Raw genomic sequence first — 57,671 nt, forward strand, 5'->3', positions numbered from 1 at the left:
TTCCGCCGTGATGCACTTGCCATGCTCTTGATCCTCTCCCATCAAGAGGAACTGTCCAAGAACCTTGATACACCCCACTTCCGCGCTCTTCGAGAATTGCGGGTAACAGGAGCTCGAGGATTGAGACCGTGCTCATTGCGATAGCGGCGGTGATGAAGATGGGCCATGCGGAGAGCACCTGTTTGAGCCTCCGTGTTCGCGGCTCACCGGCGGCGTTAGGAGGCGGTGGGGCAGTCGCTTGCTCTGGGAGGCCCAATACAACCAGTAGGCTCAATAAAAGCGTGAATCCACAGGCCGCAATGACAAGAAGCGGCGAATGCCGGAAGCTCACAAATGAAACCAAGGCGGGCGCCGCAGCCCAGCAGGCCATTGTGATGACGGTTTCGGTGCTGAATGCCTGACGAACCCTGTCTTGCTCGACGATATTCACAATTGCTACGCGCAGGGCGCCAGGGACTGCGGCGGCACCGCCGCCGGCAAGAACGGCGAGCATCCAGGCCACCGGCATGCCCGTGCTCCCGAGTACGGCAAGCAGGCTGTAAGCACACCCGCTGACAAGCAAGCCGATCGCCACCTCGCGCCGAAAATATGAACCGCTCAGGCGCATTCCGAGAAGCGGGGCAAAACATGCTTCGGCTGAGGCATACAATCCGACGAGGACCAGACCGTATACATAAGAGCCATAGATGTGATTGCCAAGGAAGATGAGGGCAAGCGGCGTCATTGCCACTGGCAGACGAGTGCTGGTCACTCCAATTGCCCACAGCAGAGAGGTTGGCATCGCAGGCGGCAGGGCCATTGTCACTGAAGGACAGTTGACGTCGTCGTTCCCAGCGCATCAGCTGAGTACAACGTGGTGCTAGCGATTGCACTCATTTCACGCGCCACCCGCGTGTCCTTCGAGACGGTCATGCGATTGACAAACGTTGACCCTGAAGCACTTCAGGCGACGATGGGCATCCCTTCGCCAGCACCGGGCCCTGTGCTCCGCCATGTGATTCCGGCTGCTTCGAGGCGAGTGCGCATCGTCGCTATTAGCTGATCCTGCCATGGCTTTCTCGGCCTCCGCGCTGTGATTCGATTCCATCTGAGAGTCTGAGCTCCAGCTCAGATCCGTTGACTGCGGCCCGGACGGCAGCGAGCAGCTCAGGCGAAATCTCGGCTCGTTCCATCGCCATCTGTCGCTTTGCTCCCGGAAGGTCTCGGCATAAGCGGGAGACCGTCGATCGGGGAATTTTGGTCAGCCGGGCGATTTCACGCACTCCCATCCCCGCCTTTTTGAGCTGTGTGATCGCTTCGAGCTCAACTTCTTTCCCGACGACAGTGAAAGCGGCGTGATACAGGCGTGCACGTCTGCACGCAGCCACAGGTGCTTCCCACGATTCGGTCACTTTCCCAGCCTCCCAGCCGCCGCGCTCTATGTCCCAGGTGGGACAGCTGAGTTAACTGTCCCACGCGGGACACCTGGTGGTCAAACGGCCGGATCCGGCACTTGATGCGAAACTCGATGAACTCCGTGGTGCTCAGGCCCAGCTACGTGAGCCTTCAGGCCTCTCATCCATCGGTAGTCGCATGTGCGAGTGCGACATAACCCCGGGGCTTGCAGCGCGTCGACAAGCGAGGGCAGCGGCGGTGGGCAAGCGACACTTACCCTGACTGATGCGGGTTTCAAAGATGCCGCGGTTGCAAGACTTCTGACCAATCGGCAGAAAGACTCGGCCGGCCGGGCACTCGACGCCCGCGGACTCGGGGACTGAGCCTCTGCCTCGGGGGACCGAGTCTCTGCCTCGGGGACTGAACCACCGCCTCGGCGATGGTCGCCGTCAGCCGACGCGATCCTGCGCCCAGCGGGGCACGCCCACCCCAGAACGGCCGATGACCTGCGGGGCGGGATTTTCGATCGCCGCAGCGTAGTGGCCGATGAGCTGGGAGCACACCGACTTCCAGGACCGGCCGAGGACGGTGGCGCGGGCGGTCTGGCCGAAGGCGCGGCGCTTGGCGTCATCGCCGGCGAGGTCGCGGACGTGACCGCGCAGCGCTCGCAGGTCGCCGGGCTGGTAGAGCCAGCCGGTGCGCGAGGAGTCGACGAGGTCGAGCGGGCCGCCGCGGGCCGGTGCGACGACCGGCACGGCTGAGGCCATCGCCTCCTGGATCGTCTGGCAGAAGGTCTCCAGCTCACCGGGGGCGACCATGACGTCGAAGCTCGCGACCGCCTGGGCGAGTGCGTCGCCGCCGAGGAACCCGGTGAAGTGGGCGCCGGGCAGCACCTGCTGGAGGCGCTTCTTCTGCGGCCCCTCGCCGACGATGACGAGCTTGAGCGACGGGTCGCCGGCGAGCACTGCGAGATCCTCGACCTGCTTCTCCACCGCGAGCCGGCCGACGAAGCCGATGATCTTCTCACCGTTCGGGGCGACCGTCTGCCGCCAGGCTTCGCTGCGGCGGCTCGGGTCGAAGCGGCTGGCGTCGACGCCGCGCGCCCAGGTGCGCACCGTGCCGACTCCGTGGGAGGTCAGCTGGCCGGCGGCGTAGCTGGAGGGCACGAGGGTGAGCGAGGCGTGCTGGTGGATGTTGCGCACGTGATGCCACAGCATCTGCTCCAGCCCGTGCATGCCGTAGCGGGCGGCGTAGGCCGGCACCTCGGTCTGGTAGACGGCCACTGAGGGCAGGCCGAGGTCCTGGCAGGCGAGCACGCCGCGCCAGCCGAGCACGAACGGGGAGGCCAGGTGCACGACATCGGGTTCGAACTCGGCGAGCAGTCGGCGGATCCGTGCGACACCGCCGGGGGCCACACGCACGCGCCGGTACTTCGGCAGCGCGAAGGAGGGCACGCGCACGATCGGCGCACCGGCCACCTCGTGGGGTCTGTCGCGTTTGGTGCCGGGGGCGATGACGAGGACGTCGTCGCCGCGGTCGGCGAGATGATCGAGCACCCGCAGCAGCGAATGGGTCACCCCGTTCATGTGCGGGAGGAATGATTCGGCCAGGATAGCGACGCGCATGATTCCAGTGCACCGGGTGTGCGTGACGCTCGTGCGGCCATGATGTGACGTGTCGGGCAACACCAGACGAAGCCCGGAGGTCCAGGCGAACTCGGGGTAAACTGTTGGCGGCGCCATTCCTGCCAGCCGACGATGCACACGGCCGGGAGTGCGGTGCGCCGGCGCATTCTCGAGGTTTGAGGAAAGGAACACGATGCCGACGCTGCTGTGGTGGCTGGCCGCACTGGCCTGCCTGCTCATCTTGGCCGCGGTCGTCATCCTCGTCATCCGGTTCAACCAGCTCAGCCTCGCCCGCGACCTGTGCGCGGAGGGGCACCGTCAGCTGAGCGCCGACATCCACGAGCGCCGCTCCCTCATCCCCTCCTTCCTCGAATCGTGTGCGGCGCTGGTCGAGGAGAACCCGCAGCTGCGCGCCCGGGTCGATGCCGTCGGCGATGCCTTCGCCGCCGCTCGCCAGGCGGCCGGGCCTGAGGCGGTGGGCGCGGCTGAAGAGCAGCTCACCGTGGCTCTTGCGCAGCTGCACCAGCGCCTCGGCGCACAGCAGGTCGCTTATGGGGAGTCAGCCTCGGATGCCGAGTACGTCGCCCGTGCGCTGTTCATCCAGATGTGCGTCGTCGAATCGCGCATCGCCGCTGACTCCCGCTACTACAACGCCAACGTCTCCCGCTACCGCAGGCGCCGGCGCGGGGTGCTGCCGGTGCTCATGCCCCGCCGTTTCCCGGAGTTCACTCCGGTGCCGTACTCCGAGCTCGACCTCGACCTCGACACCGACTCCCAGGACATCGTGTCCAGCAGCGATCCCGACTACCGGCCCGGCCGGCTGAGCGAGGGCCGGTGAGCGCCGAAGCGGAGTCGCGCAGGCGGATCCGCCTCGACCTCGGCTACCGGGGCACCGACTTCCACGGCTGGGCCCGCCAGCCTGAGGCCCGCACCGTGCAGGGTCTCATCGAAGCGGGACTGGAGACGATCTGCGGCACCCCGGTGCGCACCGTCGTGGCCGGGCGCACCGATGCCGGTGTGCATGCCCGCCGGCAGGTCGTCCACCTCGACATCACCGATGCGATCGCGGCCCGGCTCATCGGCCGTTCCGACCGCACCGTCGGTGATGCGCTGGCCGCCCGGCTGCGCGGGGCGCTGCGCCACCTGGGCGGTAACGACATCGTCGTCCATGCCGCCAGCGAGGTCGATGCCGCCTTCGATGCCCGCTTTGCTGCCGTCTCGCGCCGCTACACCTACCGGATCGCCGACCCGGCCTCCTTCCTCGACCCGCTGGCCGCCGGACACACGACCGTGTCGAAAGAGCGCCTCGATGCTGCGGCGATGCACACCGCGGCCCAGGAGATCCTCGGCCTGCACGACTTTCTGCCCTTCTGCAAGCCGCGCCCGGAATCGACGACGATCCGCACCCTGCTGGAGTGCAGCGTCACCCGCGACGATGAGGGCATCATCGTCATCGACCTGCGCGCTGACGCCTTCTGCCACCACATGGTCCGAGCGCTCGTCGGCGGGCTCATCAAGGTTGGCACCGGTGCCTGGCCGGCCACCCGGCCGGCCGAGCTCATCGCCCGCGCCGAGGCAGGCGAGACCGACCTCGGCCCGATGTTCGTCACCCCCGCCCACGGCCTGGTGATGGAGCACGTCGAGTACCCGCCGCCTCGGGAGTGGCGGGCCCGCGCTGAGCGCACCCGCGCCCGCCGCGACACCGAACCGGGTGCCGACCCCGATCCGGGCGCCGACGCATCACCCGGCGCATCTGTGTAAGAGGGGTTACAGCCGGCCCAGGTCTATGAGAGAGTGATTCCTGGACCATGTGAAGAACCTGGGTGTTTCACAGCGCGTTCAGCTTCAGTTCGCCGTGAGGCAATCGGCAGACGGCAGGCTGGAACGGTGCGCCTCTGCCCCCGAGCGGGCCCGGCGCGGAGACGATTCAGGTACCTGACGAAGGACGAAAATGGCTTCATCCCTGCCCCGCTTGCTCATCGGCGCCACAGCCGCCGCCGGATTGGTCGTGCCGCTCGGCGCACTGCCGGCCATGGCTGATGTCGAGGAGGGCAAGAAGATCCAGATCCTGGGGATCACCGATTTCCACGGCCGCCTCGACGCCGACGGCATCGGCACCGCCTCGGTCATCGAGCGCGAGCGCGCCGCCTTCGACGGCGGTGAGGCAGCGACGACGCTGCTGTCGGCCGGTGACAACATCGGTGCCTCGATCTACACTTCCTCCGCTCAGGAGGACGCCCCGACGATCGACTACCTCAACGCCCTCGAGCTCGACGCTTCGGCCGTCGGCAACCACGAATTCGACCGCGGTCTTGACGATCTGAGCGACCGGATCGTCCCGCGCAGCGATTTCCCGACCCTCGGTGCGAATGTCTACAAGGAGGGCACGAAGGATCACTTCGATGCCCTGCCGGCCAGCCACCAGTACGAAGTCGACGGCGTCAAGGTCGCCGTCATCGGCGTCGTCACCCAGGACACCGCCAGCCTCGTCTCACCCGACGGCATCTCCGGACTCGAATTCGGCGACGCGACTGAGGCTGTCAACGACGAGGCCGCGCGCCTCGAAGCGCTGCCTGATGCCGAGAAGCCGGACCTGACGATCGTCCAGGCCCACCTCGGCCCCGACGTCACCGATTCCGTCGACGGTGCGAAGGGCTCGAACAGGGAGTTCGCCAAGCTCGTCGATGACGCCGACGCCTCCGTCGATGCGCTGTTCTTCGGCCACTCGCACAAGAAGATGGCACTCGAGGCTCCGGTGCCCGGCACCGACCGCACCCGCCCGATCGTGCAGGCCGACCACTACGCCAAGGCCGTCTCGAAGCTCGTCCTCGAAGCCGATGCCGAGGGCAACTGGAACGTCGACACCAACGAGGTGCTTGCGACGAAGGGCGAGGACTACGACTCCGAGCGCGTGACGAAGGCCAAGCAGATCATCGCCGATGCCGAGGACGTCGCCAAGGAGAAGGGCTCGGAGGTCGTCGGAGAGATCACCGAGGACATCACCCGGGCAGAGAAGGACGGCAAGGAAGACCGCGGCGCTGAGTCGACACTCGGCAACCTCGTCGCCGACGCCCTCAAGGAGGGTGCCTCCTACACCCAGCTCGAGGAGGCCGACTTCGGCATCACCAACCCCGGCGGTCTGCGCACCGACCTCAAGTGCGACGACATCTACAACGATGAGAAGAAGTGCGAAGTCACCGTCGCCGAACTCAACGGCGTGCTGCCGTTTGCCAACGACCACGGTGTCGTGACGATGACCGGTGAGGCCGTCACCCAGCTGTTCGAAGAGCAGTGGCAGCCCGAGGGTGCCTCGCGTCCGTTCCTGCACCTGGGCATCTCCGATGAGCTCGACGTCGTCTACGACTCGACTGCCGAGGCCGGTGACCGCGTGAAGTCGGTCAAGGTCAACGGTGAGGACATCGACCCGAACCGGGAGTACAAGGTCGCAACGCTGTCGTTCCTGGCAGCCGGCGGTGACAACTTCGCCGCGTTCGCCACCGGAACATTCGAGCAGTCGGGCATGACCGACTTCGAGATCTGGCAGAAGTACTTCGAGGAGAACTCCCCGGTCTCCCCGGACAAGAAGGAGCGCCAGGCTGACGCTGCTCTCGACGTCATCAGCAACGGCACCGTCGACGCGACGCTGACCGGCAGCGAGGACGAGCCGACGAACTTCGCCGTCAACCTCAACGCCGATGAGAAGGTCACCGGACCGGTCACCTACGGCGTCTCCGGCCTGCCGGAGGGCTTCGAGGTCGACTACGGCGAGCACGCCGGCGACAACGGTGACGGTGCTCGGATCGACGAGATCCCGGCCGGTGACTCGGACTACCCGTTCACCATCACCGCACCGGAGGGCGCCAAGGCCGGTGAGTACCCGTTCACCGTCAGCCTGACCGCTGATCCGGAGCACCCCTTCTGGGACGACAACCCGATGCCGCTCGTCCACACGGTCGAGGCAGCTGTGACGGTCCCTGAAGACGACCCGTCTGACGATCCGTCCGATGATCCCTCGGATGATCCGAGCGACGAGCCCTCCGACGACCCGTCCGATGACGGCAAGGATGACGACGGCAAGGGCAAGGACGACAACGGCAAGGACAAGGACGGCAAGGGCACGGACGACAAGGGTCGCCTCCCGCGCACCGGTGCTGAGCTCGCCACCGCGCTCGGTGTCGCACTGGCACTCATCGGTGCAGGTGCCGCCTCGGTCTACGCCGTTCGCCGCCGCTCGCAGCTCTGAGCAGCAGGTGAGATCGGTCAGCTGAACCGCTGACTGATTTGCCCGCCACCAGCGCCCCGCCGGCCGCACCCCGGACCCCCGGGACCCGGCTGGCGGGCCGATCGGCGTCTGGGGGACCGGGCAGCCCGGCGACTGACGAGTCCAGTCCGGCGTCACATGAGTCCGGCCCGGCGTCCGATGAGCCCAGTCGGGGAACACCACATGCGTGGCGCTGCAGGGGAGAAGAGGGCACCGGTGCGAGCTGACGTCACCGCGGTGACCGCGGAGGATTCGCGCGGCTGCGATCGAACGCCGCATCGGAGCGCTCGGGCAGGTCAGCGTTGGGACTGCGGAACCGTCGGCCTGTCCTCGGCACCAGGCTCGCCGGAACGTGGGCGCCGGGCGCGGGACTCGCGCTGGCATTCGGCCGCCTGCCGGCCGACCAGATGGGCGAGTGCCGGGATGAGGAACAGCAGCCCGACAGCCGGGACGATGATGCCGGAGTCGTTGACGACGGCACCGACGCCGAGCAGCACCGCCAAGGAGATCATGCCCATGCGCAGATACGGGAACCGGGCGTAGAGCCGGGGCAGCGCCGGGATGCGGAACCGGCCCGGAGCGATCGCCGCCCAGAACACCGCAGCGATGATGAGCGGCAGCAGCAGCGTCATCCACGACTGGGTGAGGATGTCGATGTTCATGCCGATCTTGCGCATGAGCACCGCGCCGGCCTCACCGCTGATGATCGAGGCGAAGAACCGGCCGAAGTGGGTGCGGTCATCGGCCGGGCGCAGCCAGTCGATGACGAGCACGGCGATCATGATGCCGGCCGTCGTGCCGACGATGAGCGCCAGCCGCTTGATCGAGGCCCGGATCTCGGCAGCCGCCAGCGCCAGCACGCCCAGGCCGACGACGAGCGCCGGCACGGAGCCGAACTTCGTGCCGAGTCCGGGGGTGGCCAGCAGCAGGCAGGCGAGCACCATCGTCACGAGGACGACGCTCAGCCGCACCCAGCGGTTGGCGATGAGCGAGCAGGCGGTGATGAGCGCGAAGACGAGCGCGGTGAGGAACAGCGCGAGAGCTGAGTTGCCGATCCCGTAGAACCGGGAGGCGATGAGCAGCGGCTCCCCGAGCAGCGTCGACATCTGCAGGTGCGAACCGGTGATGACGTCACCGGCGAGGACGAGCACCGTGGCGACGGCGACGAAGGTGAGCGGGCCGAGCGTGAAGCGCTTCCACGGCCCGAGCAGCCCGGCCAGCGTCAGCGCCAGCGCCCACCCGCCCAAGGCTGCGAGCATCGCAACATCCGGGCTCGTCGAACGCTCCCACGGGATGACGTTGACGAGGTAGGTTGAGACGGGGATCGCGGCGAAGAACAGCCCGCCGGCGCGCAGCGGGTTGATGACCCGCGGCCAGGCGCGCCGGCCGACGAGCGCGGCAACCGCGAGCAGTGCGGCCATGAGCCCGGCGAAGACGGGATAGAACCACACCGACATCGCCGCCTGTGTGGCGACGGCGACCTGCCGGTCGAGCATGAGCTGGTAGCGATCCCCAGCACTGGCCGGCGCCGAGGCGGTGGTGATCGGGGCGCCGGCGAGGTTGGCATCCGTCTGCGCGCCTGTCGCGCGCACGAGGGTCGGCATGATGTCCGTCGTCTGGATGAGGCCCGGCTGCTTGGTCGACGGGGAGGTGAGGATGCCCGGCTGCTCACCGGGCCGCTGGATCGCAGCGAACTGCATGCTGGAGGACTCAGTCCAGCCGTCGGCGATCGAGGCGACCATGAGCAGCGACTGCGCGCTGTCTGCACCGCCTGCGGCGTGTTCGTCGTAGGCTGCGAGGATGTCGCCGAGGTGGTCGTCGAGTTCGGTGATCGAGTAGCCGGGGGTGCGCACATTGCCCAGGTCGATGAGCACGAGCGGATGGTGCTCGGCTGCGGTGCGCACCTGGTCGCCGAGGTCGGCGTCGAGGCTTTCGTAGGAGCGCACCCGGCCATCGGATTCGGCTGCGGCGATCGCCGCTCCGGGTCCGATCGCATGGAGATCGGGGACGGCTGCGGCCAGCGCACCGAGGTCGGCGTCATAGCGGTCGTGGGCGACCTTCTCCTGGTAGACGTCCCAGTCTGCCGTCCAGCCTGATAGCGGCGGCTGCAGCGTCCGGCACTGGGCGGCGGACTCATCGGCAGCGCGCCGCCCGGAGCTGACCGCCAGCCAGCCGTCGGCCGGGCAGCTCGTCGAGCGCACCGACCGCGGGGTCATGGTGCCGATCGATCCGTTCTCCACCAGTGACCACAGGTGCGGGGTCCGCCATCGATCGAGGTCCTCGTGCTCGAGGCCGGAGACACCGACGAAGATGACCGGCTGGGACTGCGGCTGACCGGCAGCCGGGGCCGGCTGGGCCAGAGCACCCTGTGCCTGGGCGCCCGGCACCTGCGCACCCGGCGCTCCGGCGCCCTGGGTCTGCGCGGCGGCCGCAAGCGGGCCGGCGAGTCCGAGGGCTGCGATGAGCACGGCGGTGAGCACCGCCAGAAGGGCTGGGCGCAGACGGATCATCGACCCTCCCCAGCCACGCTGGCCCCAGCCGACTCCTGCCGTCCAGAATCCGCCTCGGGCATGGTCGCCGCCGTTGAGGGCGTGCGGCCGGCGGGGACATCGGCGCTGAGGGCGAGGAGGAACGGTACGAACATCATCGCCCCGGTGCCGGGTACGGCGACCCCGGAGTCGGTGATGACGAGGCCGACGAGCAGGCCGGTGCACACGGCGAGGAACCCGGCGTGGACGCAGCGATCCTCTAAGGCCTCAGGCAGCACGCCGTCGAAGCGGCGGGTCAGCGGCGCGGTGGCGGCGAACCGGCGCAGGTAGGCGAGGAAGATGAGGATGACGACAGCGGCCAGCGGCACGATGATCGCCATGCCTGGGTTGACGACGATGATGTTGAGGTTCGCGCTCAGCTTGCGGGAGATGACCTCGAAGGCCTCACCGCTGAGCAGCTGGGCGAAGAAGTTGCCGAAGTGCGAGCGGGCTGCCGGCGCGCGCAGGTAGTCGAGGGCGGCGACACCGAGGATCGCGCCGAGCGAGACAGCCCCGATCCCGGCCAGCCGCAGCAGCGACAGGCGGGCGCGGAGGCTGAGCGCAATGAGCACCATGAGCCCGGACAGGGTGGCGACGGTGCCGCCGAACTTCGCACCCCACACCGGGTTGCCGAGCGTGCCGACGGCGATCGCGCCGAGACCTGCGAGGAACAGGATCAGCGGCCCGCGCCGGTCAGTGCGTGCTGCCACTGCCCGGGCACCGAAGGCCAGAGCGAGGAACAGGGCGACGATGAACAGGGCCGCGCCCTGGTTGCCGAGGCCGTAGAACCGGCCGGCGACGATCGCGTTGTAGCCCATGAGCGAGTTGTACTGCAGCTGCGAGCCGAACAGCGCGACGTCGACGCCGAGCAGCACCGCGGTGACCGTGCAGATCGCGGCGACGCGTCCGGCAAAGGTGCGCCGCCAGGGTCCTGCGAAGCCGGTGGTCAGCAGCAGCGCGGAACCGGCCGCGATCGCCAGGCCGAGGCCGAGGACCGGGTCGGGCATCCGCTCCCACGGCAGGAGGGCGGCGATGAACGAGCCCATCGGTACGGTGCCGAGGATGAGACCGGCCCAGCCGAGGCCGGTGCGGATCCGCCCGGCGAGCACCGGCTGGGTGATTCCGGCCCGGCGGGCCCACCAGCGCTGCAGCGGAACCAGGAGCAGCAGGCCCACGGCGACGGTGAGGACGTAGAAGGCGGTGGTCAGCACGATCGAGAAGGTCTGGGCGCTGCGATGCACAGTCGCTGCCGCGGTCGCATCCCCGACAAGCGAGTCGATGCGCTCGGCTGCCGGTGCACCGGCGTCGATGCGGGTGAGCTGGGCCGGATTCGGGGCCAGCTCGCTGTCGATGCCCGGGGCGGCGGCGAGCAGCAGCCCGGTGAGGTCGGTCAGCTGCAGCACCGGCTTGCGGGTCGAGGAGCTCTCCAGGATCCCCGGGGACGCATCACCGGTGGCGACCTGTGGGGTGGAGCGCAGCAGGGCGCGCAGCCGGGAGGGGTTGCCGAGGTCGCCGACCCCGGCGATGTGCACGGTCGTCGTCGTCAGGTCGAGGCCTGCGAGGTATTCGCCGATGTGCTCGTCGATCGCGGCGAGCTGCTCATCGTGCTCCCCGGCCGGGGCGTCGGCCGTCCAGCGCTCCGAGCCGATCGTGCCGGCGTCGATGAGCGTCAGCGGGCACAGTCCGGTCCCGGCGGTGTCGGCCTGCTGGGCGCGCGCCGAGCTGCCCGGCTTCGTGCCGGCCGGCTCCCACGTGTCGATCCGGCCGGTCTCATCGGCTGCCGCCCACGCAGCCCCCGGGCCGATCGCCTCGACGCACACCCCGGATTGCCGGGCGGTGTCAGCCAGCTGGCCGATCCCTGAGCTGTAGGAGTTCTGCGCATTGGCTGCCACGATCCGGTCGAAGTTCTCCACCGTGACGTCCGCGCCGGTGCCCTCTGGGGTGCGCAGGTCCGGGCACGCCGAGCGGCGCTCCTCCGCTGCCCGCTCCTCATCCTCCTCGCTCAGGGTGCCGTCGGCCTCGGCGGCGGCCTGCTCACCGGTGACGTAGGGGGAGATGTCGGCGGCGTGCATGCGCGCTCCGGACCCGACGGCCAGCCAGCCGGCAGCCGGGCAGGTGACCGAGACCATGGAGCGGACGGTGACATTGGCCGTGTCGGCGCGCTCGGCGAACGTCCACAGGTGCGGGGTGCTCTCCGGGCTGATGTCGGACATCGACAGACCCGAGGCCCCGATGAAGACGACCGGGTGCTCCGCTCCCGAGGCGTTGGCCGGCTCGCCGGCCGCAGCAGGTGCCGTGGTGGGCAGTACGAGGGCTGCGATGACACCCAGGCATACGAGAAGGCGCGTGAGGATGCTCGCCGGAGCGGCACCTCGCGCGCGGGTGGGAGTTGAGGAAGCTGGCACCCGCCCAGCTTATCGGCTGGAGCATGGCGCCTGCTGAGAGGCCCGCGTCCAGCCGGCGCGGGCCCGGTTTGCGCCCGGGGCGGGCCCGGTTTGCGCCCGGGGCGGCGATTCCGGTAGATTAGCCTGTTGTTGTATACGTCTATACACGCTCCTCATGAAGCCTCATTCGCGTTGCAGGCACTGGGATGAGGGTCAGCTGTGTGGGAACGTATGCGCGCCAGACAAGCCGGACGCCGTTTCCTGGATCACGACCTGTGGAAATGGCGGCCATCGAGCTGTTCACTCAATAGACGAAGAAGAAGGCTACTTTTGCGTACGTACACCCCCAAGCCCGGCGATGTTCAGCGCCAGTGGCACGTCATCGACGCCACTGATGTCGTCCTCGGCCGTCTTGCCTCGCAGGCTGCCCGCCTGCTCCGCGGCAAGCACAAGGTGACCTTTGCACCGAATGTCGACTCGGGTGATTTCGTGATCATCATCAACGCCTACAAGGTCGCGCTCACCGGCGCCAAGCTGGAGCAGAAGCGCGCTTACCGCCACTCGGGCTACCCGGGCGGCCTCAAGAGCACGTCCTACTCCGAGCTGCTGGCCAAGGATCCGCAGCGCGCCGTCGAGAAGGCTGTTGCCGGCATGCTGCCGAAGAACCGCCTCGGTCGCGCCCAGATCAAGAAGCTGAAGGTCTACGCCGGTGGCGAGCACCCGCACGCCGCCCAGAACCCGCAGCAGTTCGAGATCAGCCAGGTTGCGCAGTAAGCACCAGGCATCCAAGACTTTAAGAGGAGAACCGTGGCTGATACCACCAACACCCCTGACGTCGACGACGTCGAACTGACCGAATACTCCACCGAGACCCCGGCTTCGGCTGGTCTGGGCGAGTCCGTGGCCGGTGGCCGCGGACAGTCGCTGACCGCCCCGGGCTCCGGCGTCGGCCGCCGCAAGCAGGCCATCGCCCGCGTCCGCCTCGTCCCCGGCTCCGGCCAGTGGACGATCAACGGCCGCGACCTGGACACCTACTTCCCGAACAAGCTGCACCAGCAGCTCGTCAACGAGCCGTTCCGCCTGCTCGACCTCGAAGGCCGCTTCGACGTCTTCGTGCGGATCTCCGGCGGCGGACCCTCCGGCCAGGCCGGTGCCGTGCGCCTGGGCATCGCCCGCTCGCTCAACCAGATCGACCGCGAGTCCAACCGCGCCGAACTGAAGAAGGCCGGCTTCCTCACTCGTGACGCCCGCGTCCCGGAGCGCAAGAAGGCCGGACTCAAGAAGGCCCGCAAGGCACCGCAGTTCTCGAAGCGCTGATGCGCTCAGCCGCTGTGCCGGCCCTATGCTGAACCTCGGACCCTCGCACCCGCCTTGCGCGGTGCGGGGGTCTGAGTGTTTGCAGCCAGGCCGGCTGGGCCCACTGACCTGTCACATCACCCACAAGGACGACCATGTCACGACTTTTCGGCACTGACGGCGTGCGCGGACTCGCCAACGCCGACATCACCGCCACCCTTGCCCTGCAGATCGCCGAAGCCGGCGCCCGTGTGCTCGCCCGCCGCGGCAGCAACGGCCAGCATGCCGCTGTCGCCGGACCCTCCGGTGCCGGTGTCGCCGCCAACGGCCAGCGGCCCTTCGCCGTCATCGGCCGCGACACCCGTGCGTCCGGTGAGTTCCTCACCCACGCCGTCGCCTCCGGCATCGCCGCCGCCGGCGTCGACGTGCTGCTCGTCGGCGAACTGCCGACCCCCGGCGTCGCCCACGTGGTGAAGAGCACCGGCGCCGATTTCGGCGTGGTGCTCTCCGCCTCCCACAACCCGATGCCCGATAACGGCATCAAGTTCTTCGCCCGCGGCGGCACGAAACTGCCCGACGCACTCGAAGACGAGATCGAGGGTCTCATCGGCACCGACTGGGATCGCCCGACCGGTGACGCCGTCGGCCGGATCCGGAACTTCCCGTCTGCTGCCGACGAATACGTCGAATCGCTGGTCATGGGCGTGTTCAAGGGCCAGCAGCCTGCCGGCTCCGACCCGGATGCGCCGGTCGCACCGGTCACCGGTGCCCTGGAGATCATCGGGGCGCCGCTGGCCGGGCTCACCGTCGTCGTCGACTGCGCCCACGGCGCCGCCTCGGTCGTCGGACCGGCCGCGCTGCGCCAAGCCGGCGCCCGCGTCATCGTCACTGCCGCCGACCCGGATGGCTACAACATCAATGACGGCGTCGGCTCCACCCACATCGATTCGCTTGTTGCTGCGGTCAAGGAGCATTCGGCTGACGCCGGGGTCGCCTTCGACGGCGATGCCGACCGCTGCCTGGCTGTCGACGCACTCGGCCGCGAGGTCGACGGCGACCAGATCATGGGCATCTTGGCGCTCAGCCTCAAGGACGCCGGCACGCTCGCCCACGACACGCTTGTCACCACCGTGATGTCGAACCTCGGCCTGCACCTGGCGATGGAACAGGCCGGTATCGCGACGGTGCAGACGAAGGTCGGTGACCGTTATGTGCTCGAGCGCATGCTCGCCGATGGCTACGCCCTCGGCGGTGAGCAGTCCGGTCACGTGCTCATGCTCGACTACGGCACCACCGGCGACGGCGTGCAGACCGCCCTGCACCTGCTGGCCCGCATGGCGCAGACGAAGCGCTCACTTGCCGACCTGGCTGCCGAGATCCCGCGGCTGCCGCAGGTGCTCATCAACGTCAAGGGCGTGGACAAGACCCGGGCCGGCGACCCCGCCGTCGCCTCCGAGGTCGAAGCGGTGGAGGCCGAGCTCGGCAAGACCGGCCGCGTGCTGCTGCGCGCGTCTGGCACCGAGCCGGTCATCCGCGTCATGGTCGAAGCAGAGACACACGACTTCGCCCAGCAGCAAGCCGAACGCCTGGCAGAGGTCGTCAAGCGCGAACTCGCGTTGTGAGCGCCTGACCGGTTTCGCAGACCATCGTCGTGGCCCAGAGTCCCAGGGGACTCTGGGCCACCGCTCTCGACAGCACCGGTAGCTGGACAGAGGTAAGAGATATAGCCAGGTCAGTAGACGCTGATGAATCTCATCTGCAGGCCCCGATAGACCAGCTGTGACAGTGAATGGGCATTGAGCTTCTCACGTAGACGTTGCGCGTGTGTCCGTACCGTCGCCGGAGAGATTGTGAGCTCTTCGGCAATGTCTGCATAGCTCATGCCCCGAGCGATGTACTCAAGGATGCTCTGTTCAGCGGAAGTGAGACGCGGCGGGACTGCTGGCGAATCTGGCATGGGATCGCCGCTGATGAAGATGGTTTCGGCGAGGTTCTTAAGCGCACCAGGTTCATCATCGTCCATCACCTGACGGATCGCTGCGACGAGAACATCCGGTGGGTCTGACTTCGTCACCACCCCGATCGCACCTGCTTCTAGCGCCCTCGCAAGCCCCGGCCCAGGGGACAGCGTCGTCAAAACGATTACTCTTGCTGTCGGGCACATTTGTCGGATCTGGGCAGTAGCTGCGATGCCGTTGGTGCCTCCCGGCATATTTACGTCCATCAGGACGACATCTGGATGGTGCTCGAGCACCGCTTTTACGCCGTTGCTTCCGTTGTATTCCTCGGCGACGACATCAAACCCCGTGGCATCTTCGAGCGCAGAGGCAATGCCACGGACTGCCCACGCGTCGTCATCGATGATTGCTACGCGAGTCATGTGCACCGTTCCTTGTACAATTTTGGGTTTGTCCGCTTCCATAATGCACATAGAAAGTCAGGCTTGGGGTGGCTACGGGAATCAACAATTGTGTGGGAGGCGCTAGGAGGGATTGCATCAGTGGGATTCGGTGTCTTCGTCAGAGCGATCGAAGCGGATCCGGCGAGGATCAGCGAAAGCACAATCTTCATGCCGGAATCTGAACACTAAGTCTGATGATGACGCATCCGTTAAATCGCGTATATCGGAAAGATGCTCACCGCAGTAGTGAGCGAGTGATTGAAGCTCCCCTGGGATGTGTGCTTCCAGGCTGAAAGTTGAGTTCACGTGGATAGAGTGAGCGCCGCCAAGTTCGTCAACCCTGCTGACAAGCGAATGTGGCTCGCGTTTCTCGCTCGCCGGGTTACATGGGTTCGACGTCCGAATTGCTAGTTCTGCTGTCTGCTCATCAAAATAGATATCGATCGCGGCGGGGTCTCGCCGGTTCTTGTCATGATGCCGAAGGATGTTCGAGGCCGCTTCGGTTATGATGCACTCCAGGTGCCGGAAAGCGTGCACTGAGCAGAACCGTGCTGGTATGTGACATGAGACGGTCAACGGTGTTGCCAATCCGTTGAAAGTGTGTTCGACGTCCTCGCAGATGGTCTGGAGATCATCTGTCTGTGCGATCTTTCCTAGTGCTGCTGGTCCGGTCAACGTTTTGGTGAGCTGACGAAGAGATCTCTGCGTAGCGTGGTTAGCCATTCGTAGCTCAGCCAAGTGATCATCTGTCATCACCGTAGTGTCAAGCCGAATCGAGTTCAGGATCAGAGTCTCGCGCGTCAAGTTGAATGAGATCAAGTCGTGAACGTCTCTTGCGATTCCCGTTCGTTCCTGGCTGCGCTTTCGCTCTGCGTCACGACCCGCAACCTCGGCTTTGAACAGCGCAGCGTCGAGGCGCTGCTGGCCGAGCCCTCCACTTGCCCCTAGAATCAGCGCGAGCACCAAAACGTAGCCTTCCACCTGAACGAGTGCTGTCAGGCTGATGGACGTCATGAAGAGCTTCCATATGACACTCAGACAAATGAATGCGGAGCCGATCGTCGCGACCTTCCATCGCAGGTACGTAAGCGAAATCGCTATACAGGCGGACACTGCGATATGAACTCCGATGTCGAGACCTGTCGCGAGTTCAAGAACTAGGGCGGAGGCTGCAAGGGCCATGCCCGGCAGCGGCTTGAAGCTACATAGAACGACCGCGCCTGCAGCCAAGGCTTGGATAGCGAGCGCGAATGGATCCGGCCCCGCGTCGCCATAGGAAACTAACGTGACAGCGATGAGGACGCTACTGAGTCTGACAGCCGGATCGATGAATCTGTCTCCGGACAGGTTCCTCAATAGCGCGACCCGCGCGTTGCTGGGGCCTCCATTCTTGCGATTCACTGGGTCCATGGTGAGATGATACGCGGTTCCCTATGGCTTCGGTTGCGTTCGTCGCGACGATCTCGTCGTGGATGTCATCTTCGGAATCGAATGTGCGCTTGAGTGCGGGAGTGAGGGTCTCGCTCTCTTGTGCAGTCGCGGGCGCGCAAGTGCAGACTTCTGTCTTGCAAAAGGTCCTGACTGTCAAGAATCGCGAGGACGTCTCCTTTCTCCGCCGTACGCAGATGTTGCTCGGTTCAGCGCTCTGCATCGTCTGTGATCGACTCACGGATTGCTGTTCTTCAGACCCTGGGGCACTGTGAGCTTTCCGTTAAGTCTTGTCTGTTCCGATTCTGTAGCAGTCCCTGAATCCGCCGGCAGAACGGAACGGGTAGGCGAGACTCTCGTTCAGAACCGGGTAGCGCACCGAGCCGGTGGCTACCTACGAAGGTGGCGCAGGTGGGCGGATGCTGTCTACTCAAGACAGACTTAGCCCGATGAACCGTTCACTGGTGGGCCGGGACGCTCGATCGTGTTGAACGGGGGCATCGTCTGGGCGCGTGCCCGACGGCACCCCACCAGACAGCTCCTGGTGAGCTATGCGCTGGCGGGCCACAGCTGTGTGTGCGGTCGAGCATTCTCGATCCTGCTCAATGAGTTGAGGGGAGGGGTGCAACGAGTCCTCGGCAACTGCCCTTCCCGCCGTAACCGGAATTGAGAACATACGTCAGACAACGTATTCCATGAGCACTGGGTGTTTTGGGACCATGTTCTCAGCGTCATCGCACTAGAGTGGCGTGTCGTCTCATGTAGTAAGGGGCATTTATAATGAAGTCAGCGAAGGCTGCCTCCTTGGCGGCAGTTCTCGCCGTCGCACTTGGCGGGGGGATCGCAGCGGCCCAGCCAGTTGCGGCTGCTGGTCCTTGTCACAGCTTCTGGACAGAGCTCAAACACCAACATGTTAAGCCGAGCACCAAATGTAAAGACGTTAATCTTACTGAAGTGAAGGCTAAGAAGGTTTCAAAATCGGTTTACTTTGGCGAATACAAGTCAGGGAATAGTTGGAAGACGGCCTCCGCCAGGCTTGAGTTGAAGAACGGCAAGGTTGGAACGAAAGTGATCATTGGAGGATTGAAGCCAGGGACCATCTATCGAATTCGGGCCACCAACGGCGCAACGGTGAAGGTTCTGCATTAATGAACAGATCGCGTCTTGAGCTTCGTGCAGTCGTGGAGAAGCGGTTGATGGCCGGTGTTCTCCTCGGCTGCGCGGTATTACTCAGTGGGTGTTCAGGGAATGGATCAAGCGGGTCGAGTGACCACGGGAGTGTTGACCCACGCGTGGAAAGTGCGATTGTGCAGATCCCGGGAACGGACTCTCACTATGATGCGCTATGGGTGGGTGAGCGCCTGTCCTCCTGGCGGGTAGAAGGAATTCGCAGTTGCCTAGAGCAGAACGGACGCAAGGATCTGTGGCCGCGTGCCGATGAAGCTGCGACGCGTCATCTGCAGATTCCAGACTTCCGCGTGCCCTCGCCGAAGATGCTGACTGAAGTTGGGCTTGATTGGCGGCGCGCCCCCGAAGCCAATGCCACGGTCGAGGACAGTGATCTCGTGCTGTGGGATTGTGCAGATGCTGGGTCTGATGAGATCCCATCCCCTCAGAGCGAGGACTACCAGAAGTTTGAGAACCTGCAGTACGCATGGGGTGACGAGCTCGACAAAGTCCTGGACGATCCGCGGTACAACACCGAGAAGCAAACGGTGAACGACTGCCTCATCGCTGGCGGCGCCACCGTGGGGAAGAACGACGCAGGTGAAACCGCGCACGGCTGGGAGGGCCAATTCAGTCTCGGTGCGGCGAGCCTCGATGCGATGACGGATGAGAACTCGAAGGAAGCGGGCAAACTCATGGTGACGTGTGCAGAGCCGCTGTGGAAGCAGTGGCAGGAAGCGCTGGACGAACCGAAGGACAGGTTTGTCCAGCAGCACGCGGCTGAACTCGCTCACTTGAGCAAGGCCGTCGAGTGAGGCGATGCTGTGGGTCTGTTTCGTGACCGCGGTTCGAATAACGAACCTGGCAGTCGGCATCGTGTGCTGCTGACTGGAAGCGTCATCTTGGTCATCGTAGGTGTGCTCGTGGCCGGCTTCATCCTCCTACGCATGACGCAGTCGCCGGCGCAACGCGTAGCGGACGCTCAACCACCGCCCAAACCTGTTGTCACGGCGGCAGTGGAGCAGCGGAGGCTAGCTGTCGAAGCGACCCTGTCGGGAACCGTAGAAGCGACCGGCGGCACCCAGGTCGCGGTGCCTTCGCTGCCCTCCGACGGCAAGCTGGTCGTCACCGGAACTTCGGTCGCACCCGGAGACACGGTTTCTGCTGGAACGGTCGTGGCGGAGGTCAGCGGCTTCCCCATCGTCACCGTTCCGGGCAAGTTCCCTATGTACCGATCTGTCGGTGAAGGCGACAAAGGTGTTGACGTCGGTCAGTTGCAGTCAGCTCTGAAGCAACTCGGCTTTTCAGTCACCGACTCGGACGGTGTCTTCGGCAGCTCGACGGCGCGTGCAGTTGTGAAGCTCTTCGCGAATCGTCAACTCGACTCGTCCATTCTTTACAGCGATGAAGACTCAGCTAGCGATGCAGACAGCGAAATTGACGACGCGGACGCCGGACAGAAATCAACTGCAACGGCGCCTCAAGGTGACACGAAAACCGTTCGGGTTCCCGAAGGCGTCTTCGCCTTCATCTCGGATCTGCCAGCTACTGTCGGCAGCGTCGATGCCCGAGTTGGGGCAGTTCTCGAAGCTGACGCCACCGTTCTCACGCTGGTGGCTGATGGAGTGCAGATCGCCTCTGAGGTGCCGGAAACAACGGCCTCTGCGATCCGACCCGGTATGGCGTGCACCATCACTGCGTCCTCGCGCGAGGGCACGTCCGCATGCACTGTAGCGAGCATTGACGAATCGAAACAGGAGGGCTCCAAACGCATCATCATCGATCCGGCGGACAGCGATGAGCTGCCGCCAGACACAGCGCTGACCATCGCAGTCGAGATCGAAGCGTCCAGAGGAGATGTACTGGCTGTCCCGGTCACCGCCGTGCGCTCAGACCCTGACGGAAGCTCATACGTGACGGTTCAGACCGAGGACGGGCCGACACGCAAGGACATCGAAGTCGGTCAGACAATTGGCGGGTGGACTGAGATCACCGGCGGTGGCGTGGTCGAAGGAGACACCATTGTCCTTCAATGACATCGTTTTCGGTCGTCTTTCGAGTGACAGCCGCACAGCAGCAGATCAGGCGGCAGCCTTGCTTCGGGCGGAAAGCATCACCTTGACATATGACGGTGTCACACCGGTGCATGCCCTCACCGACATCGATCTCACCGTAGGCTACGGCGAACGGATCGCGCTGATCGGACCCTCGGGCGCAGGAAAATCGAGTCTGCTCAATGTCCTGGGCCTGCTCGAAGTGCCGTCTGCAGGTGAGTACTGGGTTGACGGTCAACCGACCGCATCCGCGTCTGAAAAGACGCGCGCGCAGCTGCGAAGTTCCACGTTCGGGTTCATCTTCCAAGCCTTTCATCTGCTCGATCGGCGCAGCGTGCTGGAAAACGTCAAGCTCGGGCTGTTCTTCACCGAGGTCCCGCAGCGCGAGTGGAACGACCGTGCAGCTCAGGCACTTGAAAGTGTCGGTCTCACACATCGGATGCACACGCCAGCCCGTTTGCTGTCCGGCGGCGAGCGTCAGCGCGCGGCGATTGCCCGAGCGGTTGTGCACTCACCCTCGGTGCTTATGGCGGATGAGCCGACGGGAAACCTGGACTCCCGTAATTCGGCCCGCGTGCTTGAGCTCCTTGCGGCTCTCCACCGGGACGGAGGCGCTCAGGTGATCGTGACACACGACGAGGATGTAGCCGCACAAATGGACAGGGCGATCGTCGTCTTCGATGGGGCCGTGCGCTGTGAACCGGCGCATTGACCGACTCCTGCTGGGCGAGGCATGGAAGACCGTGATGTCGACGCCCGTGCGGTCTCTGCTCGGCAGTGTTGGACTGCTCATCTCAGTCACTGCAGTCATCTCTGTGCTGAGCCTCGTGTCCACAGTGCGCTTTCAAGTTGCAGACGATTTCGATGTGCGCAAAGCGACCGAAGTAATCGCACATGTCAGTCCGGTCGACACTGATGCGCCACAACCGGTGGGCGCCGCTGACGAAGGAATACTGCCAGTGCAGGGAACGACGTTCCCAGCGCAGTCTGCCGAGCGGGTGCGCGCTCTGTCCGGGGTGCGTCATGCGGGCGTGTTCTCTGATAGCTACGGGCAGTCTCTGCTTGTCAGCACGTCGATTCTGCCCGACTCGGCAGCACCCACAGCGCCACCGGTGATGGTGGCAGGCCCGGGCCTGTTCGAAGCGGCTGAGGTGAACGTACATGGGACAGAGTTTCGAACCGAACTCGGATCAGCTGATATCGCCTATCTTGGCGCAAGCGCAGCTCAGACCCTCGGAATCTCAGAAGAGACGCTCAGCAACGAGAGTCGCTACATCTTCGTCAGTGGGAAACCGTTGCTCATCGCCGGGGTCGTCCACGGCTCCGGGCGGCTGCCGCAGCTGGGCGGGGCAGTGATCGTACCAGCAGAGACCGCGCTCAAGCACTTCGGGCCACCGCAGGATGGAGCCTCGATGCTGGTGACTGTCGCTCCGGGCGCAGCGGCCAATGTTGCCGAGGCGATGCCCACAGCAGTCTTCCCCACCACACCGGATGCGCTTCGCGTCACCCCTCCGAGTGAGACCGAAGCCAACCGACGCTCGGTGGATTCACTCCTCGTCAATCTGGGCATCGGTGTAGCGGCACTCGCCTCTGTAATCGGTGCAGCATCCATTGCCATCACCGGCACCATCGGAGTTTCAGCGCGGACGGGTGAGCTCGGGCTGCGCCGCGCGATCGGGGGACGGCCGCGCGACCTGCTGAAACAGATTCTCTTCGAGTCTGCGCTCCTCGGGGTAGCCGCGGGGCTCATAGGAACCATCCTGGGCACCGCCATTGTGCTGCTCGTCAGCCTGGTGCAGGGCTGGGTTCCCGTAGTGTCTCCGCTGCACATCATCGTGGTTCCCATGGCCGCGATTGTGGTGTCTGCGCTGGCCGGGTTCATCCCCGCGTGGCGGGCCGGACGCATTCAGCCTGCAGCCGCGCTGCGCAATTGACGATCGCCGGAAGACGGTTGGGAAGACCGTAGCCTGGCGGGCGGGCCGGATCTAGCCAGCTGCATCCGTAAGGCAGTAACACCGGTTCTCTGGGAGAGAGCTCCGTGGGGTCAGGCGCGCGCCGGCTCGGCCGGTGGGACGGCGTCGATGAGCTGACGGGTGTAGTCGGTCTGCGGGTCGCGCAGGATCTGTTCGGCGGTGCCGTATTCGACGACCTCACCGTCCTTCATCACTGCCACCGTGTCGCTGACCTGCTCGACGACAGCCAGGTCGTGGCCGATGAAGATGTAGCCGAAGCCGTGCTCGTCCTGCAGCTCAGCGAGCAGATCGAGGACCTGCGCCTGGATCGAAACATCGAGCGAGGCGGTCGACTCATCGAGGATGAGCAGCTCGGGGTCGACGGCCAGGGCGCGGGCGATGCACACGCGCTGCCGCTGCCCGCCGGAGAGCTCATGCGGATAGCGTTCGATGAACGACGCATCCAGACCGACCTGGTCGAGCAGCTTGGCACAGCGCTGCCGGCGCTGCCGCCGCGGCACGAGATTGTGCGCCATGAGCGGTTCGGCGATCGAACGCTGCACCGTCATCCGCGGGTCGAGCGCGGCGAACGGATCCTGGAAGACCATCGCAATGCGCCGCTGCATCGTCTTGAGATCGGCACCTGTGAGCGCGAGCACCGGGTCGCCGCTCATCCGCGCATCACCGGAGGCCGGTTCGACGACACCGGTGAGCACATTGGCGATCGTCGACTTGCCCGAACCGGATTCGCCGACGATGCCGAGCGTGCGGCCGTGGTAGACGTCGAGGCTGACATCCTTGACGGCGGTGATGGTGCGTTTGCCGGTGGGGGAGGAGACCTCGAAATCCACCGTCAGATCCTCGATCCGCAGCAGCGGCTCACCCGTCTCCTCCCGGTCGGCGTGCGTGTCCGCAGCGCCTGCGTCCTGCTGGGTGCGCAGCAGCGGGCGGGCAGCCAGCAGCGTCTTCGTGTACTCGTGCTGCGGACGTTCGAAGATGTCGGCGACGCTGCCGCGTTCGACGATCTCGCCTGCGCGCATGACGACGATGTCATCGGCGATCTGGCCGATCACCCCGAGGTCGTGGCTGATCCAGATGACGGCCATGTCCCGGGAGCGCTGGAGACCTGCGACGAGGTCGATGATCCCGGCCTGCGTGGTGACATCGAGGGCGGTGGTCGGCTCATCGGCGATGAGCACGTCGGGCTCACACGCGAGAGCCACAGCGATCATGACGCGCTGCTTCTGCCCTCCGGAGAGCTGATGCGGATAGTAGCCCAGTCGCAGCTCGGGATCGGGCAGCCCGAGTTCGGTCAGCAGCGTCAGCGACCGTTCGCGAGCCTCGGCAGCGGAGATGCCGAGGTGCTTCATCGGGCCTTCGGCCAGCTGGGCCTCCAAGGTCATGAGCGGGTTGAGGCTCGTCGACGGATCCTGGAAGACGAACCCGATGCGGCGGCCGTGGATGCTGCGCAGCAGCCCGGCCGGTGCCCCGACGATCTGCTCGCCGTCGAGTGTCGAGGAGCCGTGCACGTAGCCGCCGGGGGCTTCGAACAGACCGGTGGCCGAGAGCACGGACAGTGACTTGCCGGAACCGGATTCGCCGACGATGCCCAGCGTCCGGCCCTTGGCGACGGCGAAGTCGACGCCGTGGACGATGTCGTTGCGGCCCACGCCGACGGTGAGATCCGAGACCTCCAGGACCGGCGCCTCAGGCGCGGGACCACGGCCGGTGCCCGCCGCCTCGGGAGCGGGAGCCTGATCAGCAGGGATGTCGCTCACTTCTTCCTCCGGTTCTGCATGATGGTGCGCTGGCGGGGGTCGAGGACGTCGCGCAGGCCGTCGCCGAGCAGGTTGAAGGCGAGCACGACGACGAAGATCGCCAGGCCGGGGAAGACCGCCATCCACCAGGCGTCGGCCATGAAGCCCTGCGCGTCGAAGAGCATCTTGCCCCACGAGGGCTCCGGCGGTTGGACGCCGAGGCCGAGGAACGACAGGGCGGCTTCGGTCAGGATCGCGAACGCCAGCGACAGCGAGGTCTGCACGATGACGGGCCCGGAGATGTTCGGCAGCACATGGCTGAACACGATCCGGCCGGACGACACACCCATGGTGCGGGCGGCCTGGACGTAGGGCTCCTGGCGGACGGACAGGGTCGAGGCGCGCGCGACGCGGGCGAAGATCGGGATGTAGACGATGCCGATGGCGATCATCGCCGAGCCGATGCCGTGGCCGAGGATCGCGACGATCGCCAGGGCCAGCAGCAGAACGGGGAAGGAGAAGGCGACGTCGACGATGCGCATGAGGATCGAGTCGATGACCCCGCCGAGGTAGCCCGACAGCACACCGACGCCGACGCCGACGACAAGTGCGATGCCGACGGAGATGAGTGCGACCTTGAGCGAGGTGGCTGCGGCGATGACGACGCGGGAGAGGACATCGCGGCCGAGCTCGTCGGTGCCGAACCAGTGGGCGCCACTCGGTGCCTGCAGGGCGCGCGGGACGTCGATGTCGTTGGCACCGTACGGGGCGATCCACTGCCCGAAGAGCGCGAGGACGACGATGACGGCGAGGACGATGAGCCCGAACACGGCTGTCGGGTTCGTCATGAGCAGCGACAGCGTCGAGGCGCGGGTGTTCTTCGTGGCGCTGGTGTCTGTGCTCTTGGCGACGGCGTCCGTGTTGGTGGTGCTGGTGTCGGTGCTGGGGCGGCTGGCGCTGCCGGCGGCGTGGCTGCCCTGGGCGGCGGTGTCTGGGTTCTGCCGGGTCGGCTTTTCTGCACTCATGAGATCCGGATCCTCGGGTCGATGATGGCGTAGAGCACGTCGACGAGCAGGTTGATGGTGAGGAAGATGAACGCGATGAGGAGGATCGCGCCCTGCAGCAGCGGGTAGTCGCGGGCGGCGACGGCGTCGTAGATGAGCCGGCCGAGGCCCGGGTAGGCGAAGACGACCTCGACGACGATGACGCCGCCGAGCAGGGTGGCCAGCTGGATGCCGGAGATCGTCAGCACCGGGATGAGGGCGTTGCGGCCGATGTGCTTGGTCAGCACCGTCCAGTGCTTCAGGCCCTTCGAGGTGGCGGTGCGCACGAAGGTGGCGTGTGAGACGTCGATGACGGCGGTGCGGATGAACCGGGTGAGGATCGCCGCGGAGACGACGCCGGCGGTGATCGCCGGCAGCACCATGTGCGTGGCCCAGCCGATCGGGTCCTCGGTCAGCGGCGTGTACCCGGAGGAGGGCCAGCCGAAGCCGAGGGCGAAGACGCTGATGAGCATCATGCCCATCCAGAAGTCCGGGATGGACACGCCGAACTGGCTGATGACGCGGACGATCGAGTCGATGACGCCGCCTTCGCGCAGCCCGGCGATGGTGCCGAGCGGGATCGCGATGAGCAGCGCGACGAAGATCGCGCACAGGGCCAGGGAGATCGTTGCGGGCAGGCGTTCGAGCAGCAGCATCATGACCGGTTCGCCGTTGCGGAAGCTGACCCCCAGATCGCCGATCAGCGCGCTGCCGATGTAGGAGAAGAACTGGACGATGAGCGGCTTGTCCAGCCCGGAGGCCTGCTGCAGGGCCTGGTAGGCCTCATCGGTGTAGCGGGTGCCCAGGGCGATGCGCACCGGGTCGCCGGGCACGAGCTGGATGAGGAAGAACACGACGACGATGACACCGAGCAGGGTGACGAAGGTCAGCAGGATGCGGCGCAGGATGAACGTCAGCAGCGGATGCCGGGTGAAGAAACCCGCCTGCTGCGTCTGCTCGGCCTGGCTGGACCGGTTGGCATCTGCAGAACGCGAGGTGTCTTCAGACCGGTCCGGCGCCTCGGGAGCGGTGCTGCTGCCGTGGGTGTTCGGATCGCTCATGCCCATCAGTCCTCTGTCAGCTTCGCGTCGCGGAACCGCACGGCCCGATCCGAGCGGATCGTGTAGCCCTCCAGGCGCGAGGTGTGGGCCTGGATGACCGCCGGGTTGTACAGGTACAGGTAGGAGACGTCGTCGACGATGTGCTTGGCGGCCTGCTCGTAGAGTTCGTGCCGCTTGCCCTCGTCCATCTCGACGCGGCCGGCGTCGAGGAGCTTGTCGACTTCGGGGTTCGAGTAGCCCTGCGAGTTCGACGGGCCCTCGGAGTGGTGCTGGGCGTAGTAGTAGTCATCGGGGTCGATGTTGCCCAGCCAGCCGAGCATGAGCGCATCGAAGTCGCCCTGGCCCTGCCGGTCGAGCCAGGAGCCGAAGTCAAGGGTGGTGATCGACACGGAGATGCCGACGTCGGAGAGGTTGTCGGCGATGACCTGGGCGGCGGTGACGGTCTCGGGGTACTCGTTGGTGACCATCAGCTCCATCGACAGGTCGGACACACCGGCCTCGTCGAGCAGCTGCTGGGCCTTGTCGGTGTCGCGTTCGAAGGGCGCGTAGTTATACGCCCATGGGCTCGATCCCGGGATCGCGGTCTGGTTGACCTCCGAGGTGCCGAAGCCGGTGGCCTGGGCGATCGAGTCGCGGTCGACGGCGTAGGCGATGGCCTGGCGGACCTGCGGGTCGTCGAAGGGCTCCTTCGCCTCGTTCATCGCCACGTACCAGTAGTCGTTGGAAATGACCGATTCGATGTGCAGCGACTGGTCCTTGTCCAGCGTGCCGAACTGCTGCGGAGGGATCGAATCGGTCCAGTCGATCTCCCCGGAGCGCAGTGCGGCCACGGCCGTGTTGTGTTCGGTGATGTAGCGGAACTGCACGCCGGCGACCTCGGGTGCCCCGCCCCAATAGTCCTCATTGGCCTTGAGCGTCACGGAGTCGCCGGGCCGGGCGGAGTCGACGGCGAACGGGCCGGTGCCGATCGGCTCGGTGGTGATGTCACCGGATTCGGCGTTGTCCTCCTCGACGATCGCCACGCCCTTGAACCCGCCGAGCGCTGAGAGCAGGGTGGGGCTGGGGGCGTCGACGTCGATCTCGACGGTGTGGTCGTCGACGGCGCGCACGTCCGTGAGCATCGTGAGTTTCCAGGCGTTGGCGAGTTCGCCGTCGATGATCCGCCGGTAGGAGTAGACGACGTCGTCGGCGGTGAAGTCGGAGCCGTCGTGGAAGGTGACGCCCTCGCGCAGGTGGAACGTCCACGTCAGCTCGTCGTCGCTGACCTCCCAGGATTCCGCGAGTGCCGGCTGCATGTTGAACTCCTCATCGGGTTCGACGAGGGTGTCGTAGACGTTCTCGAGGACCTCGAAGGCGAAGTAGGAGGTCGTGGAGTGCGGGTCGAGCTGGTCGGGCTCACCGGAGATCGAGGCGACGATGACGTCGTCGGAGTCGGCGGTGCCGAGGTCGACGCTCTGACGCGAGCAGCCGCTGATGACAGCGAGGATCGCGACCGCCGCCGAGGCGGTCGTCGCCTGGGCCAGGCGGCGCAGGCGTGGTGCACGTGCTGGGGATCTCGTCATAGTCGTCATCTCTTCATCGCCGTCGATGCTGCTGTGCGTGCCTTCCATTATGGGCACAGATGTGATGCATCTGCATGGAAGCTGAGCGAACGGTGGGGGATGAGATGTGATCGTTACAGGTGAGACGGTAGGGCCGGAACGAGGTGTGCAGGTGGGACCAGTTGAAGCAGCTGTAAAATTGTTCTAGCTGCGAAACGTGCTGTGATCCGAGTGTTCTGCCTGGTCAGCGAGCTGCCGCCGGGATCCGGTAGACAAGCACTAAAGTACTCTAACGCTGAGGTGTTATAGCTCGGCCTAGTTCAGCCGCCATGTCGCCCGCGGGTCTTTTGGCTGCTCGCACGTTATACCGTAGAGATATGGCACCCACCCCTCCTGATTCCGGGTCTGCAGACCAGCCCGATCGCAGCTCTCACGCCCGCGTTCCCAGCACCTCCCGCCGTCTGCCCTTCCTCACCGTCGAGAGCCGGCCGGTGCGTGCCGGTGTCGTCGCCGCCGGCTCGACAGCCCTCGTCACGCTGCTGGTCACCGGCGCCTCGGCTGCGGTGCAGGCGAGCCGGCCAGCCGGTGGACTCGCGTGGATCTTCGGTGAGCTGATGAGCTCATTCCTGCTGCTGGGCATGGTTGCGGCGCTGGCGAACTTCGCGATCGGCGCAGTGCGCTGGAAGAAGCCGGCCGGAGGGCTCAAAGGCACCCTCATCACCGCGCTGTTCCTGGCGCTGGCTTTTCCCGTCGTCGTCTACATGGTCAGCGTCGTGTGGATGCCCTCGGCGCTGTACGTGTTCATCTCACTGCTGCTCATCTGCATCCCCGCCGGCATCCTGTTCGCGATCATCGCCCGGCTGCCGCTGGGGCCGCGCCAGCGCGACGTGCGCTGATCAGCTGCGCTCGGCCTGCCATTCGGCGGCGAGGATCGCATACGAGTAGGCATCCACCCAGCCGCGGTCGCGGTGCAGGGACTCCGCGATGTAGGTGCCTTCGCGGCGCAGGCCCAGCCGGTCGAGCAGCCGCCAGGAGGCGGTGTTGCCGGCCATACAGAATGCCTCGATGCGGCGGATGCCGAGGTCGACGATGAGATCGAGGACGGCAGTGACCGCCTCGTAGGCGAACCCGTGCCCGGTGGCATCGGGGTGGAAGGCGTATCCGATCTCGGCCTGGGCTCCGCGGGCCAGGTGTGCGACCTCGGGATGGGACCAGGCGTCCTGCAACTTCACCAGCACCTCACCGAGGACCGGAGCCGAGGTGGGTTCGCTGCCCGCCTCGCCTCGGCGGCGCACAGCGAGCGTGTTGCCGGCAGCCAGCCGCTCGGACATGAGCTCCTTGGCACTGGCCGGTCGTGAGGACGTCCACTCCGATGTCTCCGGCAACTGCCAGTAGGACCACAGACCGTCAGCATCGGACGACGCCAGCAGGCTCAGACTCAGCCGCGGCGTGTGCAGCGGGAAGTCGACGCCCTGCGCCTCGGCCAGCGCCGCTAAGGTCGCCGGAGCTGCTGCGGTATCGAGGCGCGAGTCACTCGAGCTGCTCGTGCTGGCGGTCTCGGCGCTCATGTCTCATTCCTGGTCGGCGAACTGGGTGCGGTACAGCTCAGCGTAGCGGCCGCCGGCGGCCAGCAGCTGGCTGTGCGTGCCGCGTTCGACGATCCGGCCGTCTTCGACGACGAGGATCGCATCGGCTCCGCGCACGGTGGACAGCCGGTGGGCGATGACAAGCGCGGTGCGTCCGCTCATCGCCTCCGACAGCGCGTGCTGCACGTGGGCCTCCGAGGTCGAGTCGAGCGCGGAGGTGGCCTCGTCGAGCAGCACGACCGGCGGGGCGGCCAGCAGCAGGCGGGCGATCGTCAGCCGCTGGCGCTCGCCGCCGGAGAGCCGGTAGCCGCGCTCGCCGATGATCGTATCGAGGCCGTCGGGCAGTTCGGCGAGCACCGCATCGAGCCGGGCCCGGGAGATCGCTGAGCGCAGCTCCTCCTCTGTTGCGTCTGGTTTGACGATGAGGAGGTTGTCGCGGATCGACTCGTGGAACAGGTGCCCGTCCTGGGTGACCATGCCGACAGCGGATTTGAGGTCGTCGAAGCTGAGATCGCGGACGTCGACTCCGCCGATGCGCACGCTGCCGGCGCTGGCGTCGTACAGGCGCGGGACGAGCGAGGCGATCGTCGACTTCCCGGCACCTGAGCTGCCGACCAGGGCGACCGTCTGCCCGGGTGAGATCTCGAAGCTGAGGTCATGCAGCACCTCGTGATCGGTGCGCTCGTCGAGGATCGCGACCTCTTCGAGGCTGGCAAGGGACACCTCGGCGGCGGACGGATACGTGAACGAGACGTTCTCGAACTCCACCTGCAAGGGCCCGGCCGGCAGGGCGCGGGGGTGCGCGGTCTCGGCGATCATCGGCTTGAGGTCGAGGACTTCGAAGACGCGTTCGAAGCTCACGACGGCGCTCATGATGTCCATGCGGGCGTTGGCGAGCATGGTGAGCGGGCCGTAGAGGCGGGTGAGCAGCATCGCCAGGGTCACGACGGCGCCGGCGTTGAGGGTGCCGAGCACGGCCTGGACGCCGCCGAGGCCGTAGACGAGGGCGAGTGCGAGAGCGGAGACGAGGGTGAGGGCGGTGACGAAGCTCGTCTGCAGCATCGCGGTCTTGACGCCGATGTCGCGCACCCGCGCTGCCCGGGCGGCGAACTGCTCGGACTCGCGGGCCGGGCTGCCGAAGAGCTTGACGAGGGTGGCACCGCCGGCGGCGAAGCGCTCGGTCATGCGGGTGGACATCGCGGCGTTGTAGTCGGCGGCCTCGTGCTGGAGGGCGGCGAGCCGGCCGGCGAACATGCGGGCGGGGATGAAGAAGATCGGCAGCAGCAGGATCGAGATGAGGGTGACCTGCCAGGACACCGTCACCATGACCGCGACGGTCAGCAGCACCGAGACGAAGTTCGACACGATGCCCGAGAGGGTGTTGGAGAAGGCGCGCTGGGCGCCGATGACGTCGGTGTTGAGGCGTGAGACGAGCGCGCCGGTGCGGGTGCGGTTGAAGAAGGCGATCGGCATCGTCTGCACGTGGTCGAACACGGCGGTGCGCAGGTCGTAGATGAGCCCTTCGCCGGCACGGGCGGACAGGTAGCGGCTGGCCAGGCCGAGTGCGGCGTCGGCCAGGGCGAGGCCGGCCATGATGAGGGCGATCGTGATGATCGCGGAGATGTCCTGAGTCTCGGTGATGGCGTTGACGACGCGGCCGGCGAGCACCGGGGTGATGACGCCGATGGCGGAGATGACGACGGACAGGACGATGAAGCCGATGAGCAGGTGGCGGTGGCCGGCCGCGAAGCGCCAGATCCGCTTGAGGATGTCGGCGGAGAGCCCGCCAGAGCGTGAGCCCTGGCCGTGCAGGCGCTGCGACGCCATGGTGCGGTGCATGAGCGCCAGGGGCGAGGGTGTCGTCATGGAGTCTCCTCAAGGGTGCGGGCCGGGCAGGGGTGTGCGCTGGTGCCGGCGGGATGCCGGAGCGGCACGCCCAGTGGGTACAACCGCGGGCAGGCGCTCACTTGTTCCCGGCGGGGCTTCTGCTCGCTGCGAACGGGGGTCGGCAGGACCGGTCGGGCCAGCGGGCGGACAGGACCGGCTGGGCCGGCCGGTGCCTCCGAGTGCGCCTGGCGGCGGGGCAGATCAGCTCAGAGCGTGCGCATCTCGGTTCACAGCTTGCGCATCCGGATGCGGCGGATCGAGTGGTCGCGGGCCTTGCGCATGACGAGGTCGGCTCGGCCGCGCGAGGGCAGCACGTTCTCGGCGAGGTTCGGGGCGTTGATCGAATCCCAGATCTCGCCGGCCAGCGAGCGAGCCTCCTCGTCGCCGAGCGTGGAGTAGCGGTGGAAGTAGGAGTCGGGGTCGCGGAAGGCGCCGGCCTTGAGCTTCATGAACCGGTGGATGTACCAGTCGCGCACATCCGCGGTCTTGGCGTCGACGAAGACGGAGAAGTCGAAGTAGTCGCTGACGGACATGCCGACCCGGCCGTCGAAGCGCGGGCGCGGGGGCTGCAGGACGTTGAGCCCCTCGACGATGAGCACGTCGGGGGAGCGGACGGTGACCTGTGCCCCGGGGACGATGTCGTAGGTGTGGTGCGAGTAGATCGGGGCCCGCACCTCGGGAGCGCCTGACTTGACCGCTGAGAGGAACCGCAGCAGGGCGCGCCGGTCGTAGGACTCGGGGAAGCCCTTGCGGCCGGAGAGTCCGCGGCGTTCGAGTTCGGCGTTGGGGAAGAGGAATCCGTCGGTGGTGATGAGTTCGACGCGCGGGGTCGAGGGCCAGCGGGCGAGGAGCTCGCGCAGCACGCGAGCGGTCGTCGACTTGCCGACGGCGACCGAGCCGGCGACGCCGATGACGAACGGGGTGCGCTTGGGTGCGGGATCCTTGCCGGTGTCGCGCAGCGGGGCGAGGAACTCGCGGGTGAGCTGGTGCTTCTGGCCGCGGGCGGCGACATAGAGGTTGAGCAGGCGCGAGAGCGGCAGGTAGATCGTCTCGACCTCGGCCAGGTCGATGGTGTCGCCGAGGCCGCGCAGCCGGTTGACATCGGCGGCAGACAGCGGCAGTTCGGAGTTCTCGGCCAGCAGCGACCAGGAGGCCCGGTCGAATTCCCAGTACGGAGTGGCGACGCTCTCAGCCTCACCGGCGCGCGCCGGTGTCAGGCCGGCGAGTTCGCGTTCGGCGTCGAGGGACGATCCGGCAGGGCTGGCTGCGGTCGAGAAGCTGTCGATCCGGGTGCTGCCATCATCGTCAGGGGCATGGGTGCCTGAGGTCATGCCGACATTGTTGCATGAGCACCGCAGGGGCTGTGGCGCGGTTCCTCGGGTGGACGGGTGGGAGGCTGGCAGATCTGCCGATACCGGCAGGGTGCCCTGTTAAACTGATGTGACGTTCTCCGGCAGGCAGCAGGTGCGCGAAGGGGTGAGGATGATCCGTCTGGCAGTTCTCGGGATGGTCGGCACGAGCACGACTGATCCGGACAGTGCGGAGCCGCCGCGGGCGCACGCCCTGCCTGGTGCTGCTGATGCGATCACGCGGCTGCGTTCGGCCGGGATCGCCGTGGCTCTCATGACCGATCTGCCTGCGGATGTCGCTGAGCCGATGCTCGATTCGCTGCGCTGGAATGTCAGCCCGGAGGGCTTCGTCGACGCGCTCATCACCCCTGAGGTGGCCAGCGCGATAGAAGAGGCGGCCGCCCCAGACGATCCCGTGGCCGCTGCCGCCCCTGAAGTCGCCGCAGCGATGGCCCAGACTCTGGTCGATGACCCGCATGAGGTTCTCGTCGCCGGCGCCACCGTGCCCGAGGTGCGGGCCGGCCAGGCAGCCGGAGCCGGTCTGCTCGCCGGCGTGCTCACCGGTGATGAGACCCAGGACAGTGAAGGCGAAGAGCTGCGGGTGGCACCTGGGGTGCACATCCTCGATTCGATCGCCGAGCTGCCCGACCTCCTCAGCACCGCCCCGGAAATCGCGCCCGGCCACACGCCCGAAGCCTGAGCACAGGCCCCTCCCACCGAATCGGGATAGGCGACCATCGCCTCGGGAACGGTGACCACCGCCTCAGGAACGGGGGTTGTCGGTCTGGCTGAAGCGGTTACTCCCGCAGGTCGAGAGATGGGGGCGGCGTGCGGAAACCGCGGGTGAGGACGGCCAAGTATCCGACGCCAAGTGCGACCCAAAGCAAGCCGAAGAACAGCGTTGAGCCCGAAAGACTCGTCCACAGCCACAATGTCAGGCCGAAACCGATGACCGGCACGAGACCGTAGAGAAGAATCGACGGTGCTCCTCGGTGACGTTTCTGCACAAGGAAGATTGAGATGACGGCCAGGTTGACGACGGTGAAGGCAGTGAGCGCGCCGAAGCTCACGATGGAGGCGACAAAATCGACGCTGGCGAAGACTGCTGAGACTGAAATGACGGCGACGGCGAGAATCGCTCCGACTGGAGTGCGGAACCGCTCGCTCAGGACACCGAAGATGCGACGCGGCAGCACGCCGTCGCGGCCCATGCTGTAAAGGATCCGCGAGACGCTTGCCTGGGAGGCGAGGGCCGAGCCGAGGGCGCCAGTGACATACGCAGCCAGGAAGAGCGCGACGAGCAGGTTGCCGCCGATGTGCATGAGCATGGCCAGGGCTGCGGTATCGGCGCCTTCTCCCGTGATGAAGTCCGGATGGGCCATGTGCGCCAGCCAGGAGATTGCGATGAAGATCCCTCCGCCTGCCAGAGTTGTGAGAATGACGGCAACGGGCACAGTCCGCCGTGGCTCCTTAGCTTCTTCCGACATCGTGGAGACTGCGTCGAACCCGAGGAAGGACAGGCATAGGATCGCCGCGCCCGCCATGATGAGAGATGCGTCGATATCCCCGCCGATGAATGGATCGAGAAGGCTGACGTTCGGGTCGAAGGACCGCACCGCCATGACGGCGAAGATGATGAAGAAGAGCACTTGCAGCGACACGAGCACAACATTGGCGTGCTTGACGGCGTTGATGCCGACGACGTTGAGGATGAGGACGAGCAGGAGAGCTGCCATCGAGAACACCCAGGCGGGGACGGCGGGGAACTGTTCGTGGAGGTAGAGACCGATGAGCAGGTAGTTGAGCATCGGCAGGAGGATGTAGTCGACCATGATGACCCAGCCGGTCATGAAGCCGATATGGCCGCCGAAGCCAGCGCGAGCGTAATCGTAGGCAGCGCCAGCGGCAGGAACTTCACGACTGAGCACGGCATAGCTCACCGCTGTGAAGAACATGGCGCTCAAGGTCACCGCGTACGCCAGTGACAGATGGCCCTCGGTGATCTCGTTGACGATGCCGTACGTGGTGAAGACCGTCATCGGCACCATGTACGAAAGGCCGAACATGACAAGAGTCGGAATGCCAAGCGAGCGGCGCAGTGTAGGACTGTGGATGGTGGTGCTCTCAGGTGTCATGCGGAGGGTTCCTCTCGAGTGCGGTGCTTCGTTGCACCAGCTTCGACGTCGGTGTGAACAGTGGTCGTCGGGTTGACGCGTCAAGCGGGAGCAGTCATATTGGTCAGGTGACCAATATGGCGTGTGTCACAACCTAGGCAACGGATTGGGACGGTGTCAAGAGATGGCAGGGCCACGAGTGCGCAAGACTGCTGAAGAGCGTCGCGCGGAGATGCGCGAGGCAGCTGATGCCATTGCGGTGTCTGACGGTCTTGCTGCGGTCACGGTGCGCTCGCTGGCCCAGCGGATGGGTGTGGTGCCGGGGCTCATCGCCCACTACGTGGATTCGATGGATGTTCTGCGGGCCGAAACCGTCGGTCGCGTGCTGACCGCCGAGCTGGAAGATTTTCGCGAGTTGGTGGAGGCAGAGACGAGCACGCGCAACCGGCTGCGGCTGCTGACCGAGCTGCTCACGAGAGCGGGCCGCGAAGGGGCCTCAGCACTCTGGCTCGACGCGTGGAGTTATGGCCTACGGGTATTGCCCATCGCCGCAGAAGTGCGTGCGCATATGGACGCGTGGCAAGCATTCATCCAACAGCTGATCGAAGCCGCCGTCGATGCCGGTGAAGTTGAATGCAGAGATCCGGACGCCACCGCGTGGCACATCATTGCGGTGGCGGATGGCCTCAACGCGCATGGTCTCGTCCAGTACCGCGACCGCGAGGCTCTGCGACGTCAACTGGCAAAGGCAATTGGAGAGAGCCTGGGTCTCTCTCCCGAAGACCTGTGCAGCTGAGACACCTCCCCAGGACTTTCGCTCAGGGCATATGCAATGGGCATCTCAAAGATCGGAGACAGAGATTATGAAGACGCAGAACGTCGCGCCGGACCACGACGTGGTGGTCGTTGGCGCTGGGCTTTCCGGCCTCACCGCTGCGACACAGCTCGTGGAGGCTGGATATGACGTCATTGTGCTCGAAGCCCGAGACCGGGTCGCCGGCCGAAACGAGAACGGAACATTCTCAGGCGGGCTCTCGATCGAGCTCGGCGGGCAATGGGTCGGGCCGACTCAGGACGCCGTACTGGAGCTGATCGACGACCTCGGTTTGGAGACGTTCACGGTCTACGACGAAGGCAAGACGCTCCTGGCGATCGGAGGACAGATCCACTCCAGCGACGACGACGCGATCGGACTGACCGACGAACTGGCCGCTGAGTTCCAGTCCACCGTGGACATCATTGACCGCACCTGCGCTGGTATCGACATCGAGCGACCATGGCTGTCGAACAGAGCCATGGAGCTGGATCGCATGACAGCACAGCAATGGCTGACGGAGAACGTCCCAACGCCTGAAGTTCGAAACGTGCTCGACGTGCTTCTCGCAACGATCTTCGCAGCCGAATCCGAGGAGTATTCCGCGCTGCACTGTCTCTTCTACCTTGCCGCTGGCGGTGGGCTGCATCGCATGATGGCGACGATCGGGGGGGCGCAGGAGGCGCGAGTGCGCGGCGGCACACACCAGATCTCCGAACGTCTGGCCAGCCGGCTGGGAGGACGTGTCCAGCTCAGCACCGAGGTCACGGGGCTGACGTACGGCGACGAGGCCGTCACTGTCCACACTGCGACAGGTGATGTGCATGCCCGCCGGGCGATCGTCACGCTGCCACCGACGTTGGCGGGACGGTTGCGTTACGACCCGCCGATGCCACCGAACCGGGACGTTCTCACCTCCCAGATGCCGGGAGGGAACGTCATCAAGTTCCAGCTGCGGTATGCCAGCCCATTCTGGCGTGATGCGGGCCTCCGGGGCACAGTGCTCAGCCTCGATCACGACGTAGCGCTCGTCTACGACAACTGCATTCCCGGCGAGGAGTCCGGGATACTCGTGGCCTTCGTCGAAGGCCACCACGCGAAGGCTTTCGCTGGTCTTTCGGAGGACGAGCGCACCGCGCGGGTACTTGAGTGCCTAGCCGACTTCTTCGGTGATGATGCGCGCAAACCGCTCGAAGTGCTGCAGCGTGATTGGAGTGCCGAGCCCTTCACGCGCGGCTGCTATGGGGGCCGGCTCGGAGCGGGACTGTGGACTCACGTCGGTGCCGAGCTGCGTATGCCCGTCGGTCCTGTGCACTGGGCCGGAGCGGAAACCGCAACCGAATGGAACGGCTACATGGACGGGGCAGTCCGCAGCGGCCGGCGGGCAGCCAACGAGGTCAGCGACGCACTCAGCTGAGCGCAATCACCGCCTCGGGAACGGGAGCGACCAGCCGACGCAGAGTCGCAGATGTCACGCGCCGGGCGGGCGCGAACGTGCAGGTGCTGGGCGCTGGCGGGTTTAGACTGAAATCTATGTGCGGAATTGTTGGATACGTTTCATCGTCAACCCCCGAAGCAGCAGGCCACAGCGCCCTTGACGTCGTGCTCGGCGGCCTCAAGCGACTCGAATACCGCGGCTACGACTCAGCCGGCGTCGCGCTCGTCACCGATGAGGGGCAGGTCGCCAGTGCGAAGAAGGCCGGCAAGCTCTCGGCTCTGACCGATGAGCTCGAAGCCCGCCCGCTGCCGGCGGCGATGACCGGCATCGGCCACACCCGGTGGGCCACCCACGGCGGGCCGACCGATCTCAACGCCCACCCGCATCTGGCCGACGGCGGTCAGCTGGCGGTCATCCACAACGGCATCATCGAGAACTTCGCCTCGCTCAAGGCTGAGCTGCAGGCCGATGGTGTCGAGTTCCTCTCCGAGACGGACACCGAGGTCGCCGGCCACCAGCTGGCGAAGAACTACGCCGCGACCAAGGACCTGACCGAGGCGATGCGCCTGACCGCAGGCGAGCTCGAAGGAGCCTTCACGCTGCTGGCCGTGCACGCCGACCAGCCGGGCACCGTCGTGGCCGCCCGCCGCAACTCGCCGCTGGTCATCGGGCTCGGCGAGGGGGAGAACTTCCTCGGCTCCGATGTCGCCGCGTTCATCGACCACACCCGCAAGGCTGTTGAGATCGGCCAGGACGAGATCGTTACGATCACTCCGGACTCGGTCGACATCATCGATGCCGAGGGCAGCCCGGTCGAGGGCACGAGCTTCAACGTCGACTGGGACACCGCCGCTGCCGAGAAGGGCGGCTTCGCCTCCTTCATGGACAAGGAGATCCACGACCAGCCGCAGGCCGTGGCCGACACGCTGCTCGGCCGGATGGATGCCGACGGCAAGCTGACCCTTGACGAGATCCACGTCGATGAGACGATCCTCAAGTCGATCGACAAGATGATCGTCATCGCCTGCGGCACCGCCGCCTACGCCGGCCAGGTCGCCAAGTACACGATCGAGCACTGGTGCCGCATCCCCGTCGAGGTCGAACTCGCCCACGAGTTCCGCTACCGCGACCCGGTCGTCAACGAGAAGACCCTTGTTGTTGCCGTGTCGCAGTCCGGCGAGACGATGGACACGATCATGGCTGTGCGCCACGCCCGCCAGCAGGGCGCGAAGGTCGTCGCGATCTGCAACACCTACGGCTCGACGATCCCGCGCGAATCCGATGCGGCGCTCTACACGCACGCCGGTCCCGAGGTGGCGGTCGCCTCGACGAAGGCGTTCCTGTCCCAGATCGTCGCCTGCTACCTGCTGGGCCTGTACCTGGCGCAGCTGCGTGGCAACAAGTTCACCGATGAGGTCCGCGTCATCCTCGATGAGCTCCAGCAGATCCCGGAGAAGATCGAAAAGGTCCTCCAGCTCAAAGAGCAGGTCGAGCAGCTTGCCCGCAGCGTGCAGAACACTCAGTCGGTGCTGTTCCTCGGCCGGCACGTCGGCTATCCGGTTGCGCTCGAAGGTGCGCTCAAGCTCAAGGAGCTCGCCTACATCCACGCTGAGGGCTTTGCCGCCGGTGAGCTCAAGCACGGGCCGATCGCCCTCATCGAGGACGGGCAGCTCGTCTTCATCATCGTGCCGAGCAGGGAGGGCCGCGATTCGCTGCACGCGAAGGTCATCTCCAACATCCAGGAGGTCCGTGCCCGCGGAGCGAACACGATCGTCATCGCCGAAGAGGGCGACGAGGCTGTGAAGGAGTACGCCTCCGAGGTGTTCTACGTCCCGCAGACCCCGACACTGCTCGCGCCGCTGCTGACGACGATTCCGCTGCAGTTCTTCGCTATGGAACTGGCGACGATGAAGGGCCTCGACGTCGACCAGCCGCGCAACCTCGCCAAGTCCGTCACCGTCGAGTAAGCCTGGTAGGCGCTATGGGGATCATCGGAATCGGCCTCGACATCGCCGATCTGCCGCGCTTCGCTGAGCACATCGAGCGGGTGCCGGAGCTGCTCGACCGGCTGCTGACCCCTGCCGAGCAGCTCAAACGCAACGGCAAGCTGCGCACACCGGAGTCGCTGGCCGCACGGTTCTCCGCGAAGGAAGCACTCGTCAAGGCGATGCAGTATCCGGGGATCATCGAATGGCAGCACGCCGAAGTCGTCTCTGCGCCTTCGGGTGCGCCGTCGTTCCGGCTCTCCGGGCCGGTGCTCGAGCATTTTCGGAAGATCGGCGGGGAGAGCATCCACCTGTCGATCACCCATGATGCCCGAGTGACGATGACCTATGTCATCGTCGAAGGGTCAGGTGCACCGCTGTCACCACCGGTCGATCAACCGCCCCCGCTGTTGCCGGGCAGTCCGGAGGCGCTCGCCGCGTTGGAAGAGCGGCGAAAGCAGCGGAAAGCTGAAAAGCAGCGGCAGGACGAAAAACAGCGGCAGGCTGAGAAGCAGCGGCAGGGCGAGAAGAAGCAGAAGCGCTAGGCTGGCTGGGCTGACCGGTCAGAACGGGGGAGCGTCGGCGCCAGCCGAGTTCCCGGGGTTCTTCCCTGAAAGGCCGTCGTCCTGCGTTCCCTCCTCTTGCGTTCCCTCTTCCTGTGCGTCCTGCCGCAGCGCTTCGCGCCGGGCGGCGTCGCTGAGTTCGTCGGCCCGTGCCAGGCCCAGGTAGTGCTGGGCCAGCTCGGTCGCGGTGTCGAGATACACCTCATCAGGCTCTGCCGGTGAGGGCGTGGCCAGCGCCGCGGCTGCTCGAGCGGCCTCGGCCGGTGGGGTCGTCGTCCAGCGCGAACCGGGCGCGGCGTCATCGCGCAGCAGGGTGCGCATCGGCTCAGGCAGTGCCTCGCCGATGATTCGCGCCTGCCGCTGTTCGACCGGATTGCGGGGCTTGCGCGTCTGCCCGGTGAGACCGAACATCATCGTCCACCGCAGCACACCATCCTCGCCCTTGATCACACGCAGATGCCCGCGCGTCTTCAGGTCGTGATGGGTTTTGCACAGCGGCTGCATGTTGCCCACCTGCGTCAGCCCGCCAGCTGACGGGTCGCGGTGGTTGAACGACTCGATGTGATCGGTCTCCGCCGTTGTCGCCCGGCGGCTGCAGCCTGGCGCCGTGCACCACGCCCATGCCGCCTGCACTGTCGTGCGCACCGCCCTCGGCACCGCATACTTCTGCGCTGGTTCGTCGAGCACCTCACCGGTGAGCGGATCGGTCAGCAGCCGGTACAGCGTCGAGGACTCGGCCGCGAACTGACGGGCCGTCACCGCTGGAATCGGATGCTGGCCCTCCAGCGAACCGGGCAGCTCCGCCCGCCCGAGCAGCGTCAGCACCGGCACGGTGACGTTGACTGTCGCCTGCCGGCGCAGCCACTCGGCACTCGTCGGGCACGACACCTCCAGCAGCTGCGTCCCGCCGTCGCCGTGTGCGACACGCAGCTGGGTGGCGGGCGCCATCCCGGTGAGCATGTCGAACATCGCCTGCGGGATCGTGCGATCCTCGACCAGCCTGAACTCCGCGTCATGGTCCGCTGCGTCGCCGCCTGACGTGTCACCGCGGTGGAGACCGAAGGCATCGAGCTGCTGCCGCACAACCCCGCGGGCGCAGGCAAGTGTGCGCTTGTACAGCGCCGTCAGCGGAGCCAGCGGCCCGCGCAGCGTCAGCGTCGCACTGCCATCGGGCAGCGCTTCGAAGAGCACCGCCCGCTGCTCGTGGATCTGCTCAGCCGCGTCGTCCTCAGGCACGATCGTCGCCAGCTCCAGATCGACATGCCGGCGCACCTCGCGCATCGGTCGATGCGCCGGGATCGCAGAGACCGACCCGTCCATCTCCTCCAGCTGGGCGAGAGTGAGATCACTGCTCTTGCGGGCGGTGTAGTCCAGCCGTTCGAACGGCACCTGGCCGCGCAGCACGAGCGCCGTCAGCCGCGGCAGCCCGACGAAGGCCACGAGCGCCCGTGAGACCAGAGTGTAGGCCTTCTGCAGCGAGCAGTCGTGCATCGTCGAGACCACGACGCGGATCGCGTTCTCCGCCCGGTCGTTGGCGCAGAACCACGACATGAGCGAGCCGCTGAAACGCACCTGCCGCAGACCTGCGGCGACATCCCCAGGGGAGGGGAGCACCGCCTCGGGCGCGGTGACCCCAGGCATCGCGGGCACGAACCCGACCATGCGCGCAGGGTCGAACGCCGGGGCAGACGCCACCACCTCGGGACCGGAATCCACCGCAGCGGGACCGGAATCCACCACCTCGGGACCGGGGCCCACCGCCGCGAGGCCGGGTGGCCCGCCTGGATCCGGTGGATCGGCCGGCCGATGCTGCAGCGGCAGTGTTGCGAGCCGGTCGTCGATGTTGAGCACCGCGAAGGCCAGCTGCGCCAGCCCGTACATCTGCACCGCCTCATAGCGGCCCAGCTGCCGGTTGTAGGCGGCCACATGATCAGCCAGCAGCGACACCGGACTCGCCGGCACCTCGACGGCCAGCTGCGGGTCGTCATCGGGGTCCATTCCACTCACCTCCTTGTGAGGGTGCAGCCGCCGGGCGGCTGCTGATTTCGTCGTGGTTCCAGGCTATCGGGAGGCACTGACATCGCTTCCGGATCGCGGGTGCGGCGGGGTTAGGCTGGGAGTATGTCAGTCATCAGCGCCGCCGCGGCCACCGCGCTCCTGCCCGAACTCCAGCGCCTGCGCCGCGACCTGCACCGCGAACCCGAACTCGGCCTCGACCTGCCCAAGACCCAGGCCCGGGTCGCAGCCGGGCTCGACGGCCTCGACGTCGAGGTCACCTACGGCCAGTCGCTGACCTCGCTGACGGTCGTGCTGCGCGGCGGCAAGCGCGATCCTGAGAACCCGGTGGCGGTGCTGCTGCGCGGGGACATGGACGCCCTGCCGGTGACCGAGGCGACCGGCTTCGAGTTCGCGGCCACCAACGGCGCGATGCACGCCTGCGGCCACGATCTGCACACGACCGGGCTGTACGGTGCGCTGCGGCTGCTCCACGACGTCCGCGACGAACTGGCAGGCGACGTCATCTTCATGTTCCAGCCCGGCGAAGAGGGCTACGACGGCGCCGGTCACATGCTGCGCGAAGGGGTCCTCGACGCCGCCGGCGTGCCGGTCATCGCCGCCTTCGGCGTGCACGTCTCCGCTGATCAGCCGCTCGGCCATCTGTACTGCCGGCCGGGTTCGTACATGTCGGCGTTCTCGATCATGCACATCACCGTTCGCGGCAAGGGCGGGCACGCTTCGCGCCCGCACACCGGCCGCGATCCGATCCAGGCCGGCGCGATGCTGGTGGGCCAGCTGCAGGAGTACGCGACCCGCCGCTTCGACGCCTTCGACCCGGTCATCCTCACCGTCGGCCAGTTCCACGCCGGCACCGCACCCAACGTCATCCCCGACACCGCCGAGCTCACCGTCGGGATCCGCTGCTTCTCCGAGGCCACGACCGCCCGCACCGAAGCCGAGCTGCCGAACCTCGTGTCCACCCTCGTGTCCGCCCACGGCCTGTCAGCTGAGGTCGACTACCGGTCGGTGCTGCCGCCGGTCATCAACGATGAGGCCGAGACCGCGTTCTACCTCGACACCGCCGCCGAGGTGTTCGGCCCGCACTGCACGCACCTTGTGGAGGTGCCCAAGCCGGGTTCCGAGGACTTCTCGCGCATCCTCCAGCAGGTGCCGGGCACCTACGGCCACCTCGGCGCAGCACTCCCGGGCACGGTGGCCGAGGAGCAGGATTCGAACCACTCACCGCGCGCCCGCCACACCGATGAGGGGCTGGCCGACCACGCCCGCTTCCTCGCCGCGCTCGCCGCCGGCCGGCTGCACCAGCATGCCGCCGCGGCACCCGCCTGGCCGGACGCCGGTGCAGCTGCCGGTGCTGGTGCTGGGGCTGGTAAAGCTGCCGGTGATGGTGCAGCTGCCGGTGCTGGAGCACGGAGCGCCGCTCCCGAGGCGGGGGAGACTGAGAGCGAAGGGAACCTGTCATGAGACTCGGCTACACCGCTGCCGCCGTCCGCGAGGCTGAGGCGCCGCTGCTGGCCGCAGGCCGCGGGGAGGCGCTCATGCGCACCGCCGCTGCTGGGCTCGCTTCCGTGTGCCGCCGCCTGCTGAGCGAACGCGGGCAGATCTCCGGCAGCCGCGTCGTCATGCTCGTCGGCGCCGGCAACAACGGCGGGGACGCCCTGTTTGCCGGCGCGAACCTCGCCAGTCGCGGCGCCCATGTCACGGCCGTCGATGTCTTCGGGAAGATGCATGAGGCTGGTGCCGCCGCCTTCACCTCATCCGGCGGGCAGACCGAGGCCTTCAACGCAGAGAACTCGACGGAGAGCGCCGGCCTGCTGCGCGGAGCCGACCTCGTCATCGACGGAGTGCTCGGCACCGGTGCCAAGCCCGGCTTGCCCGAGCACCTCGCAGCCCTCATCCGCGACTGGCAGGAAAGCGCCACCTCCGGCCAGCTCGTCATCGCCGTTGACGTGCCCACCGGCGTCGACGCCTCGACCGGGGCCTGCGGGCCCACCCACGTGCGTGCCACCCACACCGTGACCTTCGGCGCTGACAAAGCCGGTCTCCTGCTGCCCGGCGGCTCCGATGCAGCAGGCGAGGTCACGATGGTCGACATCGGCCTCGACATGTCAGCCCATGTCCCGGCCGTCCACGTCCCCGACGACAGCGATCTCGCCGCCTACTGGCCGCGCCCGCAGGCAGGTGACCACAAGTATTCCCGCGGCGTCCTCGGGCTCGTCGCCGGCTCCGCCCGCTTCCCGGGTGCCGGTGCGCTCACCGCCTCGGCGGCGGTCGCCACCGGTGTGGGCATGCTCCGGCTCCTGGCCCCTGCCGAGGTGACTCAGACTGTCCTGCAGACCTACCCGGAGGTCGTCACCGACACCGGCCGCGTGCAGGCCTGGGCGGTCGGGCCGGGTGCCCCGGACCGGCTGACGATGCAGCACGCGATCACCGCCGCCGAATCCGAGCACCTGCCGCTCGTCATCGACGCCGGCGGCCTGTCACTGCTCACCCGCCCGCTGGAGACCAGCTGCATCCTCACCCCGCACGCCGGTGAGCTCTCAGCCCTGCTCGCCCGGCTGGGCACCGGCGCCCCCAGCCGCGCCGAGGTCGAGACCGAACCGGTCGCCCACGCCGTGCGCGCCGCCCAGGTGCTCGAAGCGATCGTGCTGCTCAAGGGCAGCCGGACGATCATCGCCCGGCCCGACGGCACCGTCGTCGCACCGGAACCCGGGCCCGCCACGCTGGCCACCGCCGGCACCGGCGACGTGCTCACCGGTATCCTGGGAGCCCTGCTGGCCACCACCGGCGGAACCGACATCGATCTGGCCGACCTGGCCGGGCTCGCTGTGCTCATGCACGCGCGCGCAGGCGCGCACGCAACCCACGCCTCGCACCTGCCGAGAGCCCTCGAAGCCGACGTCCTCGCCGTGCTCGACCAGGCCTGAGGCAGACGCCCGGCAGCACCGTGCGGCCAGCCGGCAGCACCACCCACCGACAGCGAAGGAGACAGCCCATGGCAGCAGCGGCGCAGGCAGCGACCGGCTCGGTCGTGACCGCCCGCATCGACACCGCGGCACTCATCCGCAACGCCCGCACCGTCGCCGCGCGCGTTGCTCCCGCCCAGCTCATGGCCGTCGTCAAGGCCGACGCCTACGGCCACTCCATCGACATCGTCGCCCCCGCGCTGTATGCCGCCGGACTGCGGGACTTCGCCGTGGCGACCGTGCCCGAGGCGGTGGCCCTGTCCCAGCTGCTCGGCCCGGATTCCGGGGCTCGGATCCTGTGCTGGCTCTTCGACTCGGCTGCCGACCTCACCGCCTGCACACGCGCCGGCATCGAACTCGGCATCTCCACCCCCGAGGCCCTCGAAGCCGCCATCGCCGCAGGTGAGCAGACCGGCCTGACCCAGGACGTGCACCTCAAGCTCGACACGGGGCTGGGCCGCAACGGTCTCTCTCTGCAGCAGCTTGAGACCGTGCTCGACCGGCTGCGCGAGCTCGCCACTCAGGCCGGCACCGCCGCCCGCGCGCAGGGGACCACCGCCTCGGCGCCGGTGCGGGTGACCGGCATCATGACCCATTTCGCCAACGCCGACATCCCCGGCGACCCGGCGACCGTCGACCAGCTGCACTGCTTCGACACCCTCTACGGGCGCCTGCAGGCCGAACTGCCGTACGCGCTGCGCGCAGACGACCTCATGGTGACGCTCGCCAATTCGCCGGCTGCGCTCTCACTCGACCCGGTGCCCGGCAGCCACGTGCGCGCCGGCATCAGCCTCTACGGCATCAGCCCGTTCGAAGACAGAACCGCCGCGCAGCTCGGCCTCACCCCGGTCATGACCGTGACCTCCCGTGTCCTCAACGTCAAGGACGTCCCCGCAGGTCACGGCGCCTCCTACGGCCTGACCTACCGGTGTGAGCGCGACACCCGATTCGCACTCGTCGCCGGCGGCTACGGCGACGGTCTGCCGCGCATCGCCGGCAACCGCGGGGAAGTCGCCATCCAGGGGCGTCGCTACCCGATCGTCGGGCGGATCGCGATGGACCAGATGATCCTCGACATCGGCCCGGCTGAGACCGGTGGCGAGGTGGCGATCGGCGATGAGGTGATCATCATCGGCGACGGCACCACCGGCCCGAGCGCCGAAGAGTGGGCCAGCTGGTGCGAGACGATCAACTACGAGATCGTCACCTGCATCAGCGCCCGCGTCGACCGCATCGCCGTCGGCGCGGATGCCGGCAGCGCGCCTGCCCCCGGTGACCACACCCGAGGCGGTGCCCAGTGACCGAGCAGACTCACCTTGAGATCGGCGACCGCGAGGCCATGGAGCGCTTCGCCGCACTGCTGGCTGGCCAGCTGCAGGCCGGTGACGTGCTCATCCTCACCGGCAACCTCGGGGCCGGGAAGACGACGCTCACCCAGTTCCTCGCCACCGCCCTCGGGGTGAGCGGCCGGGTGTCCTCACCGACCTTCGTCATCGCCCGCGCACACGCGAACCCGACCCCAGACCGGCCGCCGCTCGTGCACGTCGACGCCTACCGCCTCGGCGACGCCGCCGAGTTCTCCGACCTCGACCTCGAATACGGCCACGACGAAGCCGTCACCGTCATCGAATGGGGCCGCGGACTGGCCGAAGAGCTCTCGGCGGATCACCTCGAGATCGTCATCACCCGCGCCGGCGAGGACTCCGAAGCGGCACCCGTTGCCGATCCGACTGCCAGCGCAGACGCCGGCAGTGCAGACGCCACCAGCGATGCCCCTGCCACCGACCCTGCCACCGCCCCTGACACCGGTTCCCTCGACGTCTCCGACCTCCTCGGTGACAGCTCACCCGGCCCCGTCGACCTCACCGAGGCTGATGAGGACGAGACCCGCACGATCCGGCTCATCCCGACCGGGCCGAGCTGGCATACGCGCATCAGCGCCATCGCCGCCGCCTACGCAGACCAGGAGCCCGCATGATCATCCTCGCGATCGACACCTCGGCCACGGCCACCGCGGCACTGACCGACGGCGAGAGGGTGCTCGCCGAGTGGAGCGCGGCCGCCGGCGGCAAGCACGCCGAGCTCACCGGCCCGTCCGTCCGCTCACTCACCGCCGGCCAGCCGGCCCCCGAACTCGTCGTCACCGGAATCGGGCCCGGCCCCTTCACCGGCCTGCGCGCCGGCATCGCCACCGCGATCGGCTACAGCCTCGGCGCCGGCATCACCGCTGCCGGGGTGCCCAGCCACCTCGCGCTCGCCGTGCGCGCCTACCGCAGCCTCGACCCCGCAGCCCCGCTGCTCACCGCCACCGATGCGCGCCGCAGAGAGGTCTACTGGACCCGCTTCGCCGGACTCGACGAACACGGCGTGCCCGTCATCGCAGCCGGGCCCGAGGTGTCGGCACCGGCCGATCTGGCAGCTCACCTGACACAGACGGCAGGGGAGCCGACGCCGGCTGGCATCGGAGGCGGGTTCGAGCTCTATCCTGAGCTGCTCGCCGTGCCCGAGGTGGCCGACCCGATCCTCGACACCGCACCTCCGGCGGCTGCCGACCTCGCGATCGCCGCCCACCGGATCCTGGCAGCAGGCGGTGAGCTGTGGCCGATGACCCCGCTTTACCTGCGCGCCCCCGACGCCGCCCCGGCCGCCCGCCGTGAGACGAGCCTGCGATGAGCGACGACCCCGCCGCAGGAGCTGACCCCGCTGCAGGAACCGGCCCTGCCGCAGAAGCTGAGGCACAAGCCGAGGCGACGGGAGCCGACCCAGCCGCAGGAACCAACCCCGCCGCGGGCGCTGCGGCCGCAGGTGCCGACGCCGGAGTGATCCGGCGGATGCGCTGGTTCGACATCGCACCCATCGCCGCCCTCGACGCCGAGATCTTCGGCGCCGATGCCTGGTTAGAGGCCTACTTCTGGTCCGAGCTCGCAGCCCCCGGACGGCACTTCATCGTCCTCGACGCCGCAGCCGCCGGCAACGCCGCGAGCCCTGGGCTCCTCGGCTTCGCCGGTCTGAGCGTCTCGGGCCCGCAGGCCGACATCCTCACGATCGCCTCCCACCCGGACGCACGCCGGCAGGGGATCGGACGCCGGCTGCTCGACGCGCTGCTCGACCACGCCCGCGCCCACGGCGTCGAAGCCGTCCACCTCGACGTCCGCGCCGACAACATAGCGGCCCAGGCGATGTACGCCGCCGACGGATTCGTAGAACTCGACCGCCGCCCCGGCTACTACCGCGACGCCGACGCCGTGCTCATGCGCGCACTGCTGTGACACTCGTCAACTGACCGAACTGCGCGGCCCGGAATTGGTAGCCTGATGCCATGACATCCTCGCCTGTCCTGCGCTTCTCACTCGTCTCCTGGGAAGACGGCGTCGACCTCGACATCCGCACGACACTGCCGGTGACCGCCGCCGAGGTGTGGGCACAGATCGCAGACCCTGCCGCCTGTGGCGCGTGGTTCGCGCCGTACACGCGGGCCGGCGACACACTGACCTTCGACGCCGGCGACGGCGAGACCTTCACCGCCGAGATCATCCACTGTGCCGAAGAATCCGATGTCATGCTCGACTTCGCCGACTTCGGGCTCACCGGCCTCAGCCTCCGGCCCGCCGAGGACGACGAGAGCACCACCGAGGTCATCGTCACCCGCCCACACCCTGATCACACCGCCGTCGCCGATTCGATCGACAGCCAGGTCGAGGGCCTGTGGCCCTCCCACCTCGAACTGCTGGCCGCACAGCTCGGCCACCCGATGGACAGCCAGGGCAACCCTGACTTCCTCGCTGAGACCTTCACTGCCCTCGCAGCCGAAGCCCGCACCAACGCCGCTGAGGCGAGCCGATGAGCGCTGCTGACGGCCCACTCGTCCTCGGCATCGAATCCTCCTGCGACGAAACCGGCGTCGGGATCGTGCGCGGGCGCACCCTGCTGACGAACACCGTCGCCTCCTCGATGGACGAGCACGTGCGCTTCGGCGGCGTCGTGCCCGAAGTCGCCTCCCGCGCCCACGTCCACGCCATCGGCCCGACCGTCGACGAAGCCCTCACCGACGCCGGCGTCACTCTCGATGACATCGACGCGATCGCCGTGACCGCAGGCCCCGGGCTCTCCGGCGCGCTCATGGTCGGCGTCGCCGCCGCCAAAGGCCTGGCCGCGGCCACCGGGCTGCCCCTGTACGGCATCAACCACTTAGCCGCCCACATCGCCGTCGACCTCGTCGCCGACGACCTGCAGCAGCCAGCCACCACCTCGGGAGCGGGGGACATCGGTCAGCCAGCCACCGCCTCGGGACCGGGGGACACCGGCCAGCCGGCCACCGCCTCGGGCCCGGTCACCCCGTCGATCGCGCTGCTCGTCTCCGGCGGGCACACCGAGATCCTGCGCATCGGCGACCTCGTCGACGACATCGAACTGCTCGGCGCCACCATCGACGACGCCGCCGGTGAGGCCTTCGACAAAACCGCCCGGCTGCTGGGCCTGAGCTATCCGGGCGGGCCGAACATCTCGAAAGCCGCCGCCGGCATCCTCGACGGCACCGGCCAGCCCGGCGACCCGGCCAGCGTGAAATTCCCGCGCGGACTCTCCACCGCCAAGGACCTCCGCGACCCGGCCCGCCGCTACTCCTTCTCCTTCTCCGGGCTCAAGACCGCAGCCCTGCGGTTCGTCACCGCCTACGAGGCCGCACGCGCAGCCGGCAGCCCGGAGACCAGCCGGCAGCTGACCGACCTGCGCTTAGCCGATGTCACCGCATCCTTCGAGACGGCCGTCGTCGACGTGCTCGTGACCAAGACGCTGCTCGCGTGTGAGGATCACGGCATCGACCACGTCATGCTCGGCGGGGGAGTGGCGGCCAACCGACGGCTGCGCGAGACCCTGGCCGAACGCTGCGGCGAGGCCGGCGTCACCCTGCGGATCCCGCCGCTGAACCTGTGCACCGACAACGGTGCGATGGTCGCCGCCCTCGGCGCCGAACTCGTCACCCGCGGACTGCCGCCCTCACCAGAGGACTTCGCGGTGTTCTCATCTCTGGAGGTGCGCGATGTCTACATCCGACCCTGACCGCAGCGGATCCCCGGGACCGGACAGGGGCCCGACTCCAGCCGAGGCGCGCCGGTCCATGCCGCCGATCGAAGAGCTGCGGGCCCGCCGCCGCTCCGGTGACGGCTGGATCGAAACCCCGCAGGGACGCTTCTGGGGCAGGTTCGGTGCCGCCGGCCTGCTCATCCACGACCGTGAGCGCGGCGTGCTGCTGCAGCACCGGGTGCCGTGGTCAGCCCACGGCGACACGTGGGGAATCCCCGGCGGGGCGATCGACGCCGATGAGACCCCGACCGCCGGGGCGATCCGCGAATGCCACGAAGAAGCAGGTGTCCCGGCTCTCGACGGCACCGGCATCCGGATCCTCGACACGCATGTCGTCGACAAGGACGGCTGGTCGTATACGACCGTCATCGCCGAGGCCACCGAGCGGCTTGAGGCCTTCATCGCCGATATCGAAAGCCTTGACCTGCGCTGGGTGCCCCTGGACGAGGTCACCGACTATCCGCTGCACCCCGGTTTCGCGGCCGCCTGGCCACAGCTGCGCGCGGTGCTCGACGCTTGAAGGACGGCGCGCACCCGGCGACTGGAACCCTGCAGGCGACTGGAACCCTGGCGGCGGCTGGAAACCTGCCGGCGATCGGAACCCCGCCCGCGACGGGAAACCTGCCCGCCACCGCCTCGGGAGCGGCGACCCGGCCCCGCGATCAGAGCCGGCCGAGCACCCCGGTGTCGAATTCCTCGGCCAGCTGCCGAGCCACAGCGGTCAGCTCGCCGGTGCGGTAGAACTCCGCGCGCTGACGCTGATAGCTCGCCCCGGTCTCAGCGAAGCGCAGCATGTCGGCCAGCTCATCGACGCAGCCGAGCCGCTCAGCCACCGGCTGCAAGCGCGCGACCTCATCGGCGATGACATCGGTGACGAGCCGCTCATCGGCGGCGGCGTTTTCGATGATGATCGCCTCCATCGCATAGCGCGCCGCCCGCCACTTGTTCTCCACATGGAACCAATCCGGCATCGTCGGCAGGGTCTCACCGGCATCGAGGCGGGCGGAGAAGTCATCGACGAGGCACTGGACGAACGCGGTGACGGCGGCGACCTCGCGCAGGCTCGGCATCGCATCGCAGACCCGCACCTCGATCGTGCCCCACTTGGGCGCTGGGCGGATGTCCCAGCGGATCTCGTTGATCTCATCGATGACCCCGGTGGTGAACATGTCGCGCGTATACGCCTCGTAGTCAGCCCACGCATCGAACTGGTACGGCAGCCCGGCGGTCGGCAGCTGCTGGAACATCATCGCCCGGTTCGAGGCGTAGCTTGTGTCCTGCCTGGACCAGAACGGCGAAGACGCACTCACCGCCTGCAGGTGCGGCACATAGGCCAGCAGCGCGTTCAGGATCGGCAGCACCTTGTCCCGGTCATCGATCCCGACATGCGTGTGCAGCCCGAAGATGAGCATGTGCCGGCCCCACCACTGGGTGCGGTTGATGAGCTCGGCGTAGCGTTCGGCCTCGGTGACCTGCTGATCCTTCCAGCGCGCGAACGGGTGGGTGCCGGCCGAGAGCATCCGGATGCCCAGCGGCTCGGTGATCTCATGCAGCTGCCCGATCGTCTCGGCCAGATCCGCACTGGCCTCAGCGACGGTGCGGTGCACGCCGGTGACCGCCTCGACGGTGTTCGTCAGCATCTCCCCGACGATCCGCCCGCGCAGCGCGGCGCGCTCCTCGACGGCAGCGAGCACCTCGCCGGCACGCGGCACGAGGTCGAGCGAGACCGCATCGACAAGCCCGAGTTCCCATTCGACGCCGAGGGTCGACCGTTGAGAGCGCGCGAAATCCACCATGCGCAAATCCTACAGAACCCTTGTCATTTCCTGCCCATCCGTTCCCGAGGCGGTGGCCGCGCCGAGCCCGTTACGATGGCCTCATGGCTCGCACCTCTTCGATCGTCCTCGCCGGACTGCTCGCTGGCGCCCTCACGCTCACCGGCTGCAGCCGTGCCGAAACTGACGGTCCCCAAGAGCAGAGCAGCCCTGTGGCCGCTGAGACCCCGGCGGCGAACGCACCGACGACGAGTGCGCAGCCCGACGCCCGGCCTGCCGACTTCACCGACGAGGCTGCGGGCATCGTCGCCGAGATGGACGACACGGCGCTGGCCGGGGCGGTCATCATGGGCTCCTATGACGGCACCGATGCCGCAGCCGGGGCCCAGCTCATCCGTGATCACCAGCTCGCCGGCGTCATCGTCATGCCCTACAACCTTCCGCAGGACGTCGACCGGCAGACGGTCGCGAGTATGACCGAGCAGTTCCGCACCGCTGCCGGTGAGCGCGGTTGGCAGACGATGATCGGCGTCGACCAGGAGGGCGGTCCGGTCACCCGTGCCGGCAGCGCGGCCGTCGAACTGCCGCCGCTCATGGCCCACGGTGCGGCTGACGATCCGGCGCTGACCAGCCAGATCACCGCGCTGCAGGGCCGTGACCTCATCGAACTCGGCTTCACCACCGACTTCGCCCCCATCGCCGACGTCACCGTCGGCAAGGACGACCCCGCCATCAGCGTGCGGTCTGCCGGTGATGACCCGCAGCGGGTCTCGTCCGTGGTCGAGGCCGCGGTCACCGGTTATGACGAGGCGGGGATCATCTCCTCGCTCAAGCACTTCCCCGGCCATGGGGCGCTGACCGAGGACTCCCACGAGACGCTGCCGGTGTCACAGAAGTCCCTCGGCGAGCTCGCCGACCGCGACTTCGTGCCGTTCGCCGATGCCGCTGAGGCCGGTGTCGCGACCTCGATGATGGTCGGCCACATCGCACTGCCCGATGATGAGACGCTGCCGGCCTCGCTCAACCCGAAGGCCTACCAGGCGCTGCGTGAGGACGTCGGATTCGAGGGCCTCATCGTCACCGACGCCCTGAATATGGGTGCGGTCACGGCCGGCAGCCCCGGCCAGGAGACCGTCAGGGCGCTTGCCGCCGGAGCGGATCTCGCGCTCCTGCCCCCGGACAGCGCTGCTGCCGCCGAGGCGGTGCGCACCGCGCTTTCAGACGGCACCTTGAAGCGCGAGGACCTGAAGGAGTCCGCCACCCGGGTGGTGGCCGCCCAGCTGTGGCAGACCGCGGTGGCCGGCCAGACCGGTGCTGACCAGACCGCTGCTGACGAGAGCGGTGAGGATTCCGGGCCGGGCGAGGATGAACAGCGCCAGCAGCTCGCCGATGCCGCACTGACCGTCATGGCAGGCGAATGCCGGTTCGCTGATCCTGTTGACGAGGTCTCGGTCACCGGCTCCGATCTGGGCGTCAAAGCCTTCACCGAGGCCGCGGAGGACGCCGGGCTGAAGGTCACCGACAGCGCTGAGACCACGGTCGCGCTGGTGCCGGGTCCGCTGCTGGGATCCGAGACCGTCAAGCAGGCCGCGGAGCGGAACTCGACGACGGCCGATGTCGCCGTGGCCCTGTCTGGGCCGTGGGAGCTGGAGGGCTTCGACTCCGGCACCCAGCTGGCGATCTACGACGACTGGCAGCCGGGCATGACAGCCGTCGCCCGCTATCTGTCAGGTGACCTTGCGGCCACCGGCTCCCTGCCGGTGCAGATCGAGGGAGCTGACCCGCCGGACTGCAGCTGAGTGCACCGGCGCCCGCACGGTGCGCTGATGGCGGTGCTGACCTGCACGAACCGTTGAGACACCGGGTGCCGGAGAGTACAGTGGAGCCAACCCTCAGGATCTGCCTGATCTGGGCAGACGAGCCCCGAACCCGCGAACGGACGTGACGGCATCATGGCAGCCCCGCACCACCCGGCCGACCGGCAGCACACCGACTGGCAGCCCACCGGGAAGCGGCCCACCGTTAAGGACCGCACCGGGAAAGGGCACACCGGGAAAGAGAGGGGCCGCATCGCCCGGTTCTTCACTCAGCGACCGCGTCGCACATCCGATTTCGTCCTCATCTGGGCCGTCTTGACCGCCGTGTCGTTCGCGATCACCGGCATCTACGCATGGATGGCGCCGGACACCATGGCCTACCTGCAGGATTACGGCTTCCTCGCCGTCTTCGGCTCCGTCGTCTTAGCCGGAGTCCTCTACGCCTTCTCCCGCGATGCGCAGAAGGAGAACGCTGTGCGCCGCCAGCGCCAGACCCGCCGACCGGATGACAGCCCACAGTGAGCCTGCCAGACCCGCAGGCGACGCAGCAGGCGTCCTCGTCACGGCGCCCGTCACCGCTGGGCGGCCGCAAGCCGACGAAGGACGACCTGCCGGCCTTCGCCACTGACAACCCGGACTCGATCGACGACGTGCTGCCCGGTCCCGGCGACCCGCCGCTGCGGCTGCTCATCATCGGCATCAACCCCGGCCTGTGGACGGCAGCGGTCAACGCTCCCTTCGTCCGGCCGGGAAACAGGTTCTGGCCCTCCCTGCACCGGGCAGGCCTGACCGATCACCTCATCGACGCCTCACGCGGACTGGCCGTGGCCGACGAACGCCACCTCATCACCCGCGGCATCGGAATCACGAACATCGTCGGCCGGGCCACCGCCCGCGCCGATGAGCTCAAGCCAGGCGAACTGCGCGACGGCGCAGCCGCACTCGTTACCCGTATCCAGACGCTGCGCCCGCAGGCGGCAGGGATCGCCGGGATCACCGCATTCCGCACCGCATTCCGGCAGTCGAAAGCCGTGCTCGGCCGGCAGGACACCGCCCTCATCGACGGCTGGCCGGCAGACACGCAGCTGTGGGTTCTCCCGCAGCCCAGCGGCCTCAACGCGCATGAGAACATCGACACGCTCGCAGACAAATGGCGAGACGTATGGGCGGCAACCGCACCACAGGGCTGAACCCGCAGGATTGAACCCACAGGGCTGAACCGAGTATCAGCGGGCTGAAACCGTCCCAGCTATTCGACGACGTTCAGCTGTCGACGGGCTTCTCGAACCCGGTGGCGGCCGGCCGGTGGGCATCCGATGACCAGCCCGACCAGCTCGGTGCGTAGAGCACCGAGTCGATGCCCAGCGTCGCCAGCGCCAGCGCATTGTGACACGCCGTCACACCCGAACCGCAGTACACGCCCACCGGCGCCTGACCGCCCTCACCGCCGCCGTTGCCGGCCTCGACATCGATGCCGAGGGCGGCGAAGCGCTGCTTGAGCCCGTCGGCTTCGAGGAACATCCCATCGGAGAGGTTCCCGGGCGCAGGTGCCGAAAGGGCACCAGGGATGTGCCCGGCACGTGCGTCCATCGGCTCGGACTCACCGGCGTAGCGCTCAGGCGCACGAGCGTCGATGACCGTGCCCGTGTCCGCCAGCTGTGCGATCCCATCGGCATCGGTGACCGGCAGCTGACCGGGCCTGATCTCGAAAGCCGACGCCGACACCTCGGCGGCGGCGCTCTCAGCAGACCCGGCCTCGACCTCGTGTTCGGCCTGCGTCCAGGCGGCATAGCCGCCGTCGAGCAGTCGCACATTGCCGACACCGGCCCAGCGCAGCAGCCACCAGGCGCGGGCGGCGCCGAGGCCCGGGCCGGCGTCGTAGACGACGACCGGGGTGGCGGCCTCGATCCCCCACGCACGGACGGTCTGCTCGAACCGGTTCGGGCTCGGCAGCGGGTGGCGGCCCTCGCGGGCGTCATCGCTGGGCCCGGCCAGATCGTCATCGAGGGAGACGTAGAGCGCACCGGGGATGTGACCGGCGGCGAACGCGCCGGAGCCGTCAGGCTGCTGCAGGCTCCAGCGGACATCGAGCAGCACCGGCGGCGAGGCGGACATGCGCTCAGCAGCAAGCTGGTCAACGGTGATGAGGTGGTCGGCGCGGGACATCGGATTCCTCTCGCTGGGGGTACAGAACTGGTCAGGGGACGGGCGATCAGGGGACGGGGGATCAGGGACGGGTGATGGGGAGCGCTGGACGCAGGGGGGCTCGGTGCGGCGGGCAGGTCACGGCTCGGCCGCCGCACCCAGCTCGACGTCATCGGCCAGCAGCACCGCATGCTGCTCACCGATCCGGGTGAAGAACAGAGTGGCGGACTGACCGCCCTTGGGCAGCTTGAGCTGGCGCCGCACCTGGTCGGGTGCGATATCAGCACCGCGCTTCTTGATGACGACCCGGCTGATGCCGCGTTCGACGAGCGCCCGGCGCAGCGGCTTGATGCCAGCCGGCAGCACATCGGCGATCCGCCAGGCCCGCACCGCCCGAGCGGCAGCTCCAGCCGGCAGGGCGTCCCCGGTCAGATACGCGATCGGAGGGGAGATGCGCCGCACATCCAGCGGCGCGCAGAGCGCTCGCACGAGACCGGCGCGCACGATCGCGCCATCGGGTTCGAAGAGGTACGCACCGAGCTCGCCGATGCCCTCCTCATCGTCTGCCGGCACCTCGGATTCGTGGACGGCCAGGGTTCCGCCGTCGCGCATGACGAGGGCGCTGCGGCCCGGCCGCTGGCACACCGCACCGTGATACAGCGCCACCTCGACCACATCACCGTCATGCGAGACCCACTGCGCCTCCCAGCCGTGAGGAACCAGGCCATGATCCAGCGCCGGCCCGAGCTTGATCCCGGCACCTGCCACCTCGGCGGCGGCCTTGAACGCCCACGACAGCGACGGCGAGAACGCCTCGGGATCGCTCAGGCGAGAGGCGCCGCTGGCCTTGCCCGAGGCGGTGTCGCGCCGGGCCGGGTCGAGCCAGAGCGCATCGGCGCGGGAGAGATCGTAGTCCTCGGCGCGGGCGTGGGAGACAGTGACGGTGTCGAGGTGCCGCAGGTTGAACGCCGCGATCGCCGCAGTCACCTCATCGGCATCGACAGCCTCAACGCTGGCGCCGAGACCAGCGAAGGCCAGCGCATCGGCGCCGATCCCGCAGCCCAGGTCGGCGATGACCTGCGCGCCCGCGGCGGTCATCCGGGCGGCATGATGGGCCGCGACCGGCAGACGGGTCGCCTGCTCCAGGCCAGGGCGGGTGAAGAGCATATCGGCTGCGAATGGCCCGAACTTCGCCTCCGCCTCCTGCCTCAGCTCGGCCTGGGCGAGCACCGCCGTCGCGGCCTCAGCGCTGAGCCCCTGCCTGCGCAGCCGCTCAGCGAGGGCGAGCTCACCGGCACGCGAGTACTCCAACTCATCGAGCAGGCGGTACACCTCGGGGTCGAGCACGGCGGCCAGCGTCTGCGGATCCATAGCTGCCACCCTATCGGGTGCCTGCAGACGTTGTGGTGGACAGCGCCACTGAGTCGTTTAGGGTAAGAACCGTGACGAACCTCCTCAGTGCCCGCGACATCAGGGCACTCGCCGCCGAGATCGGCCTGCGCCCCACCAAGCAGCGCGGGCAGAACTTCGTCATCGACCCCAATACGGTGCGCATGATCGTCTCCGCTGCCGAACTGGACGAGAACTGCCGGGTCGTCGAGATCGGCCCCGGACTCGGCTCACTGACCCTCGCGCTGCTCGAAGCCGGCCACGCCGTCACCGCCGTCGAAGTCGACCCGGTGCTTGCCGCCCGGCTGCCGGCCACGATCGAGACCCACCACGGCGCCGATGCCGCCTTCGCCCTCGTCACCGCTGACGCCCTGCACGTCACCGACCTGCCCGATGCCGCCGGGAGCGCGGCACCCGGCCCGCTGGCGCTCGTAGCGAACCTGCCCTACAACGTCGCCGTGCCGGTGCTGCTGCACTTCCTCGCCGCCTTCCCCACCATCGACACGGTCCTCGTCATGGTCCAGGCCGAAGTCGCCGACCGGCTCGCCGCCGGCCCCGGCTCGCGCACCTACGGGGTGCCCAGCGCCAAAGCCCAGTGGTACGGCACCGTCACCCGGGCCGGCACCATCGGCAAGAACGTCTTCTGGCCGGCCCCCAACATCGACTCCGGGCTCGTGCGCATCACCCGCCACGCACACCCCTACACCGCTGAGAAGCAGGCGGTGTTCTCCTGCATCGACGCCGCCTTCGCCCAGCGCCGCAAGACCCTGCGCTCAGCCCTGTCCGGCTGGGCCGGCTCGCCCGCCCGCGCCGAGCAGATCCTCACCGCAGCCGGCGTCGACCCGCGGGCACGTGGGGAGACGCTGACGATCA

Annotated in this window: 49 protein-coding genes (1 of these 49 running past the window's edge); 30 read left to right on the top strand and 19 right to left on the bottom strand. The window is 67.5% G+C overall.

The genetic code is table 11. The features are described 5' to 3' along the window. The 3 genes from H9634_RS10395 to H9634_RS10405 all read right to left on the bottom strand — a co-directional run. The coding region (locus H9634_RS10395; protein ID WP_404801688.1) for an MFS transporter at window positions 1-799 on the bottom strand (799 nt) is incomplete at its 3' end. Window positions 800-1,034: 235 nt separating this feature from the next. Continuing rightward, a complete protein-coding gene (locus H9634_RS15000) occupies window positions 1,035-1,391 on the bottom strand; it encodes a helix-turn-helix domain-containing protein (protein ID WP_191726594.1) in 357 nt (118 codons plus the stop codon). A gap of 432 nt (window positions 1,392-1,823) precedes the next feature. Continuing rightward, window positions 1,824-2,999, bottom strand: a complete 1,176-nt coding sequence (locus tag H9634_RS10405) for a glycosyltransferase family 4 protein (RefSeq protein WP_102161825.1) — start codon at window positions 2,997-2,999, stop codon at window positions 1,824-1,826. A 193-nt stretch (window positions 3,000-3,192) separates the two neighbouring features. Here H9634_RS10405 and H9634_RS10410 point away from each other — a divergent pair, with 193 nt between their 5' ends. From H9634_RS10410 to H9634_RS10420, 3 genes are all read left to right on the top strand, one after another. Then, the gene (locus tag H9634_RS10410) at window positions 3,193-3,837 is read left to right on the top strand and encodes a LemA family protein (RefSeq protein WP_191726595.1); all 645 of its coding nucleotides are present in this window, start codon (window positions 3,193-3,195) and stop codon (window positions 3,835-3,837) included. Further along, complete coding sequence (gene truA / locus H9634_RS10415; RefSeq protein WP_191726596.1) at window positions 3,834-4,760, top strand: tRNA pseudouridine(38-40) synthase TruA; 927 nt, start codon at window positions 3,834-3,836, stop codon at window positions 4,758-4,760. The genes H9634_RS10410 and truA overlap by 4 nt, the downstream gene beginning before the upstream one ends. A gap of 190 nt (window positions 4,761-4,950) precedes the next feature. Further along, window positions 4,951-7,242 (top strand): bifunctional metallophosphatase/5'-nucleotidase, encoded by a 2,292-nt coding sequence (locus H9634_RS10420; RefSeq protein ID WP_191726597.1) that lies wholly within the window; start codon window positions 4,951-4,953, stop codon window positions 7,240-7,242. A gap of 314 nt (window positions 7,243-7,556) precedes the next feature. Here the strand turns inward: H9634_RS10420 and H9634_RS10425 are convergent, their stop codons facing one another. Next, window positions 7,557-9,770, bottom strand: coding sequence for a hypothetical protein (locus tag H9634_RS10425; protein ID WP_191726598.1), 2,214 nt, complete (start codon window positions 9,768-9,770; stop codon window positions 7,557-7,559). After that, on the bottom strand, window positions 9,767-12,193 hold the full coding sequence (locus H9634_RS10430; RefSeq protein WP_191726599.1) for a hypothetical protein: 2,427 nt from the start codon (window positions 12,191-12,193) through the stop codon (window positions 9,767-9,769). The genes H9634_RS10425 and H9634_RS10430 overlap by 4 nt, the downstream gene beginning before the upstream one ends. Before the next feature lie 309 nt (window positions 12,194-12,502). Here H9634_RS10430 and rplM point away from each other — a divergent pair, with 309 nt between their 5' ends. From rplM to H9634_RS10445, 3 genes are all read left to right on the top strand, one after another. Further along, a complete protein-coding gene (gene rplM, locus H9634_RS10435) occupies window positions 12,503-12,946 on the top strand; it encodes a 50S ribosomal protein L13 (RefSeq protein WP_191726600.1) in 444 nt (147 codons plus the stop codon). A 33-nt stretch (window positions 12,947-12,979) separates the two neighbouring features. Continuing rightward, on the top strand, window positions 12,980-13,489 hold the full coding sequence (gene rpsI, locus H9634_RS10440; protein WP_318245077.1) for a 30S ribosomal protein S9: 510 nt from the start codon (window positions 12,980-12,982) through the stop codon (window positions 13,487-13,489). A gap of 134 nt (window positions 13,490-13,623) precedes the next feature. Continuing rightward, entirely contained in the window at window positions 13,624-15,090 is a 1,467-nt protein-coding gene (locus tag H9634_RS10445; protein WP_191726601.1) for a phosphoglucosamine mutase, read from the top strand. A gap of 110 nt (window positions 15,091-15,200) precedes the next feature. On the opposite strand, the gene H9634_RS10450 is transcribed toward H9634_RS10445, so the two are convergent. Next, window positions 15,201-15,848 (bottom strand): response regulator, encoded by a 648-nt coding sequence (locus H9634_RS10450; protein ID WP_170274615.1) that lies wholly within the window; start codon window positions 15,846-15,848, stop codon window positions 15,201-15,203. Between the two features lie 117 nt (window positions 15,849-15,965). Then, on the bottom strand, window positions 15,966-17,279 hold the full coding sequence (locus H9634_RS10455; protein WP_191726603.1) for a sensor histidine kinase: 1,314 nt from the start codon (window positions 17,277-17,279) through the stop codon (window positions 15,966-15,968). Between the two features lie 798 nt (window positions 17,280-18,077). On the opposite strand from H9634_RS10455, the gene H9634_RS10460 reads away from it, so the two are divergent. The 5 genes from H9634_RS10460 (at window position 18,078) to H9634_RS10480 (ending at window position 22,452) form a co-directional block, all read left to right on the top strand. Further along, window positions 18,078-18,446, top strand: a complete 369-nt coding sequence (locus H9634_RS10460) for a hypothetical protein (RefSeq protein ID WP_146004335.1) — start codon at window positions 18,078-18,080, stop codon at window positions 18,444-18,446. Between the two features lie 143 nt (window positions 18,447-18,589). Then, window positions 18,590-19,279, top strand: coding sequence for a hypothetical protein (locus tag H9634_RS10465; RefSeq protein WP_191726604.1), 690 nt, complete (start codon window positions 18,590-18,592; stop codon window positions 19,277-19,279). Between the two features lie 108 nt (window positions 19,280-19,387). Then, window positions 19,388-20,500, top strand: coding sequence for a peptidoglycan-binding protein (locus H9634_RS10470; RefSeq protein ID WP_191726605.1), 1,113 nt, complete (start codon window positions 19,388-19,390; stop codon window positions 20,498-20,500). Beyond that, window positions 20,487-21,230 (top strand): ABC transporter ATP-binding protein, encoded by a 744-nt coding sequence (locus tag H9634_RS10475; RefSeq protein WP_225210838.1) that lies wholly within the window; start codon window positions 20,487-20,489, stop codon window positions 21,228-21,230. The genes H9634_RS10470 and H9634_RS10475 overlap by 14 nt, the downstream gene beginning before the upstream one ends. Continuing rightward, the gene (locus tag H9634_RS10480) at window positions 21,214-22,452 is read left to right on the top strand and encodes an ABC transporter permease (RefSeq protein WP_170274614.1); all 1,239 of its coding nucleotides are present in this window, start codon (window positions 21,214-21,216) and stop codon (window positions 22,450-22,452) included. The genes H9634_RS10475 and H9634_RS10480 overlap by 17 nt, the downstream gene beginning before the upstream one ends. A 110-nt stretch (window positions 22,453-22,562) precedes the next feature. On the opposite strand, the gene H9634_RS14540 is transcribed toward H9634_RS10480, so the two are convergent. Genes H9634_RS14540 through H9634_RS10495 form a run of 4 tightly spaced genes read right to left on the bottom strand, consistent with a single transcriptional unit; the run spans window position 22,563 to window position 27,893 of the window. Then, window positions 22,563-24,248 carry an ABC transporter ATP-binding protein gene (locus H9634_RS14540; protein WP_318245078.1) on the bottom strand — a complete coding sequence of 562 codons (1,686 nt, stop codon included), beginning with the start codon at window positions 24,246-24,248 and terminating at the stop codon, window positions 22,563-22,565. After that, a complete protein-coding gene (locus tag H9634_RS14545; RefSeq protein WP_225210839.1) occupies window positions 24,245-25,252 on the bottom strand; it encodes an ABC transporter permease in 1,008 nt (335 codons plus the stop codon). The genes H9634_RS14540 and H9634_RS14545 overlap by 4 nt, the downstream gene beginning before the upstream one ends. After that, window positions 25,249-26,331 carry an ABC transporter permease gene (locus H9634_RS10490; protein WP_191726606.1) on the bottom strand — a complete coding sequence of 361 codons (1,083 nt, stop codon included), beginning with the start codon at window positions 26,329-26,331 and terminating at the stop codon, window positions 25,249-25,251. Before H9634_RS10490 ends, H9634_RS14545 begins: the two co-directional genes overlap by 4 nt. Before the next feature lie 5 nt (window positions 26,332-26,336). Next, complete coding sequence (locus H9634_RS10495) at window positions 26,337-27,893, bottom strand: ABC transporter substrate-binding protein (RefSeq protein ID WP_191726607.1); 1,557 nt, start codon at window positions 27,891-27,893, stop codon at window positions 26,337-26,339. 356 nt (window positions 27,894-28,249) lie between these two features. Between H9634_RS10495 and H9634_RS10500 the strand changes: the two genes are divergently transcribed. Then, window positions 28,250-28,768, top strand: a complete 519-nt coding sequence (locus H9634_RS10500; protein ID WP_191726608.1) for a hypothetical protein — start codon at window positions 28,250-28,252, stop codon at window positions 28,766-28,768. On the opposite strand, the gene H9634_RS10505 is transcribed toward H9634_RS10500, so the two are convergent. The 3 genes from H9634_RS10505 to coaA all read right to left on the bottom strand — a co-directional run bounded on the left by H9634_RS10505 (window position 28,769) and on the right by coaA (window position 32,676). Further along, window positions 28,769-29,440 carry a GNAT family N-acetyltransferase gene (locus tag H9634_RS10505; protein WP_191726609.1) on the bottom strand — a complete coding sequence of 224 codons (672 nt, stop codon included), beginning with the start codon at window positions 29,438-29,440 and terminating at the stop codon, window positions 28,769-28,771. Between the two features lie 3 nt (window positions 29,441-29,443). Next, a complete protein-coding gene (locus tag H9634_RS10510; protein ID WP_191726610.1) occupies window positions 29,444-31,324 on the bottom strand; it encodes an ABC transporter ATP-binding protein in 1,881 nt (626 codons plus the stop codon). A gap of 248 nt (window positions 31,325-31,572) precedes the next feature. Next, a complete protein-coding gene (gene coaA, locus H9634_RS10515) occupies window positions 31,573-32,676 on the bottom strand; it encodes a type I pantothenate kinase (RefSeq protein WP_191726611.1) in 1,104 nt (367 codons plus the stop codon). Window positions 32,677-32,827: 151 nt separating this feature from the next. Between coaA and H9634_RS10520 the strand changes: the two genes are divergently transcribed. Then, a complete protein-coding gene (locus H9634_RS10520) occupies window positions 32,828-33,394 on the top strand; it encodes an HAD family hydrolase (RefSeq protein WP_191726612.1) in 567 nt (188 codons plus the stop codon). A gap of 97 nt (window positions 33,395-33,491) precedes the next feature. Here the strand turns inward: H9634_RS10520 and H9634_RS10525 are convergent, their stop codons facing one another. After that, complete coding sequence (locus tag H9634_RS10525; RefSeq protein ID WP_175294040.1) at window positions 33,492-34,829, bottom strand: APC family permease; 1,338 nt, start codon at window positions 34,827-34,829, stop codon at window positions 33,492-33,494. Window positions 34,830-35,007: 178 nt separating this feature from the next. Between H9634_RS10525 and H9634_RS10530 the strand changes: the two genes are divergently transcribed. The 4 genes from H9634_RS10530 to H9634_RS10545 all read left to right on the top strand — a co-directional run bounded on the left by H9634_RS10530 (window position 35,008) and on the right by H9634_RS10545 (window position 39,590). Continuing rightward, complete coding sequence (locus H9634_RS10530; RefSeq protein WP_191726613.1) at window positions 35,008-35,604, top strand: TetR/AcrR family transcriptional regulator; 597 nt, start codon at window positions 35,008-35,010, stop codon at window positions 35,602-35,604. Between the two features lie 67 nt (window positions 35,605-35,671). Then, window positions 35,672-37,039, top strand: a complete 1,368-nt coding sequence (locus H9634_RS10535; RefSeq protein WP_318245079.1) for a flavin monoamine oxidase family protein — start codon at window positions 35,672-35,674, stop codon at window positions 37,037-37,039. 116 nt (window positions 37,040-37,155) lie between these two features. Continuing rightward, a complete protein-coding gene (gene glmS / locus H9634_RS10540; RefSeq protein ID WP_191726615.1) occupies window positions 37,156-39,027 on the top strand; it encodes a glutamine--fructose-6-phosphate transaminase (isomerizing) in 1,872 nt (623 codons plus the stop codon). A 14-nt stretch (window positions 39,028-39,041) separates the two neighbouring features. Further along, window positions 39,042-39,590 (top strand): holo-ACP synthase, encoded by a 549-nt coding sequence (locus H9634_RS10545; RefSeq protein WP_191726616.1) that lies wholly within the window; start codon window positions 39,042-39,044, stop codon window positions 39,588-39,590. Between the two features lie 18 nt (window positions 39,591-39,608). Here H9634_RS10545 and H9634_RS10550 read toward each other — a convergent pair whose 3' ends face one another. Further along, window positions 39,609-41,606 (bottom strand): HNH endonuclease signature motif containing protein, encoded by a 1,998-nt coding sequence (locus H9634_RS10550; RefSeq protein ID WP_191726617.1) that lies wholly within the window; start codon window positions 41,604-41,606, stop codon window positions 39,609-39,611. Between the two features lie 123 nt (window positions 41,607-41,729). On the opposite strand from H9634_RS10550, the gene H9634_RS10555 reads away from it, so the two are divergent. The 9 genes from H9634_RS10555 to H9634_RS10595 all read left to right on the top strand — a co-directional run bounded on the left by H9634_RS10555 (window position 41,730) and on the right by H9634_RS10595 (window position 50,192). After that, window positions 41,730-43,088, top strand: a complete 1,359-nt coding sequence (locus H9634_RS10555; protein WP_225210840.1) for a M20 metallopeptidase family protein — start codon at window positions 41,730-41,732, stop codon at window positions 43,086-43,088. After that, on the top strand, window positions 43,085-44,551 hold the full coding sequence (locus H9634_RS10560; protein WP_191726618.1) for an NAD(P)H-hydrate dehydratase: 1,467 nt from the start codon (window positions 43,085-43,087) through the stop codon (window positions 44,549-44,551). The genes H9634_RS10555 and H9634_RS10560 overlap by 4 nt, the downstream gene beginning before the upstream one ends. Window positions 44,552-44,619: 68 nt before the next feature. Further along, entirely contained in the window at window positions 44,620-45,891 is a 1,272-nt protein-coding gene (gene alr / locus H9634_RS10565) for an alanine racemase (RefSeq protein ID WP_191726619.1), read from the top strand. Then, complete coding sequence (gene tsaE / locus H9634_RS14915) at window positions 45,888-46,568, top strand: tRNA (adenosine(37)-N6)-threonylcarbamoyltransferase complex ATPase subunit type 1 TsaE (RefSeq protein ID WP_318245080.1); 681 nt, start codon at window positions 45,888-45,890, stop codon at window positions 46,566-46,568. Before alr ends, tsaE begins: the two co-directional genes overlap by 4 nt. Continuing rightward, a complete protein-coding gene (gene tsaB, locus H9634_RS10575) occupies window positions 46,565-47,263 on the top strand; it encodes a tRNA (adenosine(37)-N6)-threonylcarbamoyltransferase complex dimerization subunit type 1 TsaB (protein ID WP_191726620.1) in 699 nt (232 codons plus the stop codon). Before tsaE ends, tsaB begins: the two co-directional genes overlap by 4 nt. Beyond that, window positions 47,260-47,859: a GNAT family N-acetyltransferase gene (locus H9634_RS10580; protein ID WP_191726621.1), complete on the top strand. Its 600-nt coding sequence runs from the start codon at window positions 47,260-47,262 to the stop codon at window positions 47,857-47,859. The genes tsaB and H9634_RS10580 overlap by 4 nt, the downstream gene beginning before the upstream one ends. 50 nt (window positions 47,860-47,909) lie before the next feature. Continuing rightward, entirely contained in the window at window positions 47,910-48,434 is a 525-nt protein-coding gene (locus tag H9634_RS10585; RefSeq protein WP_191726622.1) for an SRPBCC family protein, read from the top strand. Then, complete coding sequence (locus H9634_RS10590) at window positions 48,431-49,648, top strand: tRNA (adenosine(37)-N6)-threonylcarbamoyltransferase complex transferase subunit TsaD (RefSeq protein ID WP_191726623.1); 1,218 nt, start codon at window positions 48,431-48,433, stop codon at window positions 49,646-49,648. Before H9634_RS10585 ends, H9634_RS10590 begins: the two co-directional genes overlap by 4 nt. After that, complete coding sequence (locus tag H9634_RS10595; protein WP_225210841.1) at window positions 49,629-50,192, top strand: NUDIX hydrolase; 564 nt, start codon at window positions 49,629-49,631, stop codon at window positions 50,190-50,192. The genes H9634_RS10590 and H9634_RS10595 overlap by 20 nt, the downstream gene beginning before the upstream one ends. Window positions 50,193-50,334: 142 nt before the next feature. Here the strand turns inward: H9634_RS10595 and H9634_RS10600 are convergent, their stop codons facing one another. Further along, window positions 50,335-51,468 carry a glutamate--cysteine ligase gene (locus H9634_RS10600; protein WP_191726624.1) on the bottom strand — a complete coding sequence of 378 codons (1,134 nt, stop codon included), beginning with the start codon at window positions 51,466-51,468 and terminating at the stop codon, window positions 50,335-50,337. A gap of 83 nt (window positions 51,469-51,551) precedes the next feature. Here H9634_RS10600 and H9634_RS10605 point away from each other — a divergent pair, with 83 nt between their 5' ends. From H9634_RS10605 to H9634_RS10615, 3 genes are all read left to right on the top strand, one after another. Beyond that, entirely contained in the window at window positions 51,552-53,246 is a 1,695-nt protein-coding gene (locus tag H9634_RS10605; RefSeq protein WP_191726625.1) for a glycoside hydrolase family 3 N-terminal domain-containing protein, read from the top strand. Window positions 53,247-53,399: 153 nt separating this feature from the next. Then, window positions 53,400-53,786, top strand: a complete 387-nt coding sequence (locus H9634_RS10610) for a hypothetical protein (RefSeq protein WP_191726626.1) — start codon at window positions 53,400-53,402, stop codon at window positions 53,784-53,786. Continuing rightward, the gene (locus H9634_RS10615; protein ID WP_318245081.1) at window positions 53,783-54,454 is read left to right on the top strand and encodes a mismatch-specific DNA-glycosylase; all 672 of its coding nucleotides are present in this window, start codon (window positions 53,783-53,785) and stop codon (window positions 54,452-54,454) included. The genes H9634_RS10610 and H9634_RS10615 overlap by 4 nt, the downstream gene beginning before the upstream one ends. Before the next feature lie 73 nt (window positions 54,455-54,527). Here H9634_RS10615 and H9634_RS10620 read toward each other — a convergent pair whose 3' ends face one another. Together H9634_RS10620 and H9634_RS10625 are read right to left on the bottom strand one after the other, a co-directional pair. Next, window positions 54,528-55,430, bottom strand: a complete 903-nt coding sequence (locus tag H9634_RS10620; protein WP_191726627.1) for a sulfurtransferase — start codon at window positions 55,428-55,430, stop codon at window positions 54,528-54,530. Window positions 55,431-55,547: 117 nt separating this feature from the next. Continuing rightward, window positions 55,548-56,780, bottom strand: coding sequence for a class I SAM-dependent methyltransferase (locus H9634_RS10625; RefSeq protein ID WP_191726628.1), 1,233 nt, complete (start codon window positions 56,778-56,780; stop codon window positions 55,548-55,550). 71 nt (window positions 56,781-56,851) lie between these two features. On the opposite strand from H9634_RS10625, the gene rsmA reads away from it, so the two are divergent. Then, window positions 56,852-57,671 carry the 5' portion of a 16S rRNA (adenine(1518)-N(6)/adenine(1519)-N(6))-dimethyltransferase RsmA gene (gene rsmA / locus H9634_RS10630; protein WP_191726629.1) on the top strand. The gene runs 131 nt beyond the window's last position, so 820 of the gene's 951 nt are visible here — the first part of the coding sequence; its start codon is at window positions 56,852-56,854; the stop codon falls past the right edge of the window.

Origin of the sequence: Brevibacterium gallinarum (assembly GCF_014836885.1) — a bacterium.
Classification (GTDB): Bacteria; Actinomycetota; Actinomycetes; order Actinomycetales; family Brevibacteriaceae; genus Brevibacterium; species Brevibacterium gallinarum.

Bases quoted from the DNA above. Each gene is read 5' to 3' on its own strand.
- H9634_RS10405 (WP_102161825.1), bottom strand. From the start codon at position 2,999: ATGCGCGTCGCTATCCTGGCCGAATCATTCCTCCCGCACATGAACGGG.
- H9634_RS10410 (WP_191726595.1), top strand. From the start codon at position 3,193: ATGCCGACGCTGCTGTGGTGGCTGGCCGCACTGGCCTGCCTGCTCATC.
- H9634_RS10420 (WP_191726597.1), top strand. From the start codon at position 4,951: ATGGCTTCATCCCTGCCCCGCTTGCTCATCGGCGCCACAGCCGCCGCC.
- H9634_RS10425 (WP_191726598.1), bottom strand. From the start codon at position 9,770: ATGATCCGTCTGCGCCCAGCCCTTCTGGCGGTGCTCACCGCCGTGCTC.
- H9634_RS10445 (WP_191726601.1), top strand. From the start codon at position 13,624: ATGTCACGACTTTTCGGCACTGACGGCGTGCGCGGACTCGCCAACGCC.
- H9634_RS10450 (WP_170274615.1), bottom strand. From the start codon at position 15,848: ATGACTCGCGTAGCAATCATCGATGACGACGCGTGGGCAGTCCGTGGC.
- H9634_RS10455 (WP_191726603.1), bottom strand. From the start codon at position 17,279: ATGGACCCAGTGAATCGCAAGAATGGAGGCCCCAGCAACGCGCGGGTC.
- H9634_RS10460 (WP_146004335.1), top strand. From the start codon at position 18,078: ATGAAGTCAGCGAAGGCTGCCTCCTTGGCGGCAGTTCTCGCCGTCGCA.
- H9634_RS14545 (WP_225210839.1), bottom strand. From the start codon at position 25,252: ATGAGTGCAGAAAAGCCGACCCGGCAGAACCCAGACACCGCCGCCCAG.
- H9634_RS10490 (WP_191726606.1), bottom strand. From the start codon at position 26,331: ATGAGCGATCCGAACACCCACGGCAGCAGCACCGCTCCCGAGGCGCCG.
- H9634_RS10495 (WP_191726607.1), bottom strand. From the start codon at position 27,893: ATGACGAGATCCCCAGCACGTGCACCACGCCTGCGCCGCCTGGCCCAG.
- H9634_RS10500 (WP_191726608.1), top strand. From the start codon at position 28,250: ATGGCACCCACCCCTCCTGATTCCGGGTCTGCAGACCAGCCCGATCGC.
- H9634_RS10505 (WP_191726609.1), bottom strand. From the start codon at position 29,440: ATGAGCGCCGAGACCGCCAGCACGAGCAGCTCGAGTGACTCGCGCCTC.
- H9634_RS10510 (WP_191726610.1), bottom strand. From the start codon at position 31,324: ATGACGACACCCTCGCCCCTGGCGCTCATGCACCGCACCATGGCGTCG.
- coaA (WP_191726611.1), bottom strand. From the start codon at position 32,676: ATGACCTCAGGCACCCATGCCCCTGACGATGATGGCAGCACCCGGATC.
- H9634_RS10520 (WP_191726612.1), top strand. From the start codon at position 32,828: ATGATCCGTCTGGCAGTTCTCGGGATGGTCGGCACGAGCACGACTGAT.
- H9634_RS10525 (WP_175294040.1), bottom strand. From the start codon at position 34,829: ATGACACCTGAGAGCACCACCATCCACAGTCCTACACTGCGCCGCTCG.
- H9634_RS10535 (WP_318245079.1), top strand. From the start codon at position 35,672: ATGAAGACGCAGAACGTCGCGCCGGACCACGACGTGGTGGTCGTTGGC.
- glmS (WP_191726615.1), top strand. From the start codon at position 37,156: ATGTGCGGAATTGTTGGATACGTTTCATCGTCAACCCCCGAAGCAGCA.
- H9634_RS10545 (WP_191726616.1), top strand. From the start codon at position 39,042: ATGGGGATCATCGGAATCGGCCTCGACATCGCCGATCTGCCGCGCTTC.
- H9634_RS10550 (WP_191726617.1), bottom strand. From the start codon at position 41,606: ATGGACCCCGATGACGACCCGCAGCTGGCCGTCGAGGTGCCGGCGAGT.
- H9634_RS10555 (WP_225210840.1), top strand. From the start codon at position 41,730: ATGTCAGTCATCAGCGCCGCCGCGGCCACCGCGCTCCTGCCCGAACTC.
- H9634_RS10560 (WP_191726618.1), top strand. From the start codon at position 43,085: ATGAGACTCGGCTACACCGCTGCCGCCGTCCGCGAGGCTGAGGCGCCG.
- alr (WP_191726619.1), top strand. From the start codon at position 44,620: ATGGCAGCAGCGGCGCAGGCAGCGACCGGCTCGGTCGTGACCGCCCGC.
- tsaB (WP_191726620.1), top strand. From the start codon at position 46,565: ATGATCATCCTCGCGATCGACACCTCGGCCACGGCCACCGCGGCACTG.
- H9634_RS10580 (WP_191726621.1), top strand. From the start codon at position 47,260: ATGAGCGACGACCCCGCCGCAGGAGCTGACCCCGCTGCAGGAACCGGC.
- H9634_RS10585 (WP_191726622.1), top strand. From the start codon at position 47,910: ATGACATCCTCGCCTGTCCTGCGCTTCTCACTCGTCTCCTGGGAAGAC.
- H9634_RS10590 (WP_191726623.1), top strand. From the start codon at position 48,431: ATGAGCGCTGCTGACGGCCCACTCGTCCTCGGCATCGAATCCTCCTGC.
- H9634_RS10595 (WP_225210841.1), top strand. From the start codon at position 49,629: ATGTCTACATCCGACCCTGACCGCAGCGGATCCCCGGGACCGGACAGG.
- H9634_RS10600 (WP_191726624.1), bottom strand. From the start codon at position 51,468: ATGGTGGATTTCGCGCGCTCTCAACGGTCGACCCTCGGCGTCGAATGG.
- H9634_RS10605 (WP_191726625.1), top strand. From the start codon at position 51,552: ATGGCTCGCACCTCTTCGATCGTCCTCGCCGGACTGCTCGCTGGCGCC.
- H9634_RS10610 (WP_191726626.1), top strand. From the start codon at position 53,400: ATGGCAGCCCCGCACCACCCGGCCGACCGGCAGCACACCGACTGGCAG.
- H9634_RS10620 (WP_191726627.1), bottom strand. From the start codon at position 55,430: ATGTCCCGCGCCGACCACCTCATCACCGTTGACCAGCTTGCTGCTGAG.
- H9634_RS10625 (WP_191726628.1), bottom strand. From the start codon at position 56,780: ATGGATCCGCAGACGCTGGCCGCCGTGCTCGACCCCGAGGTGTACCGC.